Source organism: Amycolatopsis xylanica (genome assembly GCF_900107045.1).
GTDB classification, from domain to species: domain Bacteria; phylum Actinomycetota; class Actinomycetes; order Mycobacteriales; family Pseudonocardiaceae; genus Amycolatopsis; species Amycolatopsis xylanica.
Genome location: NZ_FNON01000006.1, coordinates 441,893 through 497,580, shown reverse-complemented (window position 1 = coordinate 497,580; position 55,688 = coordinate 441,893). Strand labels below are relative to the sequence as shown.

The following is a 55,688-nucleotide window of genomic DNA, read 5'->3' as shown; positions in this document are numbered from 1 at the left end:
GCCCGACCACGAAGTCGACCTCGTCGGTGCGCGCGGTGAGCATCAGCACGGGCAGCTCGGTGCCGCTGGCGCGCAGTCTCCGGCACACCTCCAGCCCATCCATCCCGGGCAGCCCGAGGTCCAGCACGAGAAGGTCGACGCGCTGCTCGGCGGTCGCCTCCAAAGCGGACGGTCCGTCGGCGACGACTTCGACCTCGTAGCCCTCCCGCTGCAGCGCGCGGGACAGCGGGTCGGCGATGGCCGGGTCGTCCTCGGCAAGTAGCACCATGCTCACCTGGCCAACTCTACGGCGGATGGGCGTGAAACCATCGTCATCGTGCCTGGCTACGCGAACGATCTCACTCTTGCCACCCGGCTCGCCGACGCGGCCGACGCGATCACCACCGCGCGCTTCCGCGCGCTCGACCTGACCTTCGAGCGCAAACCGGACCGAACCCCGGTGACCGACGCCGACACCGCCGTCGAAGACGCACTCCGCGGCGTGCTGTCGGCCGAGCGCCCCGGCGACGTCGTCGCGGGCGAGGAGCGCGGCGGCACCGCGGGCGCCGAGGGCCGCGCGTGGGTCATCGACCCGATCGACGGCACCAAGAACTTCCTCCGCGGTGTACCCGTGTGGGCGACCCTGATCGCGCTCGTCGAGGACGGTACCCCGGTCGTCGGCATGATCAGCGCGCCGCTGCTCGGCCGCCGCTGGTGGGCCGCCTCGGGCGACGGCGCCTTCTCGCGCGACTCGGCAGGCGAGCGGCGGCTGTCGGTCTCGGGGGTGTCCTCGCTGGAGGACGCGTACCTGTCGACGACGGACCTGAACTCGTGGACGCAGTACCACTCACGCGAGCGCTACCTGGCGCTGACCGAGGCCTGCTGGGAGAACCGCGGGCTCGGCGACTTCTGGCACTACTGCCTGGTCGCGGAGGGCGCGCTGGACGTCGCCGCCGAGGCGATCGTCAACCCGTGGGACGTCGCCGCGGCCCAGGTGCTGGTCACCGAGGCCGGCGGGCGCTTCTCCGACCTCAAGGGCGAGGCACGCTTCGACGGCGGCAACGCCCTCGCCACCAACGGCCACCTCCACGACGCCGCCCTGGCGATCCTCCAAGGCTGAACGGGATAAAGCGGGCTTTATGCCACGACGGGATTTAGCGGGCTTTATCCCGGAGTGGCATAAAGCCCGCTAAATCCCGTCCTTGAGCACGACGGCGCCGCTCGCGACCTGGGCCCACGTCAGCCGCCCGAACAGGTAATGACACGCCACCTGTTCGCTGGTGAAGCGGGCCCAGTCGTAGCGGTTGCCCTGCTCGCGCCAGAACACCTCCCAGGCGTCGTCGACGCGCAGGAGGTTCCACGAGTTGTCGGCCTCGACGCCGATCGACACGACCTCGGGCGGGACGCCGACGGCCGCCAGCCAGCGCGGGATCGACTCGGCGTTCACAGTGCCTCCAGGTATCCGAGCGTGATCAGCTCACCGGCCGAGTACGTCGCGCGATACCGCGTGCCGCCGCCGGGCTGGCCGAACCACGGCGCCGTGACCGTCCGCCACACCGGCAGCGCGCGCGTGACCCGATAGCGCCGGTACGCGGGCGACGACGGCAAAGCGCGCTCCGCGAGCGGCGTTCCCTCCGGCGCGAAGATCCGGCCGAGGCCATCGCCGAAGCGGTCGATGACGGTGTCCACCGGCAGCGTGACGGCCTCGCCCGGCTCGGTCCCGCCTTCGGGGAAGAGCGCGCCCGGCGGCCAGGCGTACTCGGGAATGTCACCACGCATGCCGCCCAGATAACGCCGTGACCAGGACTTTTCGTCGAGCGAGCCGAACGGGCTGTGGCCGTCGGTCACCTCGGCCGACGGCTCACTCGGCTGCGCGGGCAGCTCGCGGACCGGCGCGTTGTCCAGCACGGAGACGGTGTCGACCGGTTCGGGGTGATCGCCGGGCGGGAAACGCAGGCCGACGATGAAGTCGTCCTCGGGCGCGGCCAGCTGCTCGGCTGGCTTCGAGACCGGCACGGGCAGGTGCCCGAGCGGGAACATGTTCACCCGGAACAACGCCACCACGCTGACGCGATCGGTCCGTTTCGCGCCGAGCGCGGGTATCCGGATCGGACCGGTCTTCGGTTCCTCCGTTGTGGACATCAGCGCCTCCCCACGGGGAGTGGACGCTTCAGGAAGGCTGTCCGTTCCCCCGTCGACGGAGACGCCGTGCGGCGTTGTCACCTCGCTAATGCGTTGACCACCCGTGAAGCACTCGGCCGCCCCAGCTTGCCCGCCATCCACGCGCTGGTCTCGACGAGCTTGTCGAGATCGGCGCCGTGCTCGATGCCCAGGCCATCGAGCGTCCAGACCAGGTCCTCGGTCGCGAGGTTCCCGGTCGCCGACTCCGCGTACGGGCAGCCGCCGAGGCCGCCTGCCGAGGAATCCACAGTGGACACACCGCAGCGCAGCGCCACCAAGGTGTTCGCGAGCGCCTGGCCGTAGGTGTCGTGGAAATGCACGGCCAGCGCGCTCATCGGGACACCGGCGGCGGTGAACCCGCCGAGCACGGCCTCGACCTGACCTGCCGTCGCGACGCCGATCGTGTCGCCGAGCGAGAGCTGCGAGCAGCCCATGTCCAGCAGCCGCTTGCCCGCGGCGACGACCTGGGACGCGGGCACCGGGCCCTCCCACGGGTCGCCGAAGCACATCGACAGGTACCCGCGTACCTCGATATCTCCTTCGGTGGCACGGGAAACGACCGGTTCGAACATGCCGAACTGGGTGTCGAGCGTCGAGTTCAGGTTGCGCTGAGCGAAGGTCTCGGTCGCGCTCGCGAAGATCGCGATGTGCTTGACGCCCGCGGCGAACGCGCGGTCGAGGCCGCGCTCGTTCGGCACCAGCACCGGGTAGCGCACGCCGTCGCGCTGCTTGAGGCCTTCGAGCAGCTGCTCGGCGTCGGCCAGCTGCGGAACCCACTTGGGGTGCACGAAACTGGTCGCCTCGAGCGTGGTCAGCCCGGCGTCGGCGAGCCGGTCGAGGAACTCCAGCTTCACCTCGACCGGGACGATCTCCTTCTCGTTCTGCAGCCCGTCGCGCGGCCCGACCTCCCAGATGGTCACCCGATCAGGGAAACCTTCGGCCGGCGTCTTGGCGGGCAGCCCGAGTTCGCGCGCGCCCATCAGCGCCGGGTCCCGCGCGGCGGGTGCCCGCCCTGCGGCGGCGGGGGCTGCTGCTGGCCGGCCGGGTTGTAGTCGTCGTACGGGTTGTCGTTGACCTCGCGGTAGATGACCGTGTGCACGCGCTCGACCTTGGGGATGTCGTCGAAGGTCAGCGGCTCGTCCGAGGCCGACTCGATGATCAGCGTGCCGCAGCCGAACACCCGGTCCAGCAGCCCGTGCTCGAACCGGACGCTGTTGATCCGGCCGAGCGGGATGTCGATGCCGGTGCGCTTGATGACGCCCTCGCGCGCGATGATCCGGTCGGTGGTGACGATGAAGTGCGTGGTGCGCCAGCGCATGAACGGCACCAGGAACAGCCACACGATCAGCACCAGCGCGACCACGCCGATGGCGATCAGCGAGACCATGTCCCACGGCGCCGCGCTGTCCTTCGCGAGCAGCGCCAGCCAGACGCCCGCGGCGACCGTGACGAGCAGCGCCAGCGTCGGCCAGACGAGCATCTTGAAGTGCGGGTGACTGTGTACTACGACGTGCTCGTTCGCGCTGAGCTGGTCGTCTGGATAGGCCACGGCGGACGCTCCCGGATTCTTTACGGCGCTGGCAGGATCACCGTACTCAGCTTTGGTGGTTGAGGGCGTGTTTCTCGGATCCGGCACGATGAGAGTCGTGATCCAGGTGGCTCCTGGCGGCGCCGTGGGATCGCCCTCGTACCGGGTTGTACTCGGGTGATCCCACGGTGCCGTCAGGGGCCGCCTGGGCGCGGCTATCGCGTGTCGGATCCGAGAAACACGCCCCAGAGCCTAACTCTGCCGAACGTGCACGACATCGCCCGCGAACACGGTGTGCCGCTCGCCACTGTCGAGCAGCAGCTCCAGCTGACCGGAGTCGTCGATCCCGTTCGCGAGTCCGGTGAGCTCGTCGCCGTTCGGCAGCAAAATCCGGACATTCTGCCCCAAAGTGGCACAGTGGAGCCGGTACTCGTCGAGCAGGCCCGCGCCCGCGAGGTCACCCGACGCCGCCCGCCACAACGCCTCGCGCTCGGCGAACGCGGTCAGCAGCCACCCGGCGAGCTCGGTGCGGTCGGTGGTCGTCGCGCCGTTCTCGGCGAGCGAGGTCGGGGCAAGCCCGCCGGGCGCAGGCGTGATCTCCTCGCCGAGCGGCAGCACGTTCAGCCCGATGCCGAGCACGACCGTCGGCTGCTCCCCCGCGACGGCCTCGGACAGGATGCCCGCGCATTTGGCGCTGCCGATCAGGACATCGTTGGGCCACTTGAGCGCGGCCGTGACACCCGCACGGGTGGCGGCCTCGCGCACCGCGAGCCCGGCGACCACGGAAAGTGAGCCCAGCGCGGCGAACGGCACGCCGGGGCGCAGCAGCACGCTGACGTAGATCCCGGTGCCCTTGGGCGAATTCCAGTGCCGCGCCCGCCGCCCGACGCCCGCCGTCTGCTCCTCGGCGATCAGCACGGTGCGGTCCGGCGCGCCCTTCACGGCGGCTTCGCGCAGGTCGGCATTGGTCGATCCGGTGGTCGTGACGACCTCGATCCCGGCGAACCGGCCTGCTAGTCCCGTGCGCAACCTGGCGGCGTCGATTTCACTCATTCGCCCACAATATGAGAGTCCCCCTAACGTGTCGCGTCTTCGGTCGTTGGACAGAGGTGAGCTCTCCTAACCTGGACGCCGTGACAAAGCCCGTTACCCGCGAACAACGATGGGCGCGTGGCGCCGCGACGCGTGGCTTGGTGGCGTTGCCCTTGGTGGCCGGATTGGTCACCTGCGGGTGGTTGCTCACCGACGAACCGGCGCGGCAGCCGGTCGTGGCGTCCGCGCCCGCCCCGGCGAGCACCACGCCGAGCACGATCGGCGGCGGCGCGGGCCCGTCGGTTTTGGAGGAAACCGCGCCCGTCACGGCACAAGAGCCCGTCCACAACGGACTGAACGACTGGGCGCACAGCCTGTCCGGGCCCCTGGATCTCCCCGCCGAATCGCTCACCGGCTTCGCGACCGGCGAATTGGTGCTGCGTGACGAGCAGCCGAATTGCAAACTCTCCTGGGTGACATTGGCGGGCATCGCCAGCACTTCGCGAACGGGCGACACGGCGGGCCCGTTGCGCATTTCCCCGGCCCAGTGGAAGAAATTCAGCCACCAGGTACCGGGCACGGCGAAACCGAACATCGAGAACGTCCGCGACGCCTCGATCGTCGCGGGCCGCGCGCTCTGCGCGAACAACGCCGCGCTCGGCGGCGGCGCGGGCTGGTGGAAGGCGATCGCCGCGTACCGGAGCTCGGAGCTTTTCCGCCAGCAGGTGCTGGGCAACGCGCAGATGTTCGCGGCGCTGTCGATGGACCCGGACCGCGCGAGCACCCCGTCCACACACGCCGTCCGCTTCGCGCTCGGCCAGCTGGGGCTGCCGTATGTCTGGGGCGGCAACGGTCCTGAGGCGGGCGCGCCCGGCTTCGACTGCTCGGGCCTGACGAAAGCGTCCTACGACAGCGCGGGCGTCGCGTTGCCGCGCACGGCCGACAGCCAGTTCCGCGCGACGCGGCAGGTGCCGATCACGGAGGAGCCCCGGCTCGGCGATCTCGTGTTCTACGGCAACCCGGCCACGAACATCCACCACGTCGGCCTGTATCTCGGCAATGGGCTGATGATCAACGCGCCGACCGAGGGCCAGGCCATCCAAATCCATACGTACCACCGAAAAGGCGACGACTACGCGGGCGCGGGCCGCCCCGCGAACTAGCCCGCGACTGCCCCGGTGCTGGCGGCAGTCCCGTGGGGGTCGTGAGTGTTCCGGCCGGTTCTAGCGGACCGGTATTTGTCGACCTGCCACGCGAGTCTCGGCACGAGTGGAAGGTTTGCTCCGTTAGATGCAGAAATTCTTCCACTCGCTCGGGCTCGTCCACCCTTGGCACGTGACAAGGGCCGCCCTTGCAACGCTCTGGGTGACAAGGGCCGCCCGCGTCACCCAGACCGGGGCCCGGCGTGACGACTCGCGCGTCGCACGGGTGCCGCGCGGAATTGTCGGTGGTTACCTCTACCATTCCGAACGTGACCGCCTACCACGATGTCGACGCATTCGATCACCTCGACGCTTCGGCTTTGCCGCTGCGCCAGCAGAAGATCCTGGTGACGATCCGGGATTGGGTGGTCCGGCACGGATATTCGCCGAGCAGCCGCGAAATCGGCGAGGCGGTCGGCCTGAAGTCCTCGTCCTCGGTGTCCAAGCACCTGGCGGCGCTGGAGGACAAGGGTTTCTTGCGGCGCAGCACCACGATGTCCCGCCCGATCGACGTGCGCGCGTTCCTCGAACCATCCACCCGCGAGCCGGACGCGGACTCGGTGAGCGTGCCCGTGGTCGGTGACATCGCGGCGGGAACGCCCATCACGGCCGAGGAGCACACCGACGACATGCTCACGCTGCCCCGGGGCCTCACCGGTCGCGGCACCGTGTTCGGCCTCCGCGTCCGCGGTGAGTCGATGATCGACGCGGCGATCTGCGACGGCGACATCGTCGTGGTCCGTCAGCAGTCCGAGGCCCACTCCGGCCAGATCGTCGCCGCCATGATCGACGGCGAGGCCACGGTCAAGGTCTACCGCCGCCGCAACGGCCACGTCTACCTGGAGCCCCGCAACCCGGCGTACGACGTGATCGACGGCGACGAGGCCACGATCCTCGGCACGGTCGTCTCGGTGCTGCGCAGCGTCTAAGACGTCAGCGCTCGCCGCGTGACTTCTCCCGCGCTGTTTCGCGCATGGAGAAGTAGCAGAGCGCGAGCAACCCAGCCACGACGAGACACGCCCCGTACCCCACGGCGGCCGGCCAGAACCCGATCGGCCCCGGCGACCGGGCCAGCTCGAACGTCACGTAGCCGGCGCCCACCAGGCCGACCACCGCATCGACCACCCAGAACGTCTTCCACCCCGAGGCCATGCCTCCAAGGTAGCGCGATGTCCGGGGGTCGTGAGTGTTCCGGCCGGTGACAAGGGCGGCCCTTGTCACCCAGAGCGTGGCAAGGGCGCCCCTGTCACGTGCCACGGTGGACGAGCCGCGCGAGTGGAAGAATTTCTGCACCCAACGGAGCAAACCTTCCACTCGCACCGACACTCGGGCGACAGGTAGCCAAGTACCGGTCCGCTAGAACCGCCCGCAACACTCACGACCCTTTACACGGTCGCGAACTCCTTGGCGAAGAAGGTCTCCGCCGCGGTTAGCGCGGACGAGTCCTTGAGGATGTCGTCGGGACGGCTGCCGTTGCCCAGCAGGACACCGCCCCAGTTCATGCCGAGGTACTCCGCGGACCGCCGCAAAGTGCCGACGACCGGCTCCGCCTGCTCGGGTCCCTCGGAGAGAACGCTGACGCCCCACAGGGTCTTGCCGCGCATGCGGGCCTTGAAGTCGACGCCGGGCACGTACAGCCAGCCCGACCAGTAGTCCAGGTAGAGCTTCACGTCCGCCGACACGGAGTACCAGTAGACCGGCGAGGAGATCACGATGTCGGTGGCTTCGAGGGTCGCGTCGAGCAGCTCCTGCTCGTTGCCGGACGGGGTCAGGTAGCGGCGGCCGTCGTGACGGGCGTCCTGGAAGCGCGGCAGTGGCAGGTCGGTCAGGCGCAGCCAGCGCTGGGTCGCTTCGACGGGACGGGCGGCCTCGCGGGTGAGGGTCTCGGTGTTGCCGCCGGTGCGGGCGCTGCCCAGGAGGAACAGGAACTTGCGGTCGTCGGTCATGAGCTTTTCTCTCCCACCAGATATATGTATGTACAAGCAGATATTGGCACTGCATGTAATCTGGTGTCAAGCACCGTCCAAGGAGGCCGCCGTGACCGACGAGCAGAGCTGGGGCCGCGTCGTCGCGCTGCACAGCCGGGTCGAGCAAGAGCTCGCGAAAGCGTTGCAGCGCAAGCACGGCCTCGGCCTTTCCGAGTACCGCGCGCTCAGCCATCTGACCGTCGCCGAGGGCGGCTGCCTGCGGATGCAGGACCTCGCGGGCGCGATCGGGCTCAACCAGAGCTCAGTCAGCCGGATGGTCGCGCGACTCGAAGAGGCCGGGCTGACCGTGCGCGATCTCTGCGAGAACGACCGCCGGGGCGTCTACTCGCTGATCACCGAGGACGGCCGCGAGCGGCAGGCCAAGGCGGAGCCGACCTACCAGGACACGCTGCGCGGCGCGCTCGACAAGGCGGCCGCGGACCCCGAACTGGCCGAAGCGGTCGCCGCCATGCGTCACGCTTGACACCGTATATGCCTCGCTGGGTATATTACCGCCACGGCACCGACGAGGAGGTCATCCCAGTGGAGCGCGCCACCCTGCACACCGTCGAAGAGCGGCCGATGCTGCGCCTGGAACGGAAGCTGGCGCACCCACCGGAGAAGGTCTGGCGCGCGATCACCGACCCGGCCGAGCTCAAGCACTGGTTCCCCGCTGCGGTGAAGGCCGAGCTCAAACCGGGCGCGCCCATCGAATTCGCCTTCGACGACGTGAGCACCGTCGGCGAGATCCTCGACTGCGATCCGCCGCGGCTGTTCGCCTTCACCTGGAACGAAGACGTGCTGCGCTGGGAGATCACGCCGGACGGTGACGGCTCGCGGCTGCTGTTCACGCACACCTTCGGCCGGGGTGAACCGGCGATCGCGGCGCTGGCGGCAGGCCGCAACGCGACCGGCTGGGACGTCTGCCTCGCCGCGCTCGAAGCGCGGCTCGACGGCGGCACCTCCGAGCCGCCTGCCAAGTGGCTGGAGCCGATGGCCGCGTATGTCGCCGAATTCGGGCTCGACGAGGGCGAGGTCGTCGACGGTGTCGTGCGGTTCCGGCGCGACCTGGTCTGGAAGACGCTCGACGAGGTGTGGGAGCTCCTGACCGAGGGCGAACCGGTCGAACCCGGCGGCAAGGCGCCGCTGCGGGCAACGAATCAGTACGTGCCCGCGGACGAGGTCGTCACCGCCGAGAAGCCGCGCGTGCTCGAATACCGGTCAGGCGACGGGGTCGTGCGCTGGGAATTCACTCACGACAGCTTGGACGGCACGCGCGTCGAAGTCACCCAGACTCACGTCACCGAGGAGCAGCGGCCCACGGTCCTCGCGGCTTGGCACACCCACCTCGACCTGTTCTTCGCGGCCACGCACGGCGAGATCATCTGCCCGTGGCCGGCCGAACGCACCGAAGAACTCAAGGCGCGCTACGCGGCTAAGTGACGATCATTTCCCTGGCCGCGACCCGTAGCGCGGCGCCGACCAGCGCGGCGACGGCCTGCGAACGGGCCTGCTCCGACCAGGCGATGACCACGGTCTGATCCTCGGCGATCAGGTCTTCGGAGTCGAGCCCGGCAAGGTCGTGGTGCGGGCTCAGCAACGCGACGTCGGCGCTGCCGTCACGCACCATCGCCTCGCCCTCGTGTCCGTTGTAGACGACCTCGACCGGCAGCGCGCCCGCTTCCTGTTCGTACGCGGCGAGAATCCTGGGCAGCAGACCGAAATCGGCGCCCGGCCTCATGACCAGCAGGAGGCGCCGTTCACTTTGCCCGGCGCGCTTTGCCCGGCGCGCGGCGGCTTCGACCGACGCGAGCACCGCACGCCCTTCGACGAGCAGCACTTCGCCCGCCGGGGTCAGGGAAACCTTGCGGCTGCTGCGTTCCAACAGGATCACGCCCAAGCGGCGTTCGAGCTGGCGGATCGCCCTGGACAGCGGCGGCTGGGCCATTCCCAGGCGCTGAGCGGCGCGACCGAAGTGGAGTTCTTCGGCCACGGCGACGAAGTAGGCGAGCTCCCGCGTTTCCAGCCGGGTCATACCTCAGGGTATCGGGACGGGCCGCGCCCCCTTCTCCTACCCGGGGATGACGGACGCGAGACCGACGCGCGGGCCGCGTCACCCGGCTACCGTTCGGGACGTGACCGCAGAACCCATGCCACCGTGGCTCGCCGGACGGCTCGGCCGAGGCTGGCTGATCGCGTTCGACCTGGTCGCGGCCGCGGCGCTGCTGGTGGCCACCGCCGGGAACACCGGGGCGCGGACCTGGGATTTCCCGGTGTCCGTGCCGCGCTGGGTGGCCTGGGTGCTGGCCTTCGCGGTGGTCGTCCCGGTCGTGACCCGGCGGCTGTGGCCGCGCTTCGCGTTCGGCTTCAGCCTGGTGGTCCCGTTCCCGGCGATCCTGGTCGGCGGCCCGATCTCCGGGCTCGCCAGTGTCGCGATGGCGTTCGCGCTCTATCCGCTCGCGGCCACGCTCACCCGCCGCCGGTCGCTGACGGCGCTGGGCGTCGCGATCGCCGAAGTCGTCGCGACCAGCCTCGTGTTCACGTCACTGTCGACACTCGCCACGATCACCTTCGGGGCCGCGGTCCTGACTCTCGCCTGGACAACCGGACGAGCGTCGCTCGAACGGCGCGAGTTCGCCGCCGAAGCGGCGGAATCCTATGCGCGGCAAGCGGTTTCGGAGGAACGCCTGCGCATCGCCAGGGAGATGCACGACGTCGTGGCGCACAGTATGAGCCTGATCGCGGTCAAGGCCGCCGTCGGTAACCACGTCGCCGCCGAGCAGCCAGAGGAGGCGCGCGACGCGTTGCGTGTCATCGAGACCACGAGCCGCGACGCGCTCGCCGAGATGCGCCGCATGCTCGGTGTGCTGCGGTCCGGTGAGGACGCGCCCGAACTCGGCCCGGCGCCGGACGCGACCAGTCTCGACGGGCTGGCCGAGCGGGCGGCGATGGCCGGGGTCCAGGTGGAGCTGACCGCGACCGGGGTGGACGATCTTCCCGACGGGGTGGGGCTTTCGGTGTACCGGATCGTGCAGGAGGCGTTGACCAACGTGGTGAAGCACGCGGCACCGGCGAGCGCGCGGGTCACCGTCGCCGCCGACGGCGAGTCCGTCACGATCGAGGTGGCCGACACCGGCTCGGCCAGGCTGCCCGGCCCGCCCGGGCACGGCCTGATCGGCATGCGGGAGCGCGTGATGGTCTACGACGGCGAGTTCGAGGCGGGCCCTTCTCCCGAAAGTGGCTTTCGGGTCTTCGCCAGGCTCCCCTATGAGGCCGCCCGATGACCCGCGTGCTGATCGCCGACGACCAGGCGCTGCTGCGCGGCAGCTTCCGCGTGCTGGTGGACAGCGTGCCGGGGCTGACCGTGGTCGGCGAGGCCGCGGACGGCGTCGAGGCCGTGAAACTGGCGCGCTCCGAGCGGCCGGACGTGGTGTTGATGGACATCCGGATGCCCGAGATGGACGGCCTCGAAGCGACCCGCCTGATCTGCGGAAACCCGGAGACGTCCGACGTCAAGGTGCTGATACTGACCACCTTCGACCTCGACGCGTACGTCTACGCCGCGCTGCGGGCGGGCGCGAGCGGCTTCCTGCTCAAGGACACCCCACCGGCTGAACTCCTGTCCGCCATCGGGGTGATCGCCGCGGGCGACGGCCTGCTCGCGCCGTCGATCACCCGGCGGCTGATCGCGGAGTTCTCGCGCCGCCCCGAACCGGCGTCCGGCCCGACACCGGGGCTCGACGGCGTGACCAGCCGCGAAAAGGACGTGCTCGAACTCATCGCGAAAGGCATGTCCAACACCGAAATCGCGGAATCCCTGCACGTCAGCCTGGCCACGGTGAAGACCCACGTCGGGCACCTGCTGGCCAAGCTGCGCTCACGCGACCGCGCCCAGCTGGTGATCGTCGCCTACGAGTCCGGCCTGGTCAAAGCCCGGGGATAAAGCGGGCTTTATGCCGGACCGGGATAAAGCCCGCTTTATCCCGGGCTTCAGGACACGTGGCCGGTGACCTTCTCGGGCACGACGCGGACGACGACCCGGACCGCGCCGGGCGCGTCGTGGCCGGCGGGCTTGCCGTCGTACTTCCACGAGAGCTTGTCGTCGAGCTCGCGGCCACCCTCTTCGGTGATCGTCGCGCGGCCCCGGATCTCGGTGTAGTTCTCCGGGTTCGCGCGCTCCATGATCGTCACGCTGACCCGGGGGTCACGGCGGATGTTGCGGTCCTTCAGCCTGCCCGCGACCGTCGAGAACACCAGGTCATCGCCATCGAGCCCGACCCACATGGCCGAACTCTGCGGACCGCCGTCGGCGTTGATCGTGCACAGCGTCGCGTAGTTCGGGCCGTCGACCAGCGCACGGACGGCCTCGGAAAGCTGGATCCCCATACCGATCAAGTTACTCGTGAGTTGTGAGGTTCGCGACGCGGCACGCGACAGGGCCGCAACGTGGCTAAGCTGCCCGGTCATGAGCAGTGCGACGCAGCCACTCGGTGACGAGCAGCCTGACATCCACACCACGGCAGGCAAGCTCGCGGACCTCTATCGCCGTTACGACGAGGCAGTGCACGCGGGCGGGGCTCGCGCGGTGGAGAAACAGCACGCCAAGGGCAAGAAAACGGCGCGCGAGCGCATCGAACTGCTGCTGGACGAGGGCTCCTTCGTCGAACTCGACGAGCTCGCCAGGCACCGCTCGACCAACTTCGGCCAGGAGAAGAACCGGCCGTACGGCGACGGCGTGGTGACCGGCTACGGCACGGTCGACGGCCGCCCGGTGTGCGTCTTCAGCCAGGACGTGACCGTCTTCGGCGGGTCGCTCGGCGAGGTATACGGCGAGAAGATCGTCAAGGTGATGGACCTGGCGATCAAGACCGGCCGCCCGATCATCGGCATCAACGAGGGCGGCGGCGCGCGCATCCAGGAAGGCGTCGTCTCGCTCGGCCTGTACGGCGAGATCTTCACCCGCAACGTCAAGGCGTCTGGCGTCGTCCCGCAGATTTCGCTGATCATGGGCGCGAACGCGGGCGGGCACGTCTACTCCCCCGCGCTGACCGACTTCGTGGTGATGGTCGACAAGACCTCGCAGATGTTCATCACCGGCCCTGACGTCGTGAAGACCGTGACCGGCGAAGACGTCACGTTCGAGGAGCTGGGCGGCGGCCGCACGCACAACACCAAGTCCGGTGTCGCGCACTACCTGGGCGACAACGACGAGGACGCGATCGCGTACGTCAAGGAACTGCTGTCGTTCCTGCCGTCCAACAACCTTTCCGAGCCGCCGGTCTTCGACTCGACGGAACCGCCCGGCGGCTTCTTCGACGACGTCACCGACTCCGACCGCGAGCTCGACACGATCATCCCCGACTCGCCGAACCAGCCGTACGACATGCACGAGGTGATCACCCGCGTCGTCGACGACGGCGAGTTCCTCGAGGTGCACGAGCTGTTCGCGCCGAACATCCTGGTCGGCTTCGGCCGCGTCGACGGGCACGCGGTCGGCATCGTCGCGAACCAGCCGACGCAGTTCGCCGGCTGCCTCGACATCGACGCCTCCGAGAAGGCAGCGCGGTTCGTGCGCACCTGCGACGCGTTCAACGTGCCGGTGCTGACCTTCGTCGACGTGCCCGGCTTCCTGCCCGGCACCGACCAGGAGTGGAACGGCATCATCCGCCGCGGCGCGAAGCTGATCTACGCCTACGCCGAAGCGACCGTCCCGCTGGTCACCGTCATCACGCGCAAGGCGTACGGCGGCGCGTATGACGTGATGGGCTCGAAGCACCTCGGCGCCGACCTGAACCTGGCGTGGCCGACCGCGCAGGTCGCGGTCATGGGCGCGCAGGGCGCGGCGAACATCGTGCACCGCAAGACGCTCGCCAACGCCGCGCAGGAGGGCAAGGACGTCGACGCGCTGCGTGCCGAGCTCATCCAGGAGTACGAGGACACGCTGCTCAACCCGTACGCCGCCGCCGAGCGCGGCTACGTCGACTCGGTGATCGTGCCGGCGCACACCCGCGGCCACGTCGCCCGCGCGCTGACGCTGCTGCGTGACAAGCGCGAAGCACTGCCGCCCAAGAAGCACGGCAACATCCCGCTGTGAGGTGCTCATGACCGAACCACTGCTGCGCGTCGTGCGCGGCAACCCGGACGAGTTCGAGCTGGCCGCGCTGACCGCCGTGGTCGCCGCGGCCGCCTCGACCTGGGCCGCCGTGCCACGCGAGAAACCCGCACGCACCTCGTGGTGGGGCGATCGCTCGATGGCGGTCCGCCGCCCGCTGCATCCCGGCGAAGGCGCGTGGCGCGCCTCCGCCCTGCCGCGCTGAGCTACTCCTCGATGGCGCCGCCGACCGCGCGCAGATGCTCGCGGAAGGTCAGCGCCGGGTTTTCCTCGCGCCTGGCCAGATAGGCGTCGAAACGGACCTGCTCGCGCAGTGAAACGCCCGCCCCGATGATCTCGGCTTGGCGGTGTTCGGTGTCGCGGATGCCTTCCGCCAGGCCGAAAAGCTCCTCGACACGCTCGCGCGGCACGAAGAGCACGCCGTCGTCGTCGCCGAGCACGAAGTGGTCGCGGGTGACCGTCCACTCGCCGACCCTCGCCGACTCCAGCGCGCCTTCGGGGCGTGGGGTGACCGACAGCGGGCCGGTCGGGATCGAGCCCATGCTGAACACCGGCAGCCCGATCGCGCGGATGTCGGCGGTGTCGCGGTGCAGGCCCCAGATCACGATCCCGGTCACGCCCGCGGTCTGCGCCTCCAGCGCGACCAGGTCGCCGACACAGGCTTCGTCGACGCGGCCGCCGTTGTCCACCACCAGCACGTCGCCCGGCGAGCACTCCTCGAACGCCTCGAGGAAGGTGTCGACGCTCCCGGTGTGCCGCGCCGGGGCGACCGGCCCCAGCAGGCGGGTGCCCGGCTCGACGGCGTGCAGCGACACGCAGCGCACCGGGACATCGGCGCGCACGCACGCGTCGGCCAGATGTGCGGTGGTCAACGTCGCGAACCGCTCGCGAAGCTTGTCCATGCGGGTGTCCCTTCAGAGCGTCTTTTCGAACCAGTGATGGGCGTAGTGCTCTTCGTTGAACGCCTCCACCTCGCGATACCCCGCCGCGCGGTAGAGCCCGATCGCTTCGATCAGGGTGTGGTTGGTCTCCAGCCGGAGCGTGCGCACGCCGCGCTCGGCCGCGCGCTGCTCGACCTCGGTGAGCAGACGGCGGCCGAGTCCCAATCCCCGCACCGCTGACGAGACCCACATCCGCTTCACCTCGGCGTGGTCTTCGCGGAACTTGAGCGCGACACAGCCGACCGGGTCGCCGTGCAGCGCGGCGACCAGTAGCAGGCCGGACGGCTCGGTGAGTTCCTCGTCGTCGGCGGAGATGCTCTGCTCCGGGTCGAAGTCGAAGCGCGCGGCCAAGTCGGCGAAGTAGGCGCGGACGCAGTAGCGGGCGTCGGGATGGCGCGGATCGAGCACGGCGACGTCGACCATGGACGCGACCAGCAGCCGCTCGACCTCACCCATGGCCGAGACCAGCCGCTCGCGCTGTTTTTCGTTGAGTGGCCCCAAAATCGACTCGGCAAGCCCGTCGGAGAGCCGGTCCAGCTCGGCGAGTTCGGCCAGCCCGGCAGGGGTGAGGCTGGCGGTGCGCACCCGCGCGTCGGTGTCGTCGGTCTCGACGGTGACGAGGCCTTCCGCTTGCAGCGCACGCAAAAGACGGCTCAGGTAACCGGAATCCAAGTCCAGCCGCGAGCGCAGCGACCGCAGTTCGCTCGCGCCGGTCCCGATCTCCCAGAGCAGCCGGGACTGCCCGAGCGAGCGCCCGCGCGCGAGGTAGGCGTCGTCGAGCGCGCCGATCCGCTGGGTGACGGTCCGGTTGAACCGCCGCACCCGCTCCACCGTGGCCGGATCCATCCTCTGACTTTAGTCAGAGATTCGTCGTCACGTAAAGCGGTCTAGGCGACTACTAGTCGAGGTCGTATAGTCCACGTGGAATAAACGAGCCGGACTCATCCGCTAGGAGTAATGATCATGGGCGCGCCCAAGCAGCCGCTGACCCCGTTGGCCATGGCCATCCTCGAACTGCTGCACGAGCGCCCGATGCACCCGTACGAAATGACGCAGATCATGCGGTACCGCCGAGTCGACTATCGGGTGAAACTGCGCCCCGGCTCGCTGTATCACACGGTCGAGCGGCTCGACGGCCAAGGACTGATCGAGGTCGTCGACACCCAGCGCCAGGGCAGGCGCCCGGAGCGCACCGTCTACGGCATGACCGAACACGGACGCGACGTGTTCACCGCGCAGGTGCATCAGATGGTCGCCACCCCGGCGGACGAGTACCCGGAGTTCCCGGTCGCGCTGTCCGCGCTCGGCGAACTGACCCCCGAGGAAGCCGTCGAGCAGCTCAAGATGCGGGTGATGAACCTGCGTGCGCGGCTCGCCGCCGACCAGGTCGTCATCGAGCAGGTCACCGCGGACAACCTGCCGCCCATGTACTGGATCGACTACGCGTACTCGCACCACCAGCGGAAGTCCGAACTGGACTTCACCCAGCAGCTCATCGAAGACCTGGAATCCGGGCGCATGCCCTGGCCTGACGAGTCGGGCCACCACCTGGCCATAGTGAAAGACGAGAAAAATGACAAAACCGGTTAACCCATGGGCCGCGCTTTCCGCGCTGTGCCTGGGTTTCTTCATGATCCTGCTGGACACGACCATCGTGTCCATCGCGATCCCCGCGATGTTGAGAGAACTGAACGCCGGCCTCAACGCCGTGGTCTGGGTGGTCAGCGTGTACCTGCTGACCTACGCGGTCCCCATGCTGTTCACCAGCCGTCTCGGCGACCGCTTCGGCCCGAAGCGCGTCTTCATGGCCGGGCTGATCGTCTTCACCGGCGCCTCGCTGTGGTGCGGCCTGTCCGGCACGGTCGAGATGCTCATCGCGGCGCGCGCCGTGCAGGGCCTCGGCGCGGCGCTGATGACGCCGCAGACGTTGGCGTTCATCACGCACCTGTTCCCGCCCGCGAAACGGGGCCCTGCCATGGGTTTGTGGAGCGCGGTCGCCGGCGTGGCGACCATCGTCGGCCCGCTGCTCGGCGGCGTGCTGGTCGATCACCTCGGCTGGGAATGGATCTTCTTCGTCAACCTGCCGGTCGGCCTGCTCGCCTTGGTGCTGACCATGATCCAGGTACCCGACTGGCAGCCCAAGCACTCGCATTCCTTTGATCTGCTGGGAATCCTGCTTTCGGGAGCGGGGCTCTTCTGCCTGGTCTTCGGGCTCCAGAACGGCCAGCAGTACGACTGGGGCAAGGTGACCGGCCCGATCACGGTCTTCGAGATCATCGGCGCGGGCGTGCTGCTGATGGCGGCTTTCGTGCTGTGGCAACACTTCAACCGCCGCGAGCCGCTGCTTCCGTTGCAGGTCTTCGCCAACCGCAATTTCTCGGCGGGCACACTCACCTCGGTGACGGTCGGCTTCGCGATGACCGGAATGTTCCTGCCGATGGTCATCTACATCCAGTCGGTGCTGGAGCTGTCACCGACCAAGGCCGGCCTGCTCACCGCGCCGATGTCGTTGCTGGCGGGTGTGGTCGGCGCGTTCGTCGGCCGCGCCTCGGACAAGTTCAACGGCAAGTACCTGGTGATGATCGGCCTCGCGGGCTTGGCGGCGGGCCTGGGCGTCTTCGCGCTGCAGGCCACGGTCACGACCAACCCGTGGGCACTCGTGCCCGCACTGCTGGTGTGCGGCATCGGCATCGGGTTCATCTTCGCGCCGATGAGCAACGTGACGATGAGCTCGGTCGAGCCGCGCCTGGCGGGCACGGCCTCGGGCATCTTCAACACGGCCCGTCAGGTCGGCGGCGTGATCGGCAGCGCGGCCATCGGCGTGCTGCTGCAGGCCAGGATCTCCGCGGCCATGGCGGATCACGTGGCCCCGCAGGCCGCACTGACCACAGCGGCGAAGGAGACCTTCGTCCTGCCGATCGCGGTGCTGCTGCTGGGCATCTTCGCCGCGCTCGCGATGCGCAAGACCACCCCGCGCACCACCGCGGCCCCGGTCGAGGTCGCGGCTTAAAAGAGGTCGTGAGTGTTTTCGCCGGTTAGAACCGGCCGCAACACTCACGACCCAAGAGTGAAGGGCTTCTCCCATCCAGGAGCGGGATCCGGATGGGAGAAGCCCTTCTGCCGCGGGAGAGAGATCAGCGGCGGTAGGTGAGCCCGTAGCCGTACGGGAAGAGCGCCTTCTTTCCGTCTCCGACATTGATGGGCTCCTGCGCGAAGCTGGACGGCCAGCTGACCGTCAGCTTGCCGGTCGGCTTGTGGTCGCCGAACAGCACGTCCGAGACGCCCGCGCCTTCACTGCCCGGCAGCCAGGCCTCGACGAGACCGTTGAACCCGGGCAGTTGCTCTGCGATGTCCAGCGGCCGTCCGGACACCAGCACGACCACCACCGGCACACCGGTCGCCTTCAGCTTGGCGATGGTGGCGAGGTCCTCGGCGTCGAGGCCGAGACCCTTGGGCCGGTCGCCTTGTCCTTCGGCGTAAGGCGTTTCGCCCACCACGGCGACCGCGACCTTGTAACTGGCGTCGATTCCGTTACCCGCACGGTCATAGGTCACCGTGGTTCCCTTCCCGGCCCCGGACTTGATGCCGTCGAGGATGGTCGTGCCCGGGATGACCGGGCCGCTCTGGCCTTGCCAGGTCAGCGTCCAGCCGCCGCTCTGGTTGCCGATGTCGTTGGCGTTCTTGCCCGCGACGAAGATCTTGTTGTTCTTCTTGTCCAGCGGCAGCACGCCGTCGTTCTTGAGCAGCACCTGGGATTCGCGGACCGCCTCGCGGGCGAGGTCCCGATGTTCCTTGCTGCCAAACGTCTTCTGGAACGACCGGTCGGTGTAGGGGTGCTCGAACAGGCCGAGTTCGAACTTCTTCGCGAGGATCCGCTTGTTCGCGTCGTTGATCCGGTCGAGCGTGACGTGCCCGGCGGCGACCTCGTCCTTGAGGAAGGTGATGAACTGCGGCGCGTCCCAGGGGACCATGAACATGTCGATGCCCGCGTTGACCGAGAGCCGCACCTCGTCGTGCGTGAAGCCTTCCTGGCCGTCGATCTGGTTGATCGCGTTGTAGTCCGAGATCACGAAGCCGTCGAACCGCAGTTCCTTCTTCAGCACGTCGGTGATCAGGTACTGCTGGGCGTGCATGCGTGTGCCCTGGAAGCTGGAGAACGAGATCATCACCGAGCCGACGCCGCGTTTGATGGCGGCCTTGAACGGCGGCAGGTGGATCTTGCGCAGCTCGGCTTCGCTGATCACCGTGTTGCCCTGGTCGACACCGTCGAGCGTGCCGCCGTCACCGATGAAGTGCTTGGCGGTGGCGAGCACGGATCCCTTGCGCTCGCCCAAACGCCGTCCCTGCAGGCCGGTGATGGCGGACGAGTTGTCGACGGCGTCGTCGGGGTGCTCGCCGAACGATTCGTAGGTGCGGCCCCAGCGGTCGTCCCGCGCGACGCACAGGCACGGGGCGAAGTCCCACTGCGGCCCGGTGCCCGCGACCTCTTCGGCGGTGGCACGGCCGATCCGCTCGACCAGGTCCGGGTCGCCGGTGGCGCCGAGCCCGATGTTGTGCGGGAAAATCGTTGCGCCGTATACGTTGTTGTGCCCGTGCACGGCATCGACGCCGTAGATCGTCGGGATGCCGAGCTGGGTGCCGACGGCCGCCTTCTGGTAGGCGTCGACCATGTCGGCCCAGCCGGTCGGGGTGTTGGACGCCGGCACCGAGCCGCCGCCGGAGAGGATCGAGCCGAGCTTGAGGTCGGCGGCCTGAGCGGGGGTGACCGCGCCGCGCTCGGCCTGCACCATCTGCCCGATCTTGTCGTCCAGGCTCATCCGCTTCAGCAAATCGTTGACTCGCACGGAAACCGGGAGATGCGGGTTCTTGTAGAGGGGCCCGTAGCTCGCCGACGCGGCGGGAGCCAAGACCGTGCCGGTGAGGAGAACACCGGCGAGCACAGCGGTGTGCGTCGTCCGAACAGACCGTCTGACGCGGAGGCGGGGCGACATTGGTTCCTCCGAAGTACCTAAAACGGATATGTTGCGCGTCACAACAAACTAACCCCACGGTCGAGTGATGTTAGTCACGATTAAGTAACGGCACCGATGAGCGGGACCGCTCGTCATCCGGTGAATGAATCACCGGATCGCCTCGGCTACCTTCTGCGTGTGCGCTTCGTTCTCGCTTCCCAGTCCCCCGCCAGGCTCGCCGTGCTCCGCGCGGCCGGGATCGACCCGAGCGTCGTGGTCTCCGGCGTCGACGAAGACGCGATCGCCGCGGCGCTGACCGACCCGACGCCCGCCGAGACGGTCACCGCGCTCGCCATGGCGAAGGCCGAAGCGGTGGTCGAAACCGTGCGCGGCACCCACTCCGACGCCGTGATCGTCGCGTGCGACTCGATGCTCTCGATCGGCGGCGCGCTGGTCGGGAAACCGGGCACGCCGGAGGTCGCGCGAGCCCGCTGGGCCGAAATGGCCGGCCGATCCGGTGAATTGCTGACCGGCCACGCGATCATCCGCCTCGACGGCGGCGAACGGTCCAAGGAGACCTCCGGCAGCCACACCACGACCGTGCGGTTCGCCGACCCGAGTCCCGCCGAACTCGACGCCTACATCGCGACCGGCGAGCCGCTCGTGGTCGCCGGTTCCTTCACGCTGGACGGGATGGGCGGCTGGTTCGTCGAAGGCATCGACGGCGACCCGTCGAGTGTGATCGGGATCAGCCTGCCGCTGACCCGGAAGCTGCTCGCCGAGGTCGGCGTGAGCGTCGTCGACCTGTGGCGTTCTCCCACATCCTGAGAGCCCTCCCACACGATCGGGTGATCCGGAAGAGTCCCGCAACGCCGAACGTTCTTCACGTCCGGCTCTACAGGAAACTTTCAATCACCGGAGCGGCCTCGTGTCCTTCATACGGACCTACACCAAACCCAAGGTGTTCGCCGGAGTCGTACTCGGCTCACTCGTCGTCGGCGCCCTACTCGGCGTACTCGCCCGCAGCACCGGCGCGGACGGGCTGACCGAGACGCTGAGCCGCATCGGCGACGTGTTCACCACGCTGCTGCAGATCGCGGTGATCCCGCTGGTCTTCACGGCGATCGTCGTCGGCATCAACAGCCTGCGCGGCCTCGGCGGCGGCCGTACCGCGGCCAGGCTGGGCGGCAAGACCTTCCTCTGGTTCGCCATCACCTCGTTCATCGCGTCGGTCATCGGGATCGTCGTCGGGCTGATCGCCAACCCCGGCAGCGGCGGACTCGGCGCCGGTGTCGCGGCCACCGCCAAGAACGCCGAAAAAGCCGCGAAGAGCCAGGCGCACTGGGGTTCGTGGGACGCGTTCATCGACGGCCTGATCCCGAAGAACTTCTTCACCGCTTTCTCGGAGGGCGAGACGCTGCAGGTGCTGTTCCTCGCCGTGATCATCGGCGCGGCCGCGTACAGCCTCGGCGACAAGGCGAAGACGTTCGTCGACTTCACCACCAGCGCCTTCGAGATCATCCAGCGCTACCTCGGCTGGGTCGTCCGGCTCGCCCCGATCGGCATCATCGGCCTGATCGGCGCGGCGGTCGCGAACTACGGCGACGCGCTGTTCAAGCCCCTGCTGTCGGCCACGGTCGCGGTGTACGTCGGCTGCTTGCTGGTGCTGTTCGTGGTCTACCCGATCCTGCTGCAGTTCGTGGCGAAGGTGAACCCGCTCAAGTTCTTCGCGAAGGCGGGCACCGCGATCCAGTTCGCGTTCGCGTCGCAGTCCTCCGCCGCGACGCTGCCGCTGACCCGGCAGTCCGCGGTGAACCTGGGCGTCGACCCCGGCTACGCCTCGTTCGCCACGCCGCTCGGCAGTGCGACCAAAATGGACGGTTGCGCGGCCGTTTTCCCCGCCATCGGCGCGATCTTCATCGCGAACATCTCGGGTGTGTCGCTCAACATCGGGCAGTACCTGCTGATCATCGTGGTCGCCGTGGTCGGCGCGCTGGCCACCGCGGGCACCACCGGCTGGCTGACCGCGCTCACCCTGACCACCTCGGTGATCGGCCTCGACGCCAAGCAGGTCGCGGTCGGCATCGCGCTGATCTACTCGGTCAACCCGATCATGGACATGATCCGCACGGCCACCAACGTGGCAGGCCAGATCGTCGTCCCGACCATCGTCGCCCGCAGCGAAGGCCTCCTCGACGACGAGATCCTCAACGCGCCGACCGACACCCCCCGCTCCACCGACCCAGGCACCCGCGCCGTCCCGGCCCCCGCCTGACCCAGCTGAAAAAATCCCAATGTGGCTTTCGTCAGATTCCGTCTGACGAAAGCCACATTGGCGTGCTGAAAACTGACCAATGCCACATTGGGATTTTTTTAGCTGCAGGAGCCTAGGTCCGAAGTGGACAGCCGGATCGTGGGGTAGCCGCGCATTTGGGAGGGTGAGGTGTATCTGCGCTTGGTGCAGCCGATCGAGCGGCCGCCCAGGTCGAACACCTCCGCCACCACGGGCGCGGCCGCGCATTTCGGGGTGTCCTGCGCGACGGTCGGGCAGTCGTGGCGGACCACCGTCACCTCGGGCGCTTCGCTGCCCGACACGTCGGCCAGCCCGATGTAGTTCGCGTCCGACAGGTACGCCTGGCTCGCGATCTCCCAGTTCGAGCCGCGGTTCGCCACCACTTCGCCTATCTGGCCGCCGGTCACCGGCCCGCGCACGAGACACGCGGGGACCGCGCCGCCGAGGCAGCGCAGCGAATCCTGGCTGAGCTTCACGCCCTGCTCGGTGATCGTGAGGTCGACGATCGTGTCCGACGGCGGCACGTCGACGTCGAGTCTCGCCACGCCGCTGTCCGGGCCTGCCAGCAACGTCACCTTCCCGCCGTTGACCACCTGCGTGGCGATGGTCTGGCACGGCGCCTGCCCGCACACGGTCGGGTCGGCGGTGCCGGTCAGCCTCGGCCCCGCGCTCGGCGACGCGGGCTCCGCCTGGTCGGCGCGCGGGCGCAGTGCGACGACGGCGACGAGCGTGCCGACGACCACCACCATCGCGACCGCCGCGGTGACCAGCACCGAGCGGGGCGCACGCGACCCGAGTTTCTCCATGAACCAGAGCGTAAGCGATCTCGCTCAGCGTGCACGTCTATGTTGTCAGTGTGACGAACCCCAGCCTTCCCCCAGTCCTGTTCCTGCCGACCGGCACGCCCGTTCCCGGCGAAGCTGGCACCTCGGCCGAAGCGTCGATCGAGCTGCGCAACACCCCGGACGGCAGCATCGCACTGGTCGCGTTTTCCACGCTCGATCAGCTGGTCGAATGCTGCGGCGAGAACCAGCACTGGGTCCGCGTGTCCACCGAGCATCTACCGAAACTCCACGCGCGTCAGCACTATGACCTCATCATGCTGGATTCACCGCTTCCTGAAGGACTCCGCCACTAGGAAGCCCCTGCTATACAGGGACGGCCGGGTGGTCTGTCTCTCACTCCAATGAGGGCTACTCATCGGTAAAGTGCTGGCGGTCAGCGGTGACGACTCGAGGAGGAACGGCGTGAGCGAGCAGGTAGGCGGACCGGTGACCAAGGTGCTCGTCGCCAACCGCGGCGAGATCGCGATCCGGGTCATCAGGGCCGCGAAGGACGCGGGCCTCGGCAGCGTCGCCGTGTACGCGGACCCCGACCGCGACGCGCCACACGTCCGGCTCGCCGACGAGGCCTTCGCGCTGGGCGGCACGACCGCCGCCGAGAGCTACCTCGTCTTCGACAAGATCCTCGACGCCGCCAAGCGCTCCGGCGCCGACGCGCTGCACCCCGGCTACGGCTTCCTCTCCGAAAACGCGGACTTCGCGCAGGCCGTCATCGACGCGGGCATCACCTGGATAGGCCCGAGCCCGCAGTCCATTCGCGACCTCGGCGACAAGGTCACCGCGCGGCACATCGCGCTGCGCGCGGGCGCGCCGCTGGTGCCCGGCACCAAGGATCCGGTCAACGGGCCGGACGAGATCATCGCCTTCGCCGAGGAGCACGGGCTCCCGGTCGCCATCAAGGCCGCGTTCGGCGGCGGCGGGCGCGGCCTGAAAGTGGCGCGCACCAAGGAAGAAATCCCCGAGCTGTTCGAATCCGCCGTGCGCGAGGCCGTCGCCGCGTTCGGCCGCGGTGAATGCTTCGTCGAGCGCTATCTCGACAAGCCGCGCCACGTCGAAGCACAGGTCGTCGCGGACCAGCACGGAAACGTCATCGTCGTCGGCACCCGCGACTGTTCTTTGCAGCGCCGCCACCAGAAACTCGTCGAAGAAGCACCGGCGCCGTTCCTCACGGCCGAGCAGCGCGAGCGGATTCACTCCTCCGCCAAGGCGATTTGCAAGGAGGCGGGTTACTACGGCGCAGGCACGGTCGAATACCTCGTCGCCGTCGACGGCACGATCTCCTTCCTCGAGGTGAACACCCGGCTGCAAGTGGAACACCCGGTTTCCGAGGAGACCACGGGAATCGACCTCGTGCGCGAGATGTTCCGCATCGCGCGCGGCGAAAAGCTGACCTATACCGAAGATCCCGAGCCGCGCGGCCACTCGATCGAGTTCCGCATCAACGGCGAGGACGCTGGCCGCGGCTTCCTGCCCGCACCCGGCACCGTGACGAAGTGGGTCGCGCCGTCCGGGCCCGGCGTGCGCGTCGACTCCGGTGTCGAGAGCGGCACGGTCATCGGCGGCCAGTTCGACTCGATGCTCGCGAAGCTGATCGTCACCGGCTCCGACCGGCAGAACGCGCTGGAGCGCAGCCGCCGCGCGCTGGACGAGCTCGTCGCCGAGGGCATGGCGACGGTCATCCCGTTCCACCGCGCGATCGTCGACGACCCGGCGTTCATCGGTGACGAGAACGGGTTCAGCGTGCACACCCGCTGGATCGAGACCGAGTTCGACAACCAGATCCCGCCGTTCACCGCCACCGGCTCGGCCGACGCCGAAGAGGAGGCGCCGCGCCAGAACGTGGTCGTCGAGGTCGGCGGACGCCGTCTCGAGGTCTCGCTGCCCGGCACGCTGAACGTCGAAGGCTCCGGCGGCGGCTCGGCGGTCAAGGCGAAGCCGCGCAAGCGCGCGGGCGGCACCAAGGCCGCGGTCAGCGGCGACGCGGTCGCCGCGCCGATGCAGGGCACCATCGTCAAGGTCGCCGTCGAAGAGGGCCAGCAGGTCGAAGCGGGCGAACTGGTCGTCGTGCTCGAGGCGATGAAGATGGAAAACCCGGTCACCGCACACAAAGCGGGCACCGTGACCGGACTCTCCGTCGAAGTCGGCGCCGCGGTGACCCAAGGGACCGTGCTTTTGGAACTGAAGGACTGAAAAGCTCCTACACTGAGCTGGTGAACGAAGTCCCGTCGCCGCAGCTGCGCATCAGCGACCCCGAACGCGAGGCCGCACTCCAGGCGCTGGGCGAACACATGAGTGTCGGCCGGATCGACCTGGACGAGTACGGCGAGCGCTCGGCTCAGGTCACCACGGCCAAGACGCGGGGCGACCTCGCCGCGATCTTCGAGGATCTCCCCCAGCCGCACCCGCGGCTGGGGGACCAGCAGCCCGCACCCGCGCCGCCGCCCGCGACGGCCGTCCAGCCCGTCGCGCAGCCGGGTCAGCCGATCGCGTGGACGGACCGGCCGCTGAACCAGCGGCTCGTCGCGGGCATCATCCCGGTGCTGTTCGTCGCGGCGATCGTGCTGACGGTGACCGTCGGCGCGTGGTGGACGTTCTTCATCCCGATGGCCGCGACCGGCTTCGGCAAGGCGGTCTGGGGCGCCGACTGGGAGCAGGACCAGAAGCGCCAGCGCGACCGGCACCGTGAGCTCCGCCATGACCGGCACGAGCGGCGCGGTGAGCTTCGTGACGAGCGCCGCGAGCGACGTAGGGAACTGGGGCACTGAACCCTAGGATCTCGACGTGAGCACGGACCGATCGAAGATGCGACTCAGCGACGCTGAGCGCCAGGACGCCATGGACGTGCTTGGCGAGCACGTGCGCACCGGGCGTCTCGACATCGACGAGTTCGGCACCCGTTCCGCGAAGATCACCCAGGCCAAGACCGTCGCCGAGCTGGAGCCCCTGTTCGACGACCTGCCGTCTCCGCGCCCGAGCGTGCTGGTCCGCGGCGCCGTCGCCGAACCCGTCTCGGCGGCTCCCGCACGCTGGAGGAACGTCGGCGTGGTGCCGATCGCGGCCGTGCTGGCGATCGGGGTCATCGTGCTGACCCGCGGCGCAGGCTGGTTCGTGGTGTTCCTGATCCCGGTCGTCGTGCTCCTGCTCAGCCCCGGCCGCCGCTAAGGTCGCTGCGTGGAACCGGTCGAGATCAACGCGGGCACGTACTACCTCCGGCAGCTCAGGGCGGACCGGCTCATGGACGACCGCCCCGCGCTCATCGAGGGCTTCGCCGACCCGGTGCACCGGCGCTACGTGCTGAACTACCGCCTGCGCACGCTCGACGAGGCGACGGAGTACGTCGCGCTGCGGACCGCGCAGTGGGCGGGCGACGAGCGCTGCTCGTGGGCCATCGCGGAGCCGACGACAGGCGCTTTGCTGGGTGAGGTCGGGTTGAAGGACCTGGACCTGGACGCGGGCCTCGCCGAAGCGGCGGTCTGGGTTTCCGCGGCCGCCCGCGGAAAAGGCGTCGCCACGGTCGCGCTCGAAGCCGCGCTGCGCTTCGGTTTCGGCGGGCTGGACCTGCGCGAAGTCGCCTACCGCTACGAGGAGTCCAACGCCGCCTCAGGTGCCGTGGCCAAGCGGTGCGGCTTCACCCTCATCGGCCCCGAACCCGACCTAGCCCCCACCGGCGCCCGCCTCATCCGCTGGACCAAGCGCCCCTGAAACCCCGAAAGTGGCTTTCGTCAGGTCTTATCTGACGAAAGCCACTTTCGGGGGATCACACCTGACGAAAGCCACTTTCGGGCTTTAGCTGACCGGCTCCGTGAGGCCGCCCCGGGCCTCGGGGGCGGCTGAGCGCAGGGCGTCCGCCGCCTCGTCGTTCGGCTGGGACTGGGACTCGACCTCGGCGTCGACCCGCGCGTTGTAGACCTCGATCTCGCGCTTGACGGTCTCCTCCGGCCAGCCCAGCACCTCGCCCATCAGCCGCGCGACCTGCTCGGCGCATTCACGCCCACGGTGCGGGTACTCGATCGAGATACGCGTACGCCGCGCCAGCACGTCCTCCAGGTGCAGCGCACCCTCGTAAGCCGCCGCGTAGACGACCTCGACGCCCAGGTAGTCCGGCGCGTGCTCGATCGGCTTGAGCAGCTCCGGACGGCCATCGGCCAGCGCGAGCACCTCGTGCACCATCGAGCCGTAGCGGTTGAGCAGGTGCCGCACGCGGTACGGGTGCAGCCCGTGCTGCGCCGCGACGTGATCGGCCTGGTTGACCAGCGCGTGGTACCCGTCGGCGCCGAGCAGCGGCACCTTCTCGGTGATCGACGACTGCGGCCTGCCCGGCAGGTCGACCGCGGCCGCGTCGACGGCGTCGGCCGCCATCACCCGGTACGTCGTGTACTTGCCGCCCGCGATCGCGACCAGGCCCGGCGCGACCCGCGCGACCGCGTGCTCACGCGAGAGCTTCGACGTCTCTTCGCTTTCGCCAGCCAGCAGCGGCCGGAGCCCGGCGTAGACGCCCTCGATGTCGTCGTGCGTCAGCGGCGTCGCGAGCACGGTGTTGACGTGCTCGAGGATGTAGTCGATGTCGTGCTTCGTGGCCGCCGGGTGCGCCAGATCGAGGTTCCAGTCGGTGTCGGTGGTTCCCACGATCCAGTGATTTCCCCACGGGATCACGAACAGCACGGACTTCTCGGTGCGCAGGATCAGCCCGGACTCCGAGACGATCCGGTCACGCGGGACGACGATGTGCACGCCCTTGCTCGCCCGCACGCGGAACCGCCCGCGCCCGCCGGAGAGCCGCTGCAGCTCGTCGGTCCACACGCCGGTGCAGTTGATCACCGCGCTGGCCTGGATCTCGGTCTCGCGCCCGTCCTCGACGTCGCGCACGCGCACGCCGGAGATCCGGTCCGCCTCCCGCAGGAAGCCGACGACCTGGGTGGACGTCCGCACGATGGCGCCGTAGTGCGCCGCCGTGCGCGCGACGGTCATGGTGTGCCGCGCGTCGTCGGCCTGCGCGTCGTAGTAGCGGATGCCGCCGATGAGCGCGTTGCGCTTCAGCGCGGGCACCATCCGTAGCGCGCCGGCGCGGGTCAGGTGCTTCTGACCTGGCACGGACCGCGCGCCGCCCATGGAGTCGTACAGGAACAGCCCGGCCGCGGTGTACGGCCGTTCCCAGACGCGCTTGGTCAGCGGGTACAGGAAGCTCACCGGTTTGACCAGGTGCGGCGCGAGCGTCGTGAGCATCAGCTCGCGCTCCTTCAGCGCCTCCCTGACCAGGCCGAACTCGAGCTGCTCCAGGTAGCGCAGGCCACCGTGGAACAGCTTGCTCGACCGGCTCGACGTGCCGGACGCCAGGTCGCGCGCCTCGACCAGCGCGACCCGCAGCCCGCGCGTCGCCGCGTCGAGCGCGACACCGGCGCCGACCACCCCGCCGCCGATGACGACCAGGTCGAAGGTCTCCTTGCCCAGCCGCTGCCAGTCTTCTTCCCGCTTGAGCGGGCCCAGCCGCGCCGGGTTCGCCTGCGACTCAGCCACGTGACACTCCTCCTCGGGTGTTTCGGGCCTCCAGCATCGCATGTTCTCTTCGAGGCGCATCCCCACCTGGCCGCGCATGTGGCGCAGCACTCCCTGATCTTGCTGTGAGCTTGAACAGATTGGGGCAACTGGTGCCTTTGACTAACCGGTACGCACCGGTAACGTGCCTCGGACGTGGGTCGGCAATGGCGCCGCAACGCGATCGTCGGCCCCGCGCATATCGTCCAAAGTGGAGGGCCGAAGAGTGAGTGCTGGGGCCATATTCGTCTGGGAGCTGTTAGGGACGGCGACCCTGATCCTGCTCGGCAACGGCGTGGTCGCGAACCACGTCCTGCGTAAGAACAACGGCCACAACGCCGGATTCCTGTTCATCAACCTCGGCTGGGCCTTCGCGGTGTTCACCGGCGCCAGCATCGCCAACCCGAGTGGCGCGCACCTCAACCCGGCCGTCACGCTCGGGCTCGCGATCGCCGACAAGACCGAATGGTCCGATGTCCCCTTCTACGTCGCGGGACAAATGGTCGGCGCGATCCTCGGCGCGATCCTCTGCTGGGCGACGTACAAGCTCCAGTTCGACGACCACCCCGAACCGGAGAACACGCTGGGCATCTTCTCCACCGGCCCGCAGATCGCCAACACGGCGTGGAACCTGGTCACCGAGATCATCGGTACCTTCGTGCTCGTGGCGTGGATCCTGCTCAGCCCGAGCTTCAAGGCTGGCGACGCCGGAGTGCCGACCTTCGGCAACTCCGCGCTCGGCTACGCGGGCGTCTCGTTCGTGGTGCTGGTGATCGGCGCCTCGCTCGGTGGCCCGACCGGATACGCCATCAACCCGGCGCGTGACCTCGGCCCGCGTATCGCGTACGCGTTCGTGCTGCCGATCAAGAACAAGGCCAACGCGAACTGGGGTTACTCGTGGATCCCCGTCGTCGGCCCGCTCGTCGGCGGCGCTGTCGCCGCTCTCCTGTACCTCGCCGTCCACAACCTGACCTAGGAGCTAGCGCATGACGTCGTATGTAGCCGCGATCGACCAGGGCACCACGTCGACGAGGGCCATGATCTTCGACCACTCCGGGCGGGTGGTCGCCTCCGACCAGCGTGAGCACGAGCAGATCTTCCCCAAGGCGGGCTGGGTCGAGCACAACGCGGAAGAGATCTGGGAGAACACGCGCGCCGTCGCCGCGGGCGCGCTCGCGAAGGCCGACCTGAGCGCCAGTGACATCGTCGCGGTCGGCATCACCAACCAGCGCGAGACCACGCTGGTGTGGGACAAGACCACGGGCAAGCCGGTCTACAACGCGATCGTGTGGCAGGACACCCGCACCGACAAGATCGTCAACGAGCTGGGCGCGCTCGGCGGCGGGCAGGAGCGCTACCGCCAGAAGGTCGGCCTGCCGCTGGCGACCTACTTCTCGGGCCCGAAGATCAAGTGGATCCTGGACAACGTCGACGGCGCCCGTGAGAAGGCCGAGGCAGGCGACCTGCTGTTCGGCAACATGGACACCTGGGTCCTGTGGAACATGACCGGCGGGGTCGACGGCGGCATCCACGTCACCGACCCGACCAACGCGTCGCGCACCATGCTGATGGACCTCGACACCCTTTCGTGGGACGCCGAGATCGCGGGCGAGATGACCATCCCGCTGTCGATGCTGCCGGAGATCCGGTCGTCGTCCGAGGAGTACGGCAAGGTCCGCGAGAAGGGCGCGCTGGCCGGCGTGCCGATCGCGGGCATCCTCGGCGACCAGCAGGCCGCGACGTTCGGGCAGGCCTGTCTTTCGCCGGGCGAAGCCAAGAACACCTACGGCACCGGCAACTTCATGCTGCTGAACACCGGCACCGACAAGGTCATGTCGCAGAACGGGCTGCTCACCACCGTCTGCTACAAGATCGGGACCAACGACACGATCTACGCGCTCGAAGGCTCGGTCGCCGTCACCGGCTCGCTGGTGCAGTGGCTGCGCGACAACCTCGGCCTCATCGGCACCGCCGCCGAGATCGAGGAGCACGCCCGCAGTGTCGAGGACAACGGCGGCGCGTACTTCGTGCCCGCGTTCTCCGGCCTGTTCGCGCCGTACTGGCGCTCGGACGCGCGCGGCGCGATCGTCGGGCTCACCCGGTTCGTCAACAAGGGTCACCTGGCCCGCGCGGTCCTGGAGGCCACGGCCTTCCAGTCGCGTGAGGTGATCGACGCGATGAACGCCGACTCCGGCGTCCCGCTGAAGTCGCTCAAGGTCGACGGCGGCATGGTCGTCAACGAGCTGCTCATGCAGTTCCAGGCCGACATCCTCGGTGTGCCGGTGATCCGGCCGGTGGTCAACGAGACCACCGCGCTCGGCGCCGCGTACGCCGCGGGCCTCGCCGTCGGGTTCTGGGCGAGCGAGGACGACATCCGCACCAACTGGGCGCAGGACAAGCAGTGGGACCCGTCGATGGACGAGACCCGCCGCGAAACCGAGTACAAGAACTGGAAGAAGGCCGTCACCAAGACCTTCGACTGGGTCGACTCCGAATAAAACGGGATAAAGCGGGCTTTATCCCGTTCTGGGATAAAGCCCGCTTTATGTCGTCAGGCCAGTTTCGCGTAGACGATGATGTTGTCCTTGTAGCTGTGCGCGGCCTTGTCGAAGGCGCCACCGCAGGTGATGAGCCGCAGCTGCGCGTCCTCGGTGTCGCCGTAGACGGCCTCGGTCGGGAACGTGTCCTTCGCGATCTGGTCGACCTTCGTCACCACGAACTCCACGGTCGAACCGTCTTTCCTGGCAACGGAAATCTTGTCACCTGGCGCGAGTTCCTTGAGCTTGTAGAAGATGCCGGGCTGCTTGTTGCCGTCGACGTGCCCGAGTATCACCGCTGGCCCGATCTCACCGGGCGTCGGCCCGTTCTTGTACCACCCGGCCTGCATCGGCTGCGTCACCGGCGGCACCTCGACGGTGTTGTCCGCGTTGAGCCCGAGCGGCACCAGCGTCGACTTCGCGCCGATCTTGGGCACGTCCACCGAGACCGGCTCCGACTTCGCCAGCCCGGTCGCGCCGCCCCCGTCCTCCGGCACGGCCTGCTGGTCCTGCTGCTGCCCGGCCGCGGGCTGCGGCGACTGCGTCTCCCCAGCGCAGCCGCTCAGCGTGAACGTGAGCGCGCCGAATATGACGAGGGCCAGCGTGAGAAGTCCTCGCTTGCCCCGAAAGAAGTTCTTCATGTCCTGTCCCTCGAAATCCGTCTGTGTGTAGTGAATACGGGCCGCCCCGGTCTCCCGGGGCGGGCCCGCCCCCTGCATTCACTCCCCCACGTCATGCTGACGCCGCCGGGGACTGAACGGTTGCCTTCGATCAGTTCTTGGCGCCGCGACGGCGGTAGGCCGCGTAGCCGACGCCACCGGCGGCCGCGAGCACACCGGCGCCGGTCAGGCCGACCACGAGCGCGGTGTAGTCGGCCGGGCCGTCCGAGCCACCGGTCTGCGGCGCGCCTGCCGGGACCTTGGTGACCTGCTTGGCGGGCTCCTTGGCCTTGTCGGCGGGCAGCACGGTGAACTTCGTCTTGATCACGGTGCCCCTGCCACATTCGTAGGCGACGGTGTAAGTGCCGGGCTTGACGTCCTTCACGACCGCGCTGGCCTGCTGCTCAGGCGCGATGCTCGGGTCATGCTGCGGCCCGACCGGGTGCGTGCGGCCGATGTCGAGCGCGGGCGAGCCCAGGTTCAGCTCAGTGTCACAGCCGACGCTGACCGTCACCTTCTGCCCCGGCTTCGCGGCCTTCGGCAGTACCTTCAGGTACGCCTTGGGCACGCCGGCGTGCTCCTCCGGCGTGGGCGCCTGCTCGGTGGTGGTGGGCGTGGTGGTCTTGTCGGTCGTGGGCGCCTCGGCCGCGAAAGCGGCGGCCGGGCCGAGCAACGCGAAACCCGCGGCGAGACCGGCGGCGACAATGGACTTACGCATGATTATCCCCTGAGAAGAATTAGCCTGTGGCTTGTTTTCGAAAGATTCACATTTCTTCGCGAGACCCCCGTCTCGCTCTTACACCCTTAAAGACGCCTGAGCCCCGGGCGGGTTGCGTCGCCGGATAACGAAGAAGTCACCGCGCGGCGCCACCGCCGCCGGTCTGCGGCGCACCCGCCGGGACCTTGACGACCTGCTTGACGGCCTTCTTGAACGGCACGGGGTCCTTGTCCTTCACGGGTTCGGCGCCCTTGGGCAGGACCTTGAACTGCTCGGTGGCGACCGTCGTGGCCTTCTTGGTCTCCTTCGAGAAGCAGATCAGGACGACTTTGTAGGTACCGGGCTTGGCGTCCTTGTGGATGTAGCCCATGTAGTGCATGACCCCGTCGGTCGCGGGACGCTGCCGCACGATGCCCATGGCCTCGGAGCCGAAGCGGTACAGCACCGAGTCCCGGCAGATGCCGTCCACGGTCACATAACCGCCGGGCTGCCCCGCGTGCGAGCCGAGCCAGAGTGAACCCGAAGGAGCGGGCGCCGGCTTCGGCGTTTCACTGGTGGGTGCTTCTGTGGCTCCCGCGGCGCCCGCGCCGAGGAACAGGAAACCAGCGGCGAGACCGGCGGCGACAAATGATTTACGCATGATCATCCCCAGAATTATTTGAGTGCCGAACTTGTTTCGACACCCATAAAGACGCTCACTGTTGCCCACGGTTGCGTCTCGCTCGAAATAAAAAAAGGCCACCGGCGGTTACCCGCCGATGGCCTGTTTTTCCCTGCTTACGCGGCGCCGCCGCCGGTTTGTGGCGCGCCCTTCGGCACCTTCACAACTTGCTTGGCCGGTTCAGGCTTCTTCGAAGGCGTCGTCGGCGTGCTGCTGCTCTTCGGCAGCACCCGGAAAGTCGTGCTGGCCCTGACGAACTTCGGCTCCGTTCCAGGCAGGTGGCAGTTCAACCAGACCTTGTATACGCCCGGTTCGACGTCCTTCACGTAGCCGACATAGTTGTGGACGCCATTGACGGAAGGCCGCTGATACCGGATTTCCATCGCGGACGAGCCGAACGCGTATAAATGTGAATCGGTGCAGGTGCCGTGCACCTGCACGATGGCGCCGGGCAGCCCGGCACGCTGACTGACCCATACCTTCGCCGAGGCCGAATTTTCCGGTCCCGCGGGTGGTTGCGTGGTATCCGTGGCAAACGCGGTACCGGCGGTGAGCGAAAGCAGACAGGCCGCCGTTCCGGCGATGATCTTTGTTCTCATATCCGTCCCCTGGAGAAATGTGCTGTGGATTCCCCTTGTCCCCCGACACCACCTAGGACGCCGCCACCGGCGTCATGGTTGTTCCGCCAAAATCACGAAACGGTCGCGATGGAAAAAGCCGCCAGCGGGGAACCCGCTGGCGGCTTTGGTACTCGCCGACGCCGATGATCACTTCTTCGCCAAGCGGCGGCGGTAGAACACGAATCCGGCCCCGCCCGCCGCCAGAATCGACGCGCCGGTGACCGCGAAGGCCGCCGTGTAGTCGGCCGGGTCGTCGTGGCCACCGGTCTGCGCCGCGCCGGCGGGTGCCTGTTCGACCGGCTTGGCGGCCGGTTTGGCCGCCACCTCCGGCTGCGGCGCCTCGGCCTTCGTGACGGGCGTGGTCGCCTGCTTCGGCGCTTCCTTCTTCGGCACCTGCTTGGCGACCGTTTCCTTCTTCGGGGCCGCTTGCTTGGGGGTGGTCACGGTGAAGGTGCCGGGTACCTTCTTGCCGTCACACGTGAACGAAATCGGGTAACTACCCGCCTTCGCGTCCGCGGGCACGGTCGCATGGCCGGTCAGTACCGTCACGTTGTCCCACCCGACCACCTGCAGCTCGCCCTCGAACAGCGGTGACGAGAAGTGCAGATCTTCCATGTGGTTCTGGTAGCAACCGGCGCCGATCGTGATCTCCTGACCGGGCTTCACGTCCTCGCCGGCGACCGAGATGTAGAACATCGAGCTCGCCTGCGCCACTCCCCCGAGTGCCAGCGCCGAACCGGCCATGACGAGACCGGCGACCGTGCTTTGAATCAATTTCATTGTCTTTCCCCCAGATATCCGGTGTTACTGCTTGGCGCCACGACGGCGGTGGACGGCGATGCCCGCGCCACCGGCGACGAGCACGCCGGCGCCGACGGCCGCGATGAGCGTGGTGTAGTCGGCCGGATCGTCGGAACCACCGGTCTGCGGCGCACCGGCCGGCACCTTCGCGACCTGCTTGACCGCTTCCTTCTTCGGCGTTTCCTTCGGCGGCGCGGGCTTCACCTTGTCCTTGGGCACGACCTTGATCTCGGCGGAGGGCTCGTCCCCATCGCAGAGCACGCTGGCGACGTAGGTGCCCGGCTTGGCGTTGTCCAGCACCTGCCAGGTGACTTCGACGGTCTGCGCGGTGCCGCCCGGCCTGCCGGGGCCGACGTGGCGGACGACCAACTTGAAGGCGGCCTCGTCGGCCCAGTAGCCCGACGGGTGCTCGGTGTAGCAGTGGCCGGTGAGGGTGAACTTGTCACCGGGGTGGACGGTTTTGGCGGTCGGCAGCACGTACGGCCGGTGTTCCTTGTCCGGCGCGTGGTCGGCGGCCGTCTCGGGTGCGGCCGGGGTGTCCGGAGTGTCCGCGGCGAAGGCGGCGGCCGGGCCGAGCAACGCGAAACCGGCGGCGAGACCCGCGGCGACAATGGACTTACGCATGATTATCCCCCAGAAAGAATTGCTTTTGGTATTTCGCGAGTTCTTTGTCCGCCTCGCTCTTACATCCTTAAAGACGCCTGAGTGCCGGCCGGGTTGCGCCGCCGGATAACGAAGAAGTCTCAAAGGTTTCCGGCGAACAAAAAGAAAACCGCCGACGGGGACCCATCCCGTCGGCGGTTCTCATTTCATGTGATTGTCAGGCGGTCGCGCCACCACCGGTCTGCGGCGCGCCCGTCGGCACCTTCACGACCTGCTTCACGGGCGCCTTGGCCTGCACGACCGGCTTCTTGGTCTCGGCAGGCTTGGTGGGCTCCGGCTCGGGCTTCTCGGACTTCGGCAGCACCCGGAACGTGGTGCTCACCGCGACCTTGGGCTGCTCGCCGGGAAAAGCGCAGGTCACGTCCACCGAGTACCGGCCGGGGTCGACATCGAGCACCCGAACACGGTGGTGCACGACATCGCCGGTCTGGCCGACTCCGGTGATCGCCAGCGCCTTCGACTGGATGAAGGACAGGTGACCGCCCAAGCACGCGGCGTCGAGGAGGATCCCGTCCTGGCCGGGCTCGGCCTTGTGGGTGGACATCCAAATGGTGGCCTTGCCGACGGCGGGCGGTGCCGCGTGGTCCGTCGTGGCGAAGGCCGTACCCGCCGTCAGCGCGAGGAAACCGGCCGCGATTCCGGCCACGGCAATGTTCTTGATACGCATTGATAACCCCAGGTTTCTTCAAAAGGGAAATTGGAATTCGTCGAATTGGGCCCTTGCTGTTCCCCCAGCGGTTTCCCTTGTTCCGACACCCTAGAGACGCCTGGCCAAACCGCGGGTTGCGTCGCCAGATCACGGTCAGGTTGCGAACTTCCGACGCGGGAACACCGCACGAAAAACCGCCGCCGGGAATGCTCCCGACGGCGGCTCTGTGGCGATGATCGTTCAGGCGGCGGCGCCTCCGCCGCCGGTCTGCGGCGCACCCGACGGCACCTTCGTGACCTGCTTCGCGGGCTTGACCGGGACAGCGGGCTTCGCCGGATCGGCGGGCTTTTCCGTGGAGTCGACGGTGAACCAGGCTGTCGCGCCCACCTGCGAGGAATGCGGCGCGAACACGCAGACCAGCTCCACCTTGTAGCGACCGGGTTCGACGTCGAGCACCGTGGCGGTGTTGTCGACCACGTCGATGAACGGCGGGGTGCCCTCGACCTTGCCGACGCGAGTGACCTCCAGCGCGGGCGACCGGAAATAGGAGACCTGGCCGCCATTGACGCAGGTCGCCCGAATGCTCAGCTTCGCACCGGGCAAGCCGTGGTGGGTGGACAGTTTCATCCCCGCCGAAACCGCGGGCGGCGTGCTGCTCGGGGTGGTGGTCGGCTCGGCCGCCGCGGCCGTGCCCGCGGTCAAAGCCAGGAAACCGGCCGCGGCCACCGAGACGTTCCTAATGCGCATCTTTCCCCCAAGGATCAGTACGTGGCCATGCTGCCGTCACCGGCCCGAGCGGAGCCGGACGGCACCTTGGCCACCTGCCCCTTGGTGACGGAAAACGTTGCGCGGTAAGACTTTCCTTCGCATTCGAGGACGAGCGGATACCGGCCGGGCTTGGTGCCCGGCTTCAGCTTGGCTTCGGCGGTGACGTTGCCGGGAACGCCGATCAGCGGGCCGAAGTCGTAGTGATCGAAGGTGAGCACCGGCGAGGCGAACCGCGCCGTCTTGGGCGCGCTCAGGCCGTCCGTGCCCGCCGCCACGCACCCACCGAGCGCGATGTCGGTGCCATCGCCCTGATAGGTGCCCTTGAGGCCGTGCAGCACGGCCGTGTCGGCGTTGAGCTGGACATTGCCCGCGATCTCCGGCTGCGCGTGCCCGGCGACCGGGCTGACGACTGCGGCGAGACCGGCGAACGCGGCGACCAGAACGGCCTTCTTGATCACTTCAACCCCTAGAACGTGCTTCCCAGACACGTTCTAGACGTCGTGGCCCGTGGCCGGGTTGCCTCAGTCGAGATCGTCGTGGCGCATGAGCTGGCGGCCCGCCTCGGTGATCGACCCCGACAGCGACGGGTACACCGAAAATGTCAGTGCCAGATGTTCCACTGTGAGCTGGTTCTGCACGGCGAGCGCGATGGGAAGGATGAGCTCGCTCGCCGTGGGCGCCACGACCACACCGCCGACGACCACGCCGGTGGCGGGGCGGCAGAACAGCTTCACGAAGCCGTGCCGGAGACCCTCCATCTTCGCGCGGGCGTTGGTCGCGAGCGGGAGCATGATCGTCCTGGCGGGCACCTCGCCGGAGTCGATCGCCTGCTGGCTGATGCCGACGGTGGCGATCTCCGGGTGGGTGAAGACGTTCGCGGCGACGGTCTTCAGCTTGATCGGGGCGACGCCCTCGCCGAGCGCGTGCCACATGGCGATGCGGCCCTGCATGCTGGCCACGGAGGCGAGCATGAGCACGCCGGTGCAGTCGCCTGCCGCGTAGATGCCGGAGACGCTGGTGCGCGAAACGCGGTCGACGGTGATGAAGCCGCCGGGGCCAGGCTCGATGCCGACCTTGTCCAGGCCGATGTCGGCGGTGTTCGGGATCGAGCCGACGGTCATCAGCGCGTGGCTGGCCTCGATCACGCGGCCGTCGGCGAGGTGCACCTTGACGCCCTTTTCGGTGCGCTCGACCTTTTCCGCGCGCGCGTGCTTCGCGACGGTGGTGCCGCGCTGGGAGAAGACCTCTTCGAGCACCGCGGCGGCGTCGGCGTCCTCGTGCGGGAGCACGCGGTCGCGGCTGGAGACGACGGTGACCTTCACGCCCATCTCGGTGTAGGCCGAGGCGAACTCGGCGCCGGTGACACCGGAGCCGATGACGGCGAGGTGCTCGGGCAGCTCGGTCAGGTCGTAGAGCTGGCGCCAGTCGAGGATGCGCTCGCCGTCCGGCACGGCGCCGGGCAACACGCGCGGGGTCGCGCCGGTCGAGATGAGCGCGACGTCGGCGTCGAGCACCTCGGTCTCGCCGTCCGAGGTCTCGACGGCGACCTTGTGCGTGGCGAGCCCCGGCTCCTCGTCGCAGAAGCGCGCCTGGCCGGTGAGGACGCGCACGCCCTCGCGCTGCACGCGGGCCCGGATGTCCGCCGACTGCGCGAGCGCGAGGCCCTTGACGCGGCCGTGAACGGTCGGCAAGTCGACGCTGGTGTCGGCCAGGTCGGTGTGAATGCCCAGCTCAGCGAGGCCGTGCATGTTCGCGCGGGCACCGGAGGAGGCGATGAAGGTCTTGGACGGCACGCAGTCGTACAGCACGCAGGCGCCCCCGAGCCCGTCACGCTCGACGATGGTCACGTCCGCGCCATGCTGCGCGGCGACCAGAGCCGCTTCGTAACCCGCCGGGCCTCCGCCCATGATCACGATCCTGGTCACCTGATTCCTCCTCCTTGGCCGGTCCGCGCCGGTCCTGTGCCGGTTCGACACGCTCAGCCTAGGTGGACTCGGCGAGTGCGTCCTATCGGGTGAGGGATGTGTCGCTAGGCTGTGCGGCGTGCCGTTGTATGCCGCTTACGGATCCAACATGGAGCCCGCCCAGATGCTGGAGCGCGCCCCGCATTCCCCGATGGCCGGCACCGGCTGGCTCGAAGGCTGGAGACTGACCTTCGGAGGCGAAGACCTCGGCTGGGAAGGCGCGCTCGCCACCATCGTCGAAGACCCGGGTTCCCGCGTCTTCGTCGTCCTCTACGACGTCATCTCCCTGGACGAGGACCGCCTCGACCGCTGGGAAGGCGGCGAGCTGGGCATGCACAACAAGATCCGCCTCCGCGTCCAGACCATGGACGGCTCGGTCCTCGCCTGGCTCTACGTCCTCGACGCCTACGAAGGCGGCCTACCCTCAGCCCGCTACCTCGGCGTCCTCGCCGACGCGGCCGAAGCCGCCGGCGCCCCCGTCGACTACGTGGACGCCCTCCGCACCCGCCCCTGCCAAGGCATCACCGGCTAACCCTCCTCCCGAGTCTTTGCCCTTCCCGTACGCATGTTTGCATTTCCCGCACGCGTCTTTGCGCTCCCCGAACGGCGCTCGAACGCCTGCCGTAGCTCCGCGAGCAACCGCGTCGGGTCACGGAGGTCGGCCGCCGACGCCCGGATCATGATCCAGCCTCGACCCGCCATCCGAGCGTCCCGCTCCGCGTCGTACTCGGCGCGGTCCTCGTGCGCGGCGAACCCGTCGTACTCCAGGCCGATCCTGACCGCGGGCCAGGCGAGGTCGAGCCGATACAGGCTCCGCCCGTCGATGGTCCGGATCTCGAACTGAGCTTCGGGCACGGGGAAGCCTGCCTCGACCACGACGAGTCGCAGAAAGCTCTCCGGTGGAGAGTCAGCCTTCCCGGTCGCAAGGTGGGCAAGCATGCGTGCCCTGTGGACACCTCGCCGATCTCGCCGTCCGCTCAGCCTGACGAAGACCGCCTGGCGCAGAGCCTGAGCCCGCTTCGGTGACAGATCGTGAAGCGCCTCATCCAAGCAGGCGAACGCTGTCCGGCTGTCTTTTCCGCAAAGGGACTCAGCTAGCGATAAATCGAGCTCGAACACCCGCAGGTCGTCGATTTCAGTGACGTCGGATGGCTCGAAGTCCTGGTGATGTACCACCAGGCCCGCCTTGGATCTCACCCCGCTCGAGTAGGGCACGGTGATATGCACTGGCAGCCCCTCCGCGGCCGAAAGCCCATGTAGAGCGAGTGCTGTCGGTCCGGACAGCACTGCGGATTCGTCAACCGCCAGTAGTGCCGCGTGCGCCCGCGTACCCAATTTGAGTGAATCCGCGGAATGAATCAGCACTCCGCGGAAAACCTGTTCGAGTACTCCCGAAGCCAATGCCTCACGAAGGCCACGTTCGCCCAGCGCCTTGACGACTTCGCCGCGTAAAGCGGCTCCATGTCTTCCCCCTAGATTCATCACGCCCTCGATCATGAGCGACGTTCAGTGACGAGGGGAAGAGGGGTTTTCGTCAACCTGTGGATAACCGAGCTACCTGTGGATAACTCGGTTGATCACCAGCGGCAAAGACGCGTGCGGGAGCGGTCATCACGCGTATGGGAGGAGCAAAGACGCGTACGGGAAGGGCAAAGATTAGGCGAGGGAGGTTAGGGCGGTGTGGACCAGGACTCGGGTTCCGGCGAGGAGGGCGCGCTCGTCGAGGGTGAAGGTGGGTTGGTGGATGTCGTGCTGGGGGCCCTCGCCGGACCAGACGCCCAGGCGGGCGAAGGCGCCCTGGGTGTGCTCGAGGTACCAGCCGAAGTCTTCGCCGCCTGAGGATTGCTCGGTCGATGTCAACGCGTGTTCGCCCAGGGCGGCTTCGACGCCGGCGCGCAGGAGGGACGTGCTCTCGGGGTCGGAGACGACCGGGGGGACGCCGCGGCGGTAGTCGAGCGAGAAGCCGACGCCGGTCGGGGCGAGCAGGGACTCGACCGAGGAGGCGACCAGGGGCTCCAGCGCCGTCCAGACCTCGTGGTCGGCGGTGCGGAGGGTGCCGCGCAGGAGACCGTCCTGGGGCACGGCGTTGGCCGCCTGGCCCGCGTGGACGGCGCCCCAGACCAGGACGGTGCCGGACCGGGGGTCGACGCGGCGCGAGAGGACCGACGGCAGCGACGTGATGACCGTGCCGAGCGCGTGGACCAGGTCGGCCGTCAGGTGGGGACGGGAGGTGTGGCCGCCCGGCGAGGTCAGGCGCAGCTCGATCAGGTCGGCGGCCGAGGTCAGCGCGCCGACGCGGGTGCCGACCAGGCCGACCGGGACGCGGGGGTCGCAGTGCAGGCCGAAGATGCGCTCGACGCCTTCCAGCGCGCCAGCCGCGATCATGTCCAGCGCTCCGCCGGGCATGACCTCTTCGGCGGGCTGGAAGATAAACCGGATGCGGCCGGGCAGCTCGGGGGCGTCGGCCAGCGCGCGGGCCGCGCCCATCAGGATCGCCGTGTGGGCGTCGTGGCCGCAGGCGTGCGCGACGCCGTCGTTCACGGATGCGTACGACAGCCCGGTGGCCTCGGTCAGCGGCAGCGCGTCCATGTCGGCGCGCAGCGCGACGCAGCGGTCGCCCTTGCCGATGTCGCAGACGACGCCGGTGCCGCCGGGGAGCACCCACGGCTTGAGGCCGACTTCGCGCAGCACCTTCATCACGAGCTCGGTCGTGCCGTACTCGCAGCGCGAGAGCTCGGGGTGGGTGTGGATGTGGCGGCGCCACGCGAGCACGTCGCCCGCGTTCGCCCGCAGCCAGTCGTCGAGCCAGTACGGCCCACGTCCCGCACCCAGATCCTGCACAGGTGCCATGCTGACTCCGGCTTCGGTGATCAACGCACCGGGTGCCACGTGACCCCCGGGGTCGCCTGGAATGTCCGGCCTGGAATCGAGAACGGTCACGCCGCACCTCCTCCCGCAACGCGAGTTGCCGATGGCTCAGTGATGTCTGTCATACGCATTTGCAGACAAGGGTGCACCATGCAGGCGGCGACATGCGCACTGAGCGGAGGGGCCCTAGACGGCCGGTAGTGGATCTGCGTTGAACGGCTTGAGGGAATTCGGCGTAACCGATTGCCGATTACCTTTCGACCGTTTGGCGCCTAGGTCGACTTCTTGGACCTGGCCCGCCTTCCCCAGATCACGACGAGCAGCAACACCACCGCGGCGCCACCCGCGATCAGCTTGTTCTTCGTCTTCTGGCTGTCGGCCTCACTGGTGGTCGCCGGGTCCAGGACTGGACCGGGACCGACCTGCGCGGGCGCCGTGACGTGCACGGATGCCGCGACCGGGGTACCAGTGGCGAGTGCCGGTGAAACGCCGAACGCCGATACCGCCAGCACGCAGGACACGAAAAAGATTCGCAATTTCGTGCTCATTCCCCTCCTTCCGACGAAAAGGCAGCCAAGATCCGCTGCGCCGCCAAAGTAGCGGTCAACCGGCCATCGCGCACAGCCTGCTCGACCTCGGGTACCACCGCACGGACGCCAGGATGCGCCGAAAGGCGGCCCAGCAGTTGCTCCCGCACCATCGCCCAAGTCCAGTCGACCTGTTGGCGCCGCCGCAGTTCGTCCAGCTGACCGGCCTCGGCGAGCGTCTCGCGGTGCCTGCCGATTTGGTCCCAAACAGTGTCAAGTCCGACGTTCGTCAGCGCGCTGCAGGTGAGCACCGGCGGCGTCCAGAGCGCGTCGGGGCCGTAGATCATCCGCAGCGCGCCAGCCAGCTCACGCCCGGCCCGCTTGGCGTCGCGCTCGTGCTCGCCGTCCGCCTTGTTGACCGCGATGACGTCCGCGAGCTCCAGCACGCCCTTCTTGATGCCCTGCAACTGATCGCCGGTGCGCGCCAGCGTCAGGAAGAGAAAGCAGTCGACCATGTTCGCCACGGTGACCTCGGACTGTCCAACCCCGACCGTTTCGACCAGAACGATGTCGTAGCCTGCCGCCTCCATCAGGACCATCGTCTCGCGGGTCGCGCGCGCGACGCCGCCCAGCGTGCCTGACGTGGGCGAAGGCCGGATGAACGCCGACGGGTCGACCGCCAGCCGCGCCATCCGCGTCTTGTCACCGAGGATCGAGCCGCCCGTGCGCGTCGACGACGGGTCGACCGCCAGCACCGCGACGCGATGCCCGGCGGTCGTCAGGTCGGTGCCGAGCTGGTCGATGAATGTCGACTTACCGACACCGGGCACGCCCGTGATACCGATCCGCCACGCGCCACCGGCATGCGGCAGCAGCTCGACCAGCAGCTCCTGCGCCTGCGCGCGGTGATCGTCCCGATTGGACTCGACCAGCGTGATCGCCTTGGACAGCGTCCCGCGGTCGCCCGCGAGCACCCCTTTGGCGTACGCGGCGACGTCGACCTTGCGCGGCAACGGTCAGTGCTCCTTGAGCTGGCCGAGCAGGTCGATGGCCGCGTCCGCGATGACCGTGCCCGGCCCGAAGATCGCCGCCGCGCCCGCCGCCCGCAGCTCCTCGTAGTCCTGCGGCGGGATGACCCCGCCGACCACGACCATGATGTCGGAGCGGTCCAGCTCGGCGAGCTCGTGCCGCAGCGCGGGCACCAGCGAAAGGTGCCCCGCCGCCAGCGAGGACACGCCGACCACGTGCACGTCCGCCTCGACGGCCTGGCGCGCGACCTCGCCCGGCGTCGAGAACAGCGGGCCGACGTCGACGTCGAAGCCGATGTCCGCGAACGCCGTCGCGATCACCTTCTGGCCGCGGTCGTGCCCGTCCTGGCCCATCTTGGCGACCAGGATGCGCGGACGGCGGCCCTCCTCGGCGGCGAACTCCTCGACCAGCGAGCGCGCCTGCTCGACGTTCTGGGACTTGCCGACCTCGTCGCGATACACACCCGAGATCGTACGAATCTGGCCGGAGTGGCGCCCCCAAGGCTTCTCAAGCGCGTCGGAGATCTCGCCGACTGTCGCCTTCGCACGTGCGGCGTCGATGGCAAGCGCTAGCAAGTTGCCATCGCTCTCAGCGCCCGCCGTAAGCCTTCGCAAGGCGTCCTGGGTCGCTTCTTCGTCGCGCTCTTCGCGCAGCCTTCGCAGCTTCTCAAGCTGCTGTGTGCGGACACCTGCGTTGTCGACCTTGAGAACGTCGATGGCCTCGTCGTCGCTTACGAGGTACTTGTTGACCCCGATAACCGGCTGACGCCCGGAGTCGATCCGCGCCTGCGTGCGCGCGGCGGCCTCTTCGATACGCAGCTTCGGGATGCCCGCGTCGATCGCGCGCGCCATGCCGCCCGCGGACTCGACCTCAGTGATGTGCGCCCACGCCTTGCGCGCGAGGTCGTAGGTCAGCTTCTCGATAAACGCGCTGCCGCCCCACGGGTCGATGACCCGCGTGGTGCCGGATTCCTGCTGCAGCAGGAGCTGCGTGTTGCGCGCGATCCGCGCGGAGAAGTCGGTCGGCAGCGCCAGCGCCTCGTCCAGTGCGTTGGTGTGCAACGACTGCGTGTGCCCCTGGGTCGCGGCCATCGCCTCGACACAGGTGCGCACCACGTTGTTGTAGACGTCCTGCGCGGTCAGCGACCAGCCGGAGGTCTGCGAATGCGTGCGCAGTGACAGCGACTTCGTGCTCTTCGGGTCGAACTGCTTGACGAGCTTGGCCCACAGCAGCCGGGCCGCGCGCATCTTCGCGACCTCCATGTAGAAGTTCATCCCGATGGCCCAGAAGAACGACAGCCGCGGCGCGAACTTGTCCACGTCCATCCCGGCGTCGACGCCCGCGCGGATGTACTCGACGCCGTCGGCCAGCGTGTACGCCAGCTCCAGATCGGCGGTCGCCCCGGCTTCCTGCATGTGGTAGCCGGAGATGGAGATGGAGTTGTACTTCGGCATGTGCTGCGAGGTGAAGCCGAAGATGTCGGAGATGATCCGCATCGACGGCTGCGGCGGGTAGATGTAGGTGTTGCGGACCATGAACTCTTTCAGGATGTCGTTCTGAATGGTCCCGGCCAGCTGTTCGGGCTTGACGCCCTGTTCCTCCGCCGCGACGACATACAAAGCGAGGACCGGCAGAACCGCGCCGTTCATCGTCATGGAGACGCTCATCTTGTCCAGCGGGATGCCGTCGAAGAGCTGGCGCATGTCGTAGATCGAGTCGATCGCGACACCCGCCATGCCGACGTCACCGGCGACGCGCGGGTGATCGGAGTCGTAGCCGCGGTGCGTGGCGAGGTCGAACGCTACCGACAGTCCTTTTTGGCCTGCCGCGAGGTTGCGGCGATAGAAGGCGTTGGACTCCTCCGCGGTGGAGAACCCGGCGTACTGGCGGATGGTCCACGGCTGGTTGACGTACATCGTCGGGTACGGCCCGCGCAGGTACGGCGCGATACCGGGATAGGTGCCCAGGAAGTCCACATCGGACAGATCGTCGGCCGTGTACACCGGCTTGATGCCGATGCCCTCCGGGGTCTCCCATGCCAGCGCGTCCGGGCCCTTGCCGGTGCTCGCGTGCAGCGCGTCGGTCCAGGCCGCGGCACCGGCGGGCTCTGGCGTGCCCAGCTCGACGTCGGAAAAGTCGGGAATGCTCATCGAGTGACTCCCAGAGTCGCGTGGAGCGCGGTCAAGGCCTCGAGTGCGTCGCACCCGGCGAAGACGTAACCGGTGACGTCGGCGTAGTCACCCTTGCCCGCCAGCAGGACGGCGGCGGCGCCCGCGTCCTTCAGCGCGGTAGCCACTGACGCGGCCTCTTCGGCGTACGAAGTGTTGCTGCCGCACAGGCAAGCCACCTTCGCGCCGCTCGCCTTGAACGCGGCCACAACGTCGTCGACCGCGCCAGGGTTGACCGCCTCGAGCCCGCCAGCCTGGAACAGGTTGGCGGCGAACCCGGCGCGCGCGGTGTGCGCGGCGACCGGCCCGAGCGTCGCCAGGAACACCTGCGGCCGCGTGCCATGCTCGGCGAGGTAGGCGTCCGCCGCGTCGCGCAGCGCCTCGAACTCCTGCGCGTAGCGAACGCGCGGCAACCCACCATTTTGGACGTCCATAGTGGACTGAGCGCGGACGACCGGCTTCTCGGCCAGGTTCGGGAACTCGCTGACCCCGGTGATCGGGTCCTTGCGAGTGGCGATCCGCTGGGACCGCTTGGCCCAGGTCGTGGCCAGCCGCCCGGCCAGCGAGCCGGAGCCCAGCACCGCCGAGATCCCGCCCTCACGCTCGATCTCGGTGAACTCACGCCAGGCCGCGTGCGCGAGCTGATCGGTCAGGTTCTCGACGTACCAGGACCCGCCAGCCGGGTCGATCACCCCGGCGAGCTTCGACTCCTCCAGCAGGATCGCCTGGGTGTTGCGTGCGATGCGCCGCGAGAACGCGTCCGGGAGCCCGATCGCGCCGTCGAACGGCAGCACGGTGATCGCGTCGGCCCCGCCGACCCCGGCGCCGAAACAGGCGACGGTCGTGCGGAGCATGTTCACCCACGGGTCACGCTGGGTCAGCATCGACGGCGACGTGACCGCGTGCTGGCGCATGCCGATCCCGGCGGCGCCGGACACCTCGGTCACCCGCGCCCACAGCCGCCGCGCGGCGCGGAACTTCGCGATCGTCAGGAACTGGTCGGCGCTCGCGGCGAGCCGGAACTCCAGCTGCGAAGCGGCCGCTTCGACGCTCAGCCCGGCGTCGGTGAGCGCACGCAGGTACGCGACGCCTGCCGCGATCGCCGCGCCGAGTTCCTGTGCGTCGGAGCCGCCCGCCTCGTGGAACGGCAGGCCGTCCACGACGAGCGTCCGCAGGTTCGGGTATTTGCCGGTCAGTCGTACGGCGAGCTCGGCGGCCGGCGCGATGTCGAAGGCCTCGCCGGTACGCGCGCGCAGCCCGATCGGGTCGGCGCCGACGTTGCCGCTCGCCTCGCTGGCGGGGATCTCCTTCTCGGCCAGCACCTCGGTCAGCGCGACCGCGGCCGCTTCGAAATCGGCGCCTGGCTCAAGCACGACCGGCGCCAGTTCCAGGTAGACGCCGTTCAGCACGTCGGCCAGCGAGGCCGGCGGTACTCGCAGCCACAACGAGGTCACGCCGCCTTCGAGATCGGCGAGCACCGCCTTGTTCGCGGCGGCCGGGTCGGGGTCGGCGTGCAGCGCGCGGACGTCCCAGCCGGTGCGGACCGCGCCTTCCGGCTTCGCGCCGCGCACGAACGGCGGCAAGCCGGGGAAACCGGCGGGCGGAGCCGCGTCTTCGGCCGTGTACAGCGGCTGGATCTCCAGGCCGTCATACGTCCGGGTGACCAGTCTGCTTTCGGGAGCACCTGCGAAGTCTTCGGGTAGCGCGCCGCTTTTCCGCAGCACACCGGCGACGAGCTCCTGCCACTGCGCCCGGCTCGCGCCGCCGAATTCGGCGGCGAGCGAGAGCTCACCGGGTTCGGCCTCACCGACATTGGTCATACCTGCCGATGGTAGTTCGCAGGGGTCGCACCCTCACCTGTGAGCCTCGTCGCGCCCGCTGATTTAGGGGTATGACCTTGGCTGAGTCCGTCAACTCCGCATACGACACAATCAGGGGGTGTCGACCTCCAGCGAACAGCCTCGCGTCGTTGCCGGGCGTTACCGGCTGCGCTCGGTGCTGGGTTCCGGGTCCATGGGCACCGTCTGGTCCGCCTACGACGAGTTCCTGCACCGGCCGGTCGCGGTCAAGGAAATGAAGATGCCGCATGGGGTTCCGGCCGCCCAGGTCGACGAGCTCCGGGAGCGGACGCTGCGTGAGGCACGCGCGATCGCCGTGCTCTCGCACCCGAACGTGATCATCCTGCACGACATCGCCAGTGAGAACGGCGATCCGTTCGTGGTGATGGAGCTGCTGCCCTCGCGCAGCCTTTCGGAGCTGCTGCGCGACCACGGCCCGCTGAGCGTCGAACAGGCGGCCGCCGTCGGCAGCGCCGTCGCCGCCGCGCTGCAGGCCGCGCACGCCGCCGGGATCACGCACCGTGACGTCAAACCGGGCAACGTGCTGATCGCCGAGGACGGCCGCATCAAGCTCACCGACTTCGGCATCGCGCGCAACGTGTCCGAGTCGACCATGACGAAGACCGGCATCATGCTGGGCTCGCCCGCGTACATCGCACCGGAGGTGGCCTCCGGTGGCGCGGTGACCGGCGGCGCCGACCTGTGGGGCCTCGGCGCGACGCTGTTCGCCGCGGTCGAGGGCAGCCCGCCCTACGACGCCGACGGGGACCCGCTGGAGACGGTCGGCAAGGTCGTCAATGGCGATGTGCCGAAGCCGTCCGACGGGCCGCTGGCCGAAATCATCATCGGGCTGATGGACAAGGAGCCAACCGCGCGCCTTTCCCTGCGCGAGGTCCGCCAGCGCCTGCACCCGATGCAGCCGAAGAGCCCGCTCGACACCTTCCCTGCCGAGCTCTTCCACACCCCGGACGGCAAGAAGACCTCCGCGCAGCCGGCGCCGACGGACACGCAGGTCATCAAGGTCACCCCGAAGAAGGCCGAGGACACGAGCTCGGCGCTGGCCTCCGACCCCGGGCCGCTGCCGTTCCTGAAGGAGCCCGCGCCGCCGCTCGCGGCCGCCCCGCCGCCGGTCAAAGGCCGTGGCCTGGCGGCCGGGCTCGCGCTCACCCTCGCCGCGATCCTGCTGTTCCTGCTCGCGGCGGGCGGCGGGTTCGCGCTGGCCAGGACGGTCGGCGGCAAGTCGATCGCCCCGCCGCGCAGCGCGCCGACGTCGACGGTGACCGACACCGGGATCCCGCCGCGGCCGCTGAACCTGGTCGAGCAGGACGGCGAGGCCAGCCCCAACAAGGGCACCGGGGGCGGGGCGTTCACCATCAAGGCGCCCGAAGGCTGGGCCCGGTTCGTCACGCAGTCGCTCACCAGCAAGCTGGCGCAGAACACCATCGTCCAGTTCGTCGCGCCGGACGGCACCCGCACGGTCAACGTCCAGCGGTTCGTCGACTACTACGCCAAGTACCCGCAGCTCGACGCGTTCATCAACTGGCTGCGCCAGACCTGGCCGATCCCCGGCCCGATCGACCGGCGCGCGCTCAGCGAGCACGACCTGGTGCTCACCTTCCGCACGCAGGAGCCCGCAGGCGGCAAGTTCATCACCGAGCGGGAGCCGTCGCCCGACACGCCCAAGGCGACGCGGACGACGTTCGCGCACGTGTTCCGGCAGAACAACAGCCTCTGGGTGGTGTCGGTGACCGTGCCGGTCGAGCAGGAGCAGGCCGGGCGGACTGAGCTGTTCGACAAGATCATGCAGACGTTCTCACCGAAGGCTTAGTCGCCGTAGACGCGGTGAGAGACCTCCTGCTGGGCGATCCGGCGTAGTGCCATCAGGAGCGTGTCGCCGAGCACGGTGCCGACGGCCGCGCTCTCCACGATCTGCTCGACCGACTTCATCCCGGCCAGGCTGGCCAGGTCCTGTTCCGCGATCTGCCGCGACGCGCTCGCGTACTGGGGCAGGCCGTCGAGCAGGTTCTCGTGGCCGAGGTCGCGGAACGCGCCCATCACGCTGATGAGGACCTCGATGGCCGGATCGTCGGTACAGAGGTCCCAGCCCTGCTCCTTCGCGACGCCTTCGAACCGGCTCAGCGCCCAGGCCCGCGTCTCCTCGTCGACGGCGACGTCGGGCATGGCGATGCCCTTCTGCGCGAAACCCAGCGCGGAGTGCGTGGACACCTGGTCGTCGATCGCGCCGAGGGTCTCCTGCACGGCGGCGATCGACAGGCCGCCGACGTCGATCAGCGCGCGGACCAGCTTGAGCCGCCGGACGTGGGCTTCGCCGTACCGCGCCTGGTTGGGGCTGGTGCGCTCGCCGGGCTGGAGCAGGCCTTCGCGCAGGTAGTACTTGATCGTCGCGACCGGGACGCCGGACACGCTGCTGAGCTCGGCCATGCGCATGGAGCTTTTCACCTTTTCTGTGGACATCCTCAGGATGGATAGTATAGCTTCCCATAACGGAGAGCTTCACTATCTATATTCGTTTGGGGAGACACGACATGTCCACAGCGCGTGACCTGCTGCGACGCACGGCGACCTGGCATCGGCCGATGATGGTCCTGGCCGCGGCGATGGCGGTGATGACCGTCGTGAGCATCGGCGGCCTGCTGTTCGACGACCGGGTGCTGATCGGCGCGCCCATCTGGCTCAAGCCGTTCAAGTTCGCGGTCTCGATCGGTATCTACGGGCTGACCTGGGGATGGATGGTTTCGCTTCTGCCCAAGCGGAAGTGGGCGAACCGGCTGTCGACCGGGATCGTCGCGATCCTGTTCCTCGAGTACGCGTTGCTGCTCGTGCAGGCCGTGCGGGGGCACGCCATGCACTTCAACGTGGCCAACAGCTTCGACGCGACGCTCTGGGTGATCATGGGCTCGTCGATCGCCGTGCTGTGGGTGTTCACGCTGATCCTGACCGCGCTGATGTTCCGGGCGAAGATCGCCGACGCGGCGTCGCGGTGGGCGATCCGGCTCGGCGGGCTGATCTCGGTGATCGGGCTGGGCCTCGGCCAGCTGATGACCAGCCCGACCGCGCGGCAGATGGCGACCATGAAGAGCGGCGCCGCGCCGACGTTCATCGGCGCGCACAGCGTCGGCGTCGAGGACGGCGGGCCGATCATGCCGATCACCGGCTGGAGTTCCACCGGCGGCGACCTGCGGATCCCGCACTTCGTCGGCATGCACGCGCTGCAGGCGCTGCCGCTGTTCGTGCTGCTGCTCGGCGTGCTGGCCACCCGGATCCCGCGGCTGCGTTCGGACGTCGCCAGGCTGCGGCTGGTGTTCGTCGCATCGGGGTTCTACGCCGGGCTGACCGGGCTGGTGACCTGGCAGGCGCTGCGCGGCCAGTCGCTGATTCACCCGGACGGGCTGACCTGGCTGGCGCTGGCCGGCCTCACCGGGCTCGCGGTGATCGGCGGCCTGTGGGCCGTCTCGACCCCGGCCGACGACCGTGATCTGGTGGCGGCGTGATGTTCGACTTGGCCTTCTACCTGGCGGCGCCGTTCTGGGCGGTGATGATCCTCGCGCCCTCCTGGGGGTGGACGCGCAAACTCGTCGCCTCGCCGTGGGTGACCACGCTGCCGCTGATCTCGTACTTCTGGTTCGTGGTGCCGCACTTCGGTGAACTGTGGACGGTCGTGTCCAGGCCGGATCTCGGTGCGCTGCAGGCGTTTCTGGCCCAGCCGTACGGCGCGGCCGCCATCTGGGCGCATGTGGTCGCGTTCGACCTGTTCATCGGCAGGTGGATGTACCTGCAGGGCCGCGAGCGGGGCATCCACCCGGTACTCGTGAGCCTGATCCTGTTGCTGACGATCTTCCTGTCCCCCATCGGGCTGCTCGTGTTCCTGGCTGTACGGGAACGGTCACGCAGCGAGCCCGGATACGCTGCGGTTCATGAGTGAGAACGAAGCCGCCGCCGTCATCGCCGAACGGACCGGCGTCGCCCAACACGACATCGCGGTGGTGCTGGGCTCCGGCTGGCGCCCCGCCGCCGACGTCATCGGCGAGCCGACCGCGGAGATCCCGCTCGGCGAGCTGCCGGGGTTCGTCACGCCGGGCGCCGTCGGCCACGGCGGCACCGCGCGGTCGGTGAAGATCGGCGACAAGCACGCGCTGGTGCTGCTCGGCCGCACGCACCTGTACGAGGGCAAGGGCATGGACCCGGTGGTGCACAACGTGCGCACCGCCGCCGCGGCAGGCGCGAAGACCGTGCTGCTGACCAACGCGGCCGGTGGGCTGCGTGAGGGTTTCTCGGTCGGTCAGCCGGTGCTGATCTCGGATCACCTGAACCTGACCGCGCGCTCCCCGATCGTCGGCGCGAACTTCGTCGACCTGACGGACCTGTACTCGCCGCGCCTGCGCGCGCTCGCCCAGGAGATCGACCCGACGCTGGCCGAGGGTGTCTACGCCGGGCTGCCCGGCCCGCACTTCGAGACCCCGGCCGAGATCCGCATGCTCCGCACGATGGGCGCGGACCTGGTCGGCATGTCGACCGTGCTCGAGGCGATCGCGGCGCGGGCCGCGGGCGTCGAGGTGTTCGGGCTTTCGCTGGTGACGAACCTGGCCGCGGGGATCACCGGGGAGCCGCTGAACCACGAAGAGGTGCTCGAGGCGGGCCGTGCTTCGGCGACCCGCATGGGGACCCTGCTGCGCGATCTGGTCGCGCGGGCCTAGCTGGAATTTAGCGGGCTTTATCCCGGATGCTTTCCCGGGATAAAGCCCGCTAAATCCCGTTTTGCGTTAGCGGGCGTAAGCCGGGAGCTGAGCCGCGACGTCCTCGGGTGACGGCATCGACGCGACCTCTTCGGCGAGACGCTTCGCGGCCGCGTGGATGGTTTCGTCCGCCAGCAAGGCTTTGGCCTGGGTGTAGACGGCCTCGGCGGTGAACTCGTCCGGCAGCAACCGCGTTCCGACGCCCGCGGCGAGCACCGCTTCGGCGTTGGTGAACTGGTCGGCGCCCTGCGGGATGACGAGCTGCGGGCGACCGGCGCCGAACGTGCCCAGCGTGGTGCCGCTGCCGCCGTGGTGGACGACGAGCGCGACGTGCGGCAGCAGGTCGGCCTGCGGCACCCACGCCGCCAGGTGGACGTTCGGCGGCACACCGCCGAGCGCGTCGACGTCGACGGAGGGGCCCGCCGCGACGAGCACGTTGACCGGCAGCTTGGCGAGGCCCTCGATCGCGCCCTTGAGCACGTCGACGTTGCCGAACGCGGTACCGAGGGTCAGGTAGACCAACGGCTCGTCCTCATCGACGATCCCCGGCAGCTCGCCGGGTTCGTTCCAGCCGACCGGGCGGAGCGGGATGCGCTCGTTGCCGGCCATGAAATCGGGCGCCTGCACCGATTCCGGGCAGATGTCGATGTACGGGTCGCCGATCATGAGCGGCGAGGCCAGCTCGATGCCGAGTTCGGCGGCGTACGCCACCAGCGGCTTCGAGATGCTGTCGGTGAGGTCGCCGACGGAAACCCGGCCGAAACCGTGTGCCACGGCGGGAATCCCGGCCAGCTTGGCGGCGAACCCGCCGCCGGGATTGCCGGATTCGTAGACGACGAGATCAGGCTGTTCGGCTTCGAGTACCGGCTTCAGTTTTTCGACGGCCAGCCTCGGTAACGCGTCGCCGAAGACCTTGGCGACGATGCCGGGCAGCTCGTCTTCGGGCGGTGGCATGGGGCCGTCGCCGACGACGGCGGCGAATCCGCTGGAGATGTCGATGGTGACGGGGGCGGTGTCCAGTCCGGCCTTGCGCAGGCCCGGCAGAAGTGCTTCACCTGTCGCGAAAATGACCTCATGCCCGGCTTTGCGGGCGGCGACGGCGAGCGGGAGTAAGGGATAGGTATGACCGTGTGACCCCAGAGAGGTGAACAACAATTTCACCCTTTACAACGTACCCCGTACGCTGAGCCGGTGACCACCGCATTAACGCCAGCGCTGCGCGACAAGGCCTTTCGCTGGATCGCCGACGACGCCGACGCCGACTCCCGCGCCGAGCTGCAGGCCGTGCTCGCCCGCGCGATGGGCGGCGAGGCCGCGGCGCTGGAGGACCTCGCCGACCGCATGTCCGGACCACTCGAATTCGGCACGGCAGGCCTGCGCGGCCCCGTTCGTGCGGGCCCGAACGGCATGAACGTCGCCGTGGTCACGCGCACCACCGCCGGCGTCGCGACCTGGCTGCAGGCGCACGGTCATTCCGGTGGCACGGTCGTCGTCGGCCGTGACGCCCGTCACGGCTCCGAAGCGTTCGCCACGGCCGTCGCGGAAGTGCTGTCCGCGGCCGGTTTCGCCGTGAAGACACTGCCCGGTCCGCTCCCGACGCCGGTGCTGGCGTTCGCGGTCCGGGAACTCGGCGCGGTCGCTGGCGTGCAGATCACCGCCTCGCACAACCCACCGGCCGACAACGGATACAAGCTCTACGACGCTTCCGGCGCGCAGATCGTCCCGCCGTCGGACGGCGAGATCGAGCGCGCGATCGAAGCCACACCCGGCGCGGTGTCGGTGCCCCGGTCCGCGGGCGCGGTGACCGTCGACCTGGTCGACGCTTACCTGGACCGGGTTTCGTCGCTGCCGCGCGGCCCCGAGCGCTCGCTCAAGGTCGTCGCGACCGCGTTGCACGGCGTCGGCGCGGAAACCCTGCGCAAGGCCTTCGAGCGCGCCGGTTTCACGGACCTGACGCTCGTCGACGCCCAGTCCACACCCGACCCCGACTTCCCCACGGTGTCCTTCCCCAACCCGGAAGAGCCTGGCGCCACGGACCTTCTGCTGGCGCTAGCGTCCGAAGTGGACGCCGACCTCGCCATCGCGCTCGACCCCGACGCCGACCGCTGCGCGCTGGGTGTCCGGGTCGGCGACACCTGGCGGATGCTGCGTGGCGACGAAACGGGCGTGCTGCTCGGCTCGCATATTCTGTCCACTGTGGAGGCTCCGGATCCCTTGGTGGCCACCACGATCGTCTCGTCGTCGATGCTCGGCGAGATCGCGGCAGCACACGGCGCCCGCTACAAGGAGACGCTGACCGGCTTCAAGTGGCTCGCCCGCGCCGGCGAAGGCCTGGTCTTCGCCTACGAAGAGGCGCTGGGCCTTTGCGTGAACCCCGCGTTCGTGCGTGACAAGGACGGAATCGCGGCGGCGGTGCTGGCGGCGGGTTACGCGGCAAGCTTGAAGGCGGCGGGCCGGACCTTGCCGGAGGTGCTGGACGAGCTTTACGTCCAGCACGGGGTGCACCTGACGGACCAGGTTTCCTTGCGCGTCACGGATCTTTCGGTCCGCGGCCAGTTGATGGCGGGCCTGCGCGCCGCGCCGCCCGCCGCCTTGGGTGGGGTCGACGTGACGTTGACGGACCTGCTGCCGGAGACGGATGGGTTGCGGCTGCTCGGCGAGGGCGTTCGAGTGGTCATCCGACCTTCGGGCACCGAGCCGAAGCTGAAGGCCTACCTTCAGGTGAAGGAACCCGTGACGGGCGAGCTTGCCGAAGCTCGGGATGCGGCGGCCAAGCGTCTGGCGGCCTTGCGCGCCGACGTCGAGGCCCTCTTCGCCTGAGGATCGTCGCACCCGCCGAGTCAGGCCGGAGCCGGACGTGAAGCGAGTGGAGGAATCTGGCCATTGAACGGCCAGATTCCTCCACTCGCGAAACACTCACGCCCCAAGCCGGGATAAAGCCCGCTAAATCCCGCGCCTGCGCGCCACCTTGGCCTTCCATGTCAGGTGGAGTCTGGGTCGCCCTTGCGGCGCAAGCGTTTGCCGAGCACTTCCCGGGTGGTGCTCCATGCGCACTTATCTGCGCGGGTCGGGATCCCCTCGCTCTAGCCTGAAAAGCTTGCGCGAGTGGTACCTCTGCTCCGTTAGATGCAGTGGAGTTACCACTCGCGCGGGCACACTTCCGGTCTTCCCTCATTACCCATCTTGCGTGTGATCGGAAGGGCGGGCAGGCTCCCCGATCGTGCCCACTTTGCTGATCGTGCATCACACGCCTTCGCCGTCGACGCAGGCGATGTTCGAGGCCGTCGTCTCCGGCGCGACCGATCCCGAGATCGAGGGTGTCGACGTCGTGCGCAGGCCCGCGCTGGGCGCGACCGTGAGCGATGTGCTCGCCGCCGACGGGATCCTGCTCGGCACGCCCGCGAACCTCGGGTACATGAGCGGCGCGGCCAAGGTGTTCTTCGACACCGTCTACTACCCCTGCCTGGACGCGACGCGGGGGAGGCCGTTCGGCTTCTACGTGCACGGCAACAGTGACCTGTCGGGGACCGTGCGGGGGATCGAATCCATTACAACTGGACTGGGTTGGGAAAAGGCGGCGGCGCCCGTGCTCGTCACCGGGGAGCCGTCGAAGGATGATCTTGCGGCCTGCTGGGAACTGGGTGCGACGCTCGGAGCTGGGCTGATGCCCTAACAGACCCCGGAAAATAAGGGGGCCTGTCACCGGAAGCCCTGGGGGTCGACCTCCGGCAACAGGCCGATGGTCAAGGGTTCGTCTGAAGACGATCAACCTCGACACCAAGAGCGTACTACATCCACCCGGCCGCGCACGAGGGGAACACCCCCTGATGTTGCTTCCGCGCACCCCCAGGGTGCGGAATGCGGGGTCGAGCAGGGGTTGCGCCCGCCGAGGGCGGCGAGTCA

At 68.7% G+C, this 55,688-nt stretch carries 60 protein-coding genes (1 of these 60 cut by a window edge); 27 read left to right on the top strand and 33 right to left on the bottom strand.

Annotated elements, in window-relative coordinates; genetic code table 11:
• A protein-coding gene (locus tag BLV57_RS29115; RefSeq protein WP_091294284.1) for a response regulator transcription factor crosses the window boundary here: on the bottom strand, window positions 1–268 show its 5' portion. It extends 419 nt beyond the left edge of the window; 268 of the gene's 687 nt are visible here — the first part of the coding sequence; its start codon is at window positions 266–268; its stop codon lies off the left edge, out of view.
• Window positions 269–316: 48 nt separating this feature from the next.
• Between BLV57_RS29115 and hisN the strand changes: the two genes are divergently transcribed.
• Window positions 317–1,099: a histidinol-phosphatase gene (gene hisN, locus BLV57_RS29110; protein WP_091294064.1), complete on the top strand. Its 783-nt coding sequence runs from the start codon at window positions 317–319 to the stop codon at window positions 1,097–1,099.
• A 69-nt stretch (window positions 1,100–1,168) separates the two neighbouring features.
• On the opposite strand, the gene BLV57_RS29105 is transcribed toward hisN, so the two are convergent.
• The 5 genes from BLV57_RS29105 to BLV57_RS29085 form a co-directional block, all read right to left on the bottom strand.
• The gene (locus BLV57_RS29105) at window positions 1,169–1,426 is read right to left on the bottom strand and encodes a hypothetical protein (RefSeq protein WP_091294062.1); all 258 of its coding nucleotides are present in this window, start codon (window positions 1,424–1,426) and stop codon (window positions 1,169–1,171) included.
• Window positions 1,423–2,121, bottom strand: coding sequence for a TNT domain-containing protein (locus tag BLV57_RS29100; protein WP_091294061.1), 699 nt, complete (start codon window positions 2,119–2,121; stop codon window positions 1,423–1,425). Before BLV57_RS29100 ends, BLV57_RS29105 begins: the two co-directional genes overlap by 4 nt.
• A 77-nt stretch (window positions 2,122–2,198) precedes the next feature.
• Window positions 2,199–3,140, bottom strand: a complete 942-nt coding sequence (locus BLV57_RS29095) for a hydroxymethylglutaryl-CoA lyase (protein ID WP_091294059.1) — start codon at window positions 3,138–3,140, stop codon at window positions 2,199–2,201.
• Window positions 3,140–3,709: a PH domain-containing protein gene (locus BLV57_RS29090; RefSeq protein WP_091294057.1), complete on the bottom strand. Its 570-nt coding sequence runs from the start codon at window positions 3,707–3,709 to the stop codon at window positions 3,140–3,142. The genes BLV57_RS29095 and BLV57_RS29090 overlap by 1 nt, the downstream gene beginning before the upstream one ends.
• Before the next feature lie 231 nt (window positions 3,710–3,940).
• The gene (locus BLV57_RS29085; RefSeq protein ID WP_091294055.1) at window positions 3,941–4,741 is read right to left on the bottom strand and encodes a biotin--[acetyl-CoA-carboxylase] ligase; all 801 of its coding nucleotides are present in this window, start codon (window positions 4,739–4,741) and stop codon (window positions 3,941–3,943) included.
• Window positions 4,742–4,797: 56 nt separating this feature from the next.
• Between BLV57_RS29085 and BLV57_RS29080 the strand changes: the two genes are divergently transcribed.
• Both BLV57_RS29080 and lexA read left to right on the top strand, forming a co-directional pair.
• Entirely contained in the window at window positions 4,798–5,883 is a 1,086-nt protein-coding gene (locus tag BLV57_RS29080) for a C40 family peptidase (protein WP_425426049.1), read from the top strand.
• 308 nt (window positions 5,884–6,191) lie between these two features.
• Entirely contained in the window at window positions 6,192–6,851 is a 660-nt protein-coding gene (gene lexA / locus BLV57_RS29075) for a transcriptional repressor LexA (RefSeq protein ID WP_091294052.1), read from the top strand.
• A gap of 4 nt (window positions 6,852–6,855) precedes the next feature.
• Here lexA and BLV57_RS42985 read toward each other — a convergent pair whose 3' ends face one another.
• On the bottom strand, window positions 6,856–7,074 hold the full coding sequence (locus BLV57_RS42985) for a hypothetical protein (RefSeq protein ID WP_143047171.1): 219 nt from the start codon (window positions 7,072–7,074) through the stop codon (window positions 6,856–6,858).
• A 233-nt stretch (window positions 7,075–7,307) separates the two neighbouring features.
• Window positions 7,308–7,868 (bottom strand): flavodoxin family protein, encoded by a 561-nt coding sequence (locus BLV57_RS29065; RefSeq protein ID WP_091294048.1) that lies wholly within the window; start codon window positions 7,866–7,868, stop codon window positions 7,308–7,310.
• Between the two features lie 91 nt (window positions 7,869–7,959).
• Between BLV57_RS29065 and BLV57_RS29060 the strand changes: the two genes are divergently transcribed.
• Together BLV57_RS29060 and BLV57_RS29055 are read left to right on the top strand one after the other, a co-directional pair.
• Entirely contained in the window at window positions 7,960–8,373 is a 414-nt protein-coding gene (locus tag BLV57_RS29060; protein WP_245757558.1) for a MarR family winged helix-turn-helix transcriptional regulator, read from the top strand.
• Between the two features lie 8 nt (window positions 8,374–8,381).
• A complete protein-coding gene (locus BLV57_RS29055) occupies window positions 8,382–9,332 on the top strand; it encodes an SRPBCC family protein (protein ID WP_245757557.1) in 951 nt (316 codons plus the stop codon).
• Here BLV57_RS29055 and BLV57_RS29050 read toward each other — a convergent pair.
• Window positions 9,325–9,924: a LysR family transcriptional regulator gene (locus BLV57_RS29050; protein ID WP_176968858.1), complete on the bottom strand. Its 600-nt coding sequence runs from the start codon at window positions 9,922–9,924 to the stop codon at window positions 9,325–9,327. The genes BLV57_RS29055 and BLV57_RS29050 overlap by 8 nt on opposite strands.
• A 100-nt stretch (window positions 9,925–10,024) precedes the next feature.
• Between BLV57_RS29050 and BLV57_RS29045 the strand changes: the two genes are divergently transcribed.
• The gene (locus BLV57_RS29045) at window positions 10,025–11,173 is read left to right on the top strand and encodes a sensor histidine kinase (protein WP_245757556.1); all 1,149 of its coding nucleotides are present in this window, start codon (window positions 10,025–10,027) and stop codon (window positions 11,171–11,173) included.
• Window positions 11,170–11,832: a response regulator gene (locus BLV57_RS29040; protein ID WP_091294043.1), complete on the top strand. Its 663-nt coding sequence runs from the start codon at window positions 11,170–11,172 to the stop codon at window positions 11,830–11,832. Before BLV57_RS29045 ends, BLV57_RS29040 begins: the two co-directional genes overlap by 4 nt.
• 47 nt (window positions 11,833–11,879) lie before the next feature.
• Here the strand turns inward: BLV57_RS29040 and BLV57_RS29035 are convergent, their stop codons facing one another.
• Window positions 11,880–12,275 carry a PPOX class F420-dependent oxidoreductase gene (locus tag BLV57_RS29035; RefSeq protein WP_091294042.1) on the bottom strand — a complete coding sequence of 132 codons (396 nt, stop codon included), beginning with the start codon at window positions 12,273–12,275 and terminating at the stop codon, window positions 11,880–11,882.
• Window positions 12,276–12,354: 79 nt separating this feature from the next.
• On the opposite strand from BLV57_RS29035, the gene BLV57_RS29030 reads away from it, so the two are divergent.
• Together BLV57_RS29030 and BLV57_RS29025 are read left to right on the top strand one after the other, a co-directional pair.
• Window positions 12,355–13,983: an acyl-CoA carboxylase subunit beta gene (locus BLV57_RS29030; protein ID WP_091294040.1), complete on the top strand. Its 1,629-nt coding sequence runs from the start codon at window positions 12,355–12,357 to the stop codon at window positions 13,981–13,983.
• 7 nt (window positions 13,984–13,990) lie between these two features.
• On the top strand, window positions 13,991–14,206 hold the full coding sequence (locus BLV57_RS29025; protein ID WP_091294038.1) for an acyl-CoA carboxylase subunit epsilon: 216 nt from the start codon (window positions 13,991–13,993) through the stop codon (window positions 14,204–14,206).
• Window position 14,207: 1 nt separating this feature from the next.
• Here BLV57_RS29025 and BLV57_RS29020 read toward each other — a convergent pair whose 3' ends face one another.
• Complete coding sequence (locus tag BLV57_RS29020) at window positions 14,208–14,903, bottom strand: RraA family protein (RefSeq protein ID WP_091294037.1); 696 nt, start codon at window positions 14,901–14,903, stop codon at window positions 14,208–14,210.
• Window positions 14,904–14,915: 12 nt separating this feature from the next.
• Window positions 14,916–15,788, bottom strand: coding sequence for a bifunctional helix-turn-helix transcriptional regulator/GNAT family N-acetyltransferase (locus tag BLV57_RS29015; protein ID WP_091294036.1), 873 nt, complete (start codon window positions 15,786–15,788; stop codon window positions 14,916–14,918).
• Between the two features lie 117 nt (window positions 15,789–15,905).
• Between BLV57_RS29015 and BLV57_RS29010 the strand changes: the two genes are divergently transcribed.
• On the top strand, window positions 15,906–16,532 hold the full coding sequence (locus BLV57_RS29010; protein WP_091294278.1) for a PadR family transcriptional regulator: 627 nt from the start codon (window positions 15,906–15,908) through the stop codon (window positions 16,530–16,532).
• Entirely contained in the window at window positions 16,516–17,952 is a 1,437-nt protein-coding gene (locus BLV57_RS29005) for a DHA2 family efflux MFS transporter permease subunit (RefSeq protein WP_091294034.1), read from the top strand. The genes BLV57_RS29010 and BLV57_RS29005 overlap by 17 nt, the downstream gene beginning before the upstream one ends.
• A gap of 124 nt (window positions 17,953–18,076) precedes the next feature.
• On the opposite strand, the gene BLV57_RS29000 is transcribed toward BLV57_RS29005, so the two are convergent.
• Complete coding sequence (locus BLV57_RS29000; protein WP_091294033.1) at window positions 18,077–19,882, bottom strand: glycoside hydrolase family 3 protein; 1,806 nt, start codon at window positions 19,880–19,882, stop codon at window positions 18,077–18,079.
• Window positions 19,883–20,092: 210 nt separating this feature from the next.
• Between BLV57_RS29000 and BLV57_RS28995 the strand changes: the two genes are divergently transcribed.
• Window positions 20,093–20,722 carry a Maf family protein gene (locus tag BLV57_RS28995; protein ID WP_091294277.1) on the top strand — a complete coding sequence of 210 codons (630 nt, stop codon included), beginning with the start codon at window positions 20,093–20,095 and terminating at the stop codon, window positions 20,720–20,722.
• A gap of 100 nt (window positions 20,723–20,822) precedes the next feature.
• Window positions 20,823–22,169, top strand: a complete 1,347-nt coding sequence (locus tag BLV57_RS28990; protein ID WP_176968856.1) for a dicarboxylate/amino acid:cation symporter — start codon at window positions 20,823–20,825, stop codon at window positions 22,167–22,169.
• Window positions 22,170–22,267: 98 nt separating this feature from the next.
• Here BLV57_RS28990 and BLV57_RS28985 read toward each other — a convergent pair whose 3' ends face one another.
• Complete coding sequence (locus tag BLV57_RS28985) at window positions 22,268–22,993, bottom strand: hypothetical protein (protein ID WP_091294031.1); 726 nt, start codon at window positions 22,991–22,993, stop codon at window positions 22,268–22,270.
• A gap of 50 nt (window positions 22,994–23,043) precedes the next feature.
• Between BLV57_RS28985 and BLV57_RS28980 the strand changes: the two genes are divergently transcribed.
• The 5 genes from BLV57_RS28980 to BLV57_RS28960 all read left to right on the top strand — a co-directional run bounded on the left by BLV57_RS28980 (window position 23,044) and on the right by BLV57_RS28960 (window position 26,731).
• Window positions 23,044–23,325 (top strand): SAV_915 family protein, encoded by a 282-nt coding sequence (locus tag BLV57_RS28980; protein WP_176968855.1) that lies wholly within the window; start codon window positions 23,044–23,046, stop codon window positions 23,323–23,325.
• A 109-nt stretch (window positions 23,326–23,434) separates the two neighbouring features.
• Window positions 23,435–25,219 carry an acetyl/propionyl/methylcrotonyl-CoA carboxylase subunit alpha gene (locus tag BLV57_RS28975; RefSeq protein WP_091294274.1) on the top strand — a complete coding sequence of 595 codons (1,785 nt, stop codon included), beginning with the start codon at window positions 23,435–23,437 and terminating at the stop codon, window positions 25,217–25,219.
• A gap of 20 nt (window positions 25,220–25,239) precedes the next feature.
• A complete protein-coding gene (locus BLV57_RS28970; RefSeq protein WP_091294028.1) occupies window positions 25,240–25,794 on the top strand; it encodes a DUF1707 SHOCT-like domain-containing protein in 555 nt (184 codons plus the stop codon).
• Between the two features lie 37 nt (window positions 25,795–25,831).
• Window positions 25,832–26,191: a DUF1707 SHOCT-like domain-containing protein gene (locus BLV57_RS28965; RefSeq protein WP_091294272.1), complete on the top strand. Its 360-nt coding sequence runs from the start codon at window positions 25,832–25,834 to the stop codon at window positions 26,189–26,191.
• A 9-nt stretch (window positions 26,192–26,200) separates the two neighbouring features.
• Entirely contained in the window at window positions 26,201–26,731 is a 531-nt protein-coding gene (locus BLV57_RS28960; RefSeq protein ID WP_091294026.1) for a GNAT family N-acetyltransferase, read from the top strand.
• Between the two features lie 84 nt (window positions 26,732–26,815).
• On the opposite strand, the gene BLV57_RS28955 is transcribed toward BLV57_RS28960, so the two are convergent.
• Window positions 26,816–28,585: a glycerol-3-phosphate dehydrogenase/oxidase gene (locus BLV57_RS28955; protein WP_091294270.1), complete on the bottom strand. Its 1,770-nt coding sequence runs from the start codon at window positions 28,583–28,585 to the stop codon at window positions 26,816–26,818.
• Between the two features lie 202 nt (window positions 28,586–28,787).
• Here BLV57_RS28955 and BLV57_RS28950 point away from each other — a divergent pair, with 202 nt between their 5' ends.
• Together BLV57_RS28950 and glpK are read left to right on the top strand one after the other, a co-directional pair.
• Window positions 28,788–29,537, top strand: coding sequence for an MIP/aquaporin family protein (locus BLV57_RS28950; RefSeq protein WP_176968854.1), 750 nt, complete (start codon window positions 28,788–28,790; stop codon window positions 29,535–29,537).
• A gap of 10 nt (window positions 29,538–29,547) precedes the next feature.
• Window positions 29,548–31,059: a glycerol kinase GlpK gene (gene glpK / locus BLV57_RS28945; RefSeq protein WP_091294024.1), complete on the top strand. Its 1,512-nt coding sequence runs from the start codon at window positions 29,548–29,550 to the stop codon at window positions 31,057–31,059.
• 53 nt (window positions 31,060–31,112) lie between these two features.
• Here glpK and BLV57_RS28940 read toward each other — a convergent pair whose 3' ends face one another.
• The 10 genes from BLV57_RS28940 to BLV57_RS28895 all read right to left on the bottom strand — a co-directional run bounded on the left by BLV57_RS28940 (window position 31,113) and on the right by BLV57_RS28895 (window position 38,562).
• Window positions 31,113–31,739: a class F sortase gene (locus BLV57_RS28940; protein WP_091294022.1), complete on the bottom strand. Its 627-nt coding sequence runs from the start codon at window positions 31,737–31,739 to the stop codon at window positions 31,113–31,115.
• A 130-nt stretch (window positions 31,740–31,869) separates the two neighbouring features.
• Window positions 31,870–32,475, bottom strand: coding sequence for a hypothetical protein (locus BLV57_RS28935; RefSeq protein WP_091294021.1), 606 nt, complete (start codon window positions 32,473–32,475; stop codon window positions 31,870–31,872).
• Between the two features lie 136 nt (window positions 32,476–32,611).
• Window positions 32,612–33,115, bottom strand: a complete 504-nt coding sequence (locus BLV57_RS28930) for a hypothetical protein (protein ID WP_143047170.1) — start codon at window positions 33,113–33,115, stop codon at window positions 32,612–32,614.
• 137 nt (window positions 33,116–33,252) lie between these two features.
• Window positions 33,253–33,735 carry a hypothetical protein gene (locus BLV57_RS28925; RefSeq protein ID WP_091294017.1) on the bottom strand — a complete coding sequence of 161 codons (483 nt, stop codon included), beginning with the start codon at window positions 33,733–33,735 and terminating at the stop codon, window positions 33,253–33,255.
• Between the two features lie 168 nt (window positions 33,736–33,903).
• Window positions 33,904–34,536 (bottom strand): hypothetical protein, encoded by a 633-nt coding sequence (locus BLV57_RS28920; protein WP_091294016.1) that lies wholly within the window; start codon window positions 34,534–34,536, stop codon window positions 33,904–33,906.
• Window positions 34,537–34,560: 24 nt separating this feature from the next.
• On the bottom strand, window positions 34,561–35,181 hold the full coding sequence (locus BLV57_RS28915; RefSeq protein WP_091294014.1) for a hypothetical protein: 621 nt from the start codon (window positions 35,179–35,181) through the stop codon (window positions 34,561–34,563).
• A gap of 196 nt (window positions 35,182–35,377) precedes the next feature.
• Window positions 35,378–35,887, bottom strand: coding sequence for a hypothetical protein (locus tag BLV57_RS28910; RefSeq protein WP_091294012.1), 510 nt, complete (start codon window positions 35,885–35,887; stop codon window positions 35,378–35,380).
• A 222-nt stretch (window positions 35,888–36,109) separates the two neighbouring features.
• Window positions 36,110–36,616, bottom strand: coding sequence for a hypothetical protein (locus BLV57_RS28905; protein WP_143047169.1), 507 nt, complete (start codon window positions 36,614–36,616; stop codon window positions 36,110–36,112).
• 14 nt (window positions 36,617–36,630) lie between these two features.
• A complete protein-coding gene (locus BLV57_RS28900; RefSeq protein WP_245757555.1) occupies window positions 36,631–37,095 on the bottom strand; it encodes a hypothetical protein in 465 nt (154 codons plus the stop codon).
• 63 nt (window positions 37,096–37,158) lie between these two features.
• Window positions 37,159–38,562 carry an NAD(P)H-quinone dehydrogenase gene (locus tag BLV57_RS28895; RefSeq protein WP_091294009.1) on the bottom strand — a complete coding sequence of 468 codons (1,404 nt, stop codon included), beginning with the start codon at window positions 38,560–38,562 and terminating at the stop codon, window positions 37,159–37,161.
• A 118-nt stretch (window positions 38,563–38,680) separates the two neighbouring features.
• On the opposite strand from BLV57_RS28895, the gene BLV57_RS28890 reads away from it, so the two are divergent.
• Window positions 38,681–39,133 carry a gamma-glutamylcyclotransferase family protein gene (locus BLV57_RS28890; protein WP_218134893.1) on the top strand — a complete coding sequence of 151 codons (453 nt, stop codon included), beginning with the start codon at window positions 38,681–38,683 and terminating at the stop codon, window positions 39,131–39,133.
• On the opposite strand, the gene BLV57_RS28885 is transcribed toward BLV57_RS28890, so the two are convergent.
• The 6 genes from BLV57_RS28885 to BLV57_RS28860 form a co-directional block, all read right to left on the bottom strand.
• A complete protein-coding gene (locus BLV57_RS28885) occupies window positions 39,130–39,828 on the bottom strand; it encodes an endonuclease domain-containing protein (RefSeq protein ID WP_342741223.1) in 699 nt (232 codons plus the stop codon). The genes BLV57_RS28890 and BLV57_RS28885 overlap by 4 nt on opposite strands.
• 429 nt (window positions 39,829–40,257) lie before the next feature.
• Window positions 40,258–41,541, bottom strand: coding sequence for an amidohydrolase (locus BLV57_RS28880; RefSeq protein WP_091294006.1), 1,284 nt, complete (start codon window positions 41,539–41,541; stop codon window positions 40,258–40,260).
• 200 nt (window positions 41,542–41,741) lie between these two features.
• Window positions 41,742–42,017, bottom strand: coding sequence for a hypothetical protein (locus BLV57_RS28875; RefSeq protein WP_091294004.1), 276 nt, complete (start codon window positions 42,015–42,017; stop codon window positions 41,742–41,744).
• Window positions 42,014–43,009: a methylmalonyl Co-A mutase-associated GTPase MeaB gene (gene meaB, locus BLV57_RS28870; RefSeq protein ID WP_091294002.1), complete on the bottom strand. Its 996-nt coding sequence runs from the start codon at window positions 43,007–43,009 to the stop codon at window positions 42,014–42,016. Before meaB ends, BLV57_RS28875 begins: the two co-directional genes overlap by 4 nt.
• A gap of 3 nt (window positions 43,010–43,012) precedes the next feature.
• Entirely contained in the window at window positions 43,013–45,175 is a 2,163-nt protein-coding gene (gene scpA, locus BLV57_RS28865; protein WP_091294001.1) for a methylmalonyl-CoA mutase, read from the bottom strand.
• Window positions 45,172–47,013 (bottom strand): methylmalonyl-CoA mutase subunit beta, encoded by a 1,842-nt coding sequence (locus tag BLV57_RS28860; RefSeq protein ID WP_091293999.1) that lies wholly within the window; start codon window positions 47,011–47,013, stop codon window positions 45,172–45,174. Before BLV57_RS28860 ends, scpA begins: the two co-directional genes overlap by 4 nt.
• Before the next feature lie 118 nt (window positions 47,014–47,131).
• Here BLV57_RS28860 and BLV57_RS28855 point away from each other — a divergent pair, with 118 nt between their 5' ends.
• Complete coding sequence (locus tag BLV57_RS28855; RefSeq protein WP_091293997.1) at window positions 47,132–48,859, top strand: serine/threonine-protein kinase; 1,728 nt, start codon at window positions 47,132–47,134, stop codon at window positions 48,857–48,859.
• Here the strand turns inward: BLV57_RS28855 and BLV57_RS28850 are convergent.
• Window positions 48,856–49,479 (bottom strand): MerR family transcriptional regulator, encoded by a 624-nt coding sequence (locus tag BLV57_RS28850; RefSeq protein ID WP_091293995.1) that lies wholly within the window; start codon window positions 49,477–49,479, stop codon window positions 48,856–48,858. The two genes, BLV57_RS28855 and BLV57_RS28850, sit on opposite strands and share 4 nt — an antisense overlap.
• Window positions 49,480–49,577: 98 nt before the next feature.
• Here BLV57_RS28850 and BLV57_RS28845 point away from each other — a divergent pair, with 98 nt between their 5' ends.
• From BLV57_RS28845 to BLV57_RS28835, 3 genes are read left to right on the top strand one after another with little or no spacing between them, the layout of a single operon-like run.
• On the top strand, window positions 49,578–50,543 hold the full coding sequence (locus BLV57_RS28845) for a hypothetical protein (RefSeq protein WP_091293994.1): 966 nt from the start codon (window positions 49,578–49,580) through the stop codon (window positions 50,541–50,543).
• On the top strand, window positions 50,543–50,974 hold the full coding sequence (locus BLV57_RS28840; protein WP_091293992.1) for an ABA4-like family protein: 432 nt from the start codon (window positions 50,543–50,545) through the stop codon (window positions 50,972–50,974). The genes BLV57_RS28845 and BLV57_RS28840 overlap by 1 nt, the downstream gene beginning before the upstream one ends.
• Complete coding sequence (locus BLV57_RS28835) at window positions 50,967–51,746, top strand: purine-nucleoside phosphorylase (RefSeq protein WP_091293991.1); 780 nt, start codon at window positions 50,967–50,969, stop codon at window positions 51,744–51,746. Before BLV57_RS28840 ends, BLV57_RS28835 begins: the two co-directional genes overlap by 8 nt.
• A 66-nt stretch (window positions 51,747–51,812) precedes the next feature.
• On the opposite strand, the gene BLV57_RS28830 is transcribed toward BLV57_RS28835, so the two are convergent.
• Window positions 51,813–52,946 (bottom strand): glycosyltransferase, encoded by a 1,134-nt coding sequence (locus tag BLV57_RS28830; protein ID WP_091293989.1) that lies wholly within the window; start codon window positions 52,944–52,946, stop codon window positions 51,813–51,815.
• A 30-nt stretch (window positions 52,947–52,976) separates the two neighbouring features.
• On the opposite strand from BLV57_RS28830, the gene BLV57_RS28825 reads away from it, so the two are divergent.
• Together BLV57_RS28825 and BLV57_RS28820 are read left to right on the top strand one after the other, a co-directional pair.
• Window positions 52,977–54,605: a phospho-sugar mutase gene (locus BLV57_RS28825; RefSeq protein ID WP_091293987.1), complete on the top strand. Its 1,629-nt coding sequence runs from the start codon at window positions 52,977–52,979 to the stop codon at window positions 54,603–54,605.
• A 400-nt stretch (window positions 54,606–55,005) separates the two neighbouring features.
• On the top strand, window positions 55,006–55,458 hold the full coding sequence (locus tag BLV57_RS28820) for a flavodoxin family protein (RefSeq protein ID WP_091293985.1): 453 nt from the start codon (window positions 55,006–55,008) through the stop codon (window positions 55,456–55,458).
• The last annotated feature ends 230 nt before the right edge of the window (window positions 55,459–55,688 follow it).

Coding starts and splice junctions, on each gene's coding strand:
- BLV57_RS28845 (WP_091293994.1), top strand. CDS start 49,578: ATGTCCACAGCGCGTGACCTGCTGCGACGCACGGCGACCTGGCATCGG.
- BLV57_RS29025 (WP_091294038.1), top strand. CDS start 13,991: ATGACCGAACCACTGCTGCGCGTCGTGCGCGGCAACCCGGACGAGTTC.
- BLV57_RS28910 (WP_091294012.1), bottom strand. CDS start 35,887: ATGCGTATCAAGAACATTGCCGTGGCCGGAATCGCGGCCGGTTTCCTC.
- BLV57_RS28905 (WP_143047169.1), bottom strand. CDS start 36,616: ATGCGCATTAGGAACGTCTCGGTGGCCGCGGCCGGTTTCCTGGCTTTG.
- BLV57_RS28875 (WP_091294004.1), bottom strand. CDS start 42,017: ATGAGCACGAAATTGCGAATCTTTTTCGTGTCCTGCGTGCTGGCGGTA.
- BLV57_RS28915 (WP_091294014.1), bottom strand. CDS start 35,181: ATGCGTAAGTCCATTGTCGCCGCGGGTCTCGCCGCCGGTTTCGCGTTG.
- BLV57_RS28940 (WP_091294022.1), bottom strand. CDS start 31,739: ATGAAGAACTTCTTTCGGGGCAAGCGAGGACTTCTCACGCTGGCCCTC.
- BLV57_RS29085 (WP_091294055.1), bottom strand. CDS start 4,741: ATGAGTGAAATCGACGCCGCCAGGTTGCGCACGGGACTAGCAGGCCGG.
- BLV57_RS29095 (WP_091294059.1), bottom strand. CDS start 3,140: ATGGGCGCGCGCGAACTCGGGCTGCCCGCCAAGACGCCGGCCGAAGGT.
- BLV57_RS42985 (WP_143047171.1), bottom strand. CDS start 7,074: ATGGCCTCGGGGTGGAAGACGTTCTGGGTGGTCGATGCGGTGGTCGGC.
- BLV57_RS29065 (WP_091294048.1), bottom strand. CDS start 7,868: ATGACCGACGACCGCAAGTTCCTGTTCCTCCTGGGCAGCGCCCGCACC.
- BLV57_RS28840 (WP_091293992.1), top strand. CDS start 50,543: ATGTTCGACTTGGCCTTCTACCTGGCGGCGCCGTTCTGGGCGGTGATG.
- BLV57_RS29050 (WP_176968858.1), bottom strand. CDS start 9,924: ATGACCCGGCTGGAAACGCGGGAGCTCGCCTACTTCGTCGCCGTGGCC.
- BLV57_RS29100 (WP_091294061.1), bottom strand. CDS start 2,121: ATGTCCACAACGGAGGAACCGAAGACCGGTCCGATCCGGATACCCGCG.
- BLV57_RS28965 (WP_091294272.1), top strand. CDS start 25,832: ATGCGACTCAGCGACGCTGAGCGCCAGGACGCCATGGACGTGCTTGGC.
- BLV57_RS28925 (WP_091294017.1), bottom strand. CDS start 33,735: ATGAGAACAAAGATCATCGCCGGAACGGCGGCCTGTCTGCTTTCGCTC.
- BLV57_RS28935 (WP_091294021.1), bottom strand. CDS start 32,475: ATGCGTAAGTCCATTGTCGCCGCCGGTCTCGCCGCGGGTTTCGCGTTG.
- BLV57_RS29005 (WP_091294034.1), top strand. CDS start 16,516: ATGACAAAACCGGTTAACCCATGGGCCGCGCTTTCCGCGCTGTGCCTG.
- BLV57_RS29010 (WP_091294278.1), top strand. CDS start 15,906: ATGGGCGCGCCCAAGCAGCCGCTGACCCCGTTGGCCATGGCCATCCTC.
- BLV57_RS28985 (WP_091294031.1), bottom strand. CDS start 22,993: ATGGAGAAACTCGGGTCGCGTGCGCCCCGCTCGGTGCTGGTCACCGCG.
- glpK (WP_091294024.1), top strand. CDS start 29,548: ATGACGTCGTATGTAGCCGCGATCGACCAGGGCACCACGTCGACGAGG.
- BLV57_RS28920 (WP_091294016.1), bottom strand. CDS start 34,536: ATGAAATTGATTCAAAGCACGGTCGCCGGTCTCGTCATGGCCGGTTCG.
- BLV57_RS29035 (WP_091294042.1), bottom strand. CDS start 12,275: ATGGGGATCCAGCTTTCCGAGGCCGTCCGTGCGCTGGTCGACGGCCCG.
- BLV57_RS28850 (WP_091293995.1), bottom strand. CDS start 49,479: ATGCGCATGGCCGAGCTCAGCAGCGTGTCCGGCGTCCCGGTCGCGACG.
- BLV57_RS28955 (WP_091294270.1), bottom strand. CDS start 28,585: ATGCGATGCTGGAGGCCCGAAACACCCGAGGAGGAGTGTCACGTGGCT.
- BLV57_RS28860 (WP_091293999.1), bottom strand. CDS start 47,013: ATGACCAATGTCGGTGAGGCCGAACCCGGTGAGCTCTCGCTCGCCGCC.
- BLV57_RS29015 (WP_091294036.1), bottom strand. CDS start 15,788: ATGGATCCGGCCACGGTGGAGCGGGTGCGGCGGTTCAACCGGACCGTC.
- scpA (WP_091294001.1), bottom strand. CDS start 45,175: ATGAGCATTCCCGACTTTTCCGACGTCGAGCTGGGCACGCCAGAGCCC.
- BLV57_RS29030 (WP_091294040.1), top strand. CDS start 12,355: ATGAGCAGTGCGACGCAGCCACTCGGTGACGAGCAGCCTGACATCCAC.
- BLV57_RS29020 (WP_091294037.1), bottom strand. CDS start 14,903: ATGGACAAGCTTCGCGAGCGGTTCGCGACGTTGACCACCGCACATCTG.
- BLV57_RS28930 (WP_143047170.1), bottom strand. CDS start 33,115: ATGCGTAAATCATTTGTCGCCGCCGGTCTCGCCGCTGGTTTCCTGTTC.
- BLV57_RS29055 (WP_245757557.1), top strand. CDS start 8,382: ATGCCTCGCTGGGTATATTACCGCCACGGCACCGACGAGGAGGTCATC.
- BLV57_RS29040 (WP_091294043.1), top strand. CDS start 11,170: ATGACCCGCGTGCTGATCGCCGACGACCAGGCGCTGCTGCGCGGCAGC.
- BLV57_RS28835 (WP_091293991.1), top strand. CDS start 50,967: ATGAGTGAGAACGAAGCCGCCGCCGTCATCGCCGAACGGACCGGCGTC.